The organism is Ruegeria sp. BB7 (genome assembly GCF_056539365.1).
Map to the genome: position 1 here is coordinate 55,531 of NZ_JBQFUV010000001.1, position 55,458 is coordinate 110,988.

The window sequence follows — 55,458 nt, forward strand, 5'->3', positions numbered from 1 at the left end:
GCGAGAAACGAATAATGACTTCATTGAGTTTTATTATGGTCTGGGCGAATCAGCTTCAACGCAGGACTTCCAGGACTTGAGAGCCGAAAAGGATGATGAACTTAACGATCTAGGAGCCTTGCTTGAGTCAGTTTGGGCAGAGGATTCATTCATATTGTAATCCATTGAAAGTGAGCAGTTCCATCAAACCTAGTACTGCCTAATTTTATTTTTTTGGCTTCAAATATTAGATTTCTTAAAATTTAGAGAAGTTGCTCCGGTAGAGGGAGCAACTGGAGTTAAAATCGTTTGGGGGACCTGACGCTGTTGTTGTGACATTTTTCGACTCGTCTGACAAAACCGACAAAACCGACAAATTCTGCTTTGGTGTGGGTTCTGTCAGTTATGTCGGTTTTGTCAGAAGGCTGTTCACCTGTTTGGCTAGTGAACTGTGGGATTGACAATGTAGAGGCGCGACCGCCGCCCACCTGCCGCGCCTGGCGACTGGTCCACTAATCGGATAATATCGCCTTCTTCCAGCGCTTTGAGGACTGGGTTTAATTCGCTTGCAGTTGCCAGCCCTGACCGATCCAAGCGCAATACCTCACGTGATGTGAAGCGTTCCCAGGCTTGTTCCCGGATTACAGCCACCAACCGGCGCGCAGCCCGTTCAGTTTTTGACTGCGACGCACTTGCATACGCGCGCTGCGCCATCGGCAAAGCGTAGGATGTGACAAACAACGCTGCCCGCTCAAAGTCCGCTGCCGTGACCTGGTGTGCTTCGTCTTCGATCCCTGTTGACCAGTCCAGGTATGACAACACCAGGGCAAGCCGAATGGTCATTCCGGGGAGTTTCCCTATATACGAGAGCAACAACCAGTCTGCTTTGGCCTCTAATTCCCTTACATAGCTACGTAACGTATCGAGGTGGTCGCGGGCCTCTTCCGTGAAGGGGATGAGCCAAGGCCGTGTGACGTCGTATTCGTCCGTTACCATACGTAGGGATAGGAGCCTGGTGAGCGCCCGTTCTATGAACGCATCATCAGGAATGGATTGTGGACGCTGTATCGGAACGGGGTCGGGCCAGATTGGTATAAATCGCGCCAACAAGCCATCATCGTCAGAGTTGATCAGCAACCCGTTCAATTTGTCTGGCTGGATACCACCAACCACGCCAATGGACAGCCGGTCTATGTATACGGGATCACGCCCCATACGTTCGACCGTATACGCACGACCACCATAAGCTTCGAGCCAGAACGGTCGATCCGATCCACCGCCGGAATAGCGCGTCATGCCTTGCAGCCAACCGGCCAATTCATCCCGCGCTGCCAAAGTCCCACGCGCCTGCCTTTCCAGGATCACGGCCAACCGCTCGACGGTCCCGTCAGCAACGCAAAGACGCGGTAGGAACGGTTCTTGACCAGGATTGGCCGCATCGGGTCGCCCGGGTGGCGTGGACCCGTCCTTAATCGCGGCCTTGGTGGCTTCCTTCCAAGTGCTTTCTGCAATCTTGGCGATCTCTGCCGCCTCGCGCCATTGAGCAAGTTCGCTTTCGGATGTCTTGCGAAGCTCCCGCTCGGCCTTCCGTAGCGGGGTCAGGACCGCATCCAAACCAGGAGATTTACCGCTGGACGGCAGGCCAATTGCCATCGTCCACAGAATTGGGGGTTCCGACCAACCCGCCCAGGGAGACACCCACCGGGTATTGCCAATCAACGACCCGGCCACCGCCAACAATGCCGCCACAATGTAGTCCGGCGGCGCGGATTTCGTCTCAGCCGCAACGGTGATCCATTGAGCCCATTTCGGTCCAAAGACCTTTTCCAGAGGCAGCCTGGGCGCTGCGGCGCGTTCATCATGCAAGAACCGCGATGCCGGTTCCGGCCAATCCGGCGCAAAACTCTCTTCTTTTGGGTGGATTGTCATTGCGCTTTTGCCTTTCCCGTCAGTACGTCGTTCCAGTCGTAGCCGTCGGGTGCGGGCAGCAATGAGACACGCCATCCTAGGGCATAGGCGCGATGAGCCAGTACTTGCGCTGCTGCGCGGCCAACCGCATCGCCATCCGGCGCAATCACCAATTCGCCAGGATGATCCGGCAGGTGTAGGGATTTCATTCCGCTGGCGCTTAGCGCCGCCCAAACCTCTATGGGTCCATCCATCAGACCGGAAAGCAGCGACAACCCGGTTTCGATGCCTTCTGCTACCACAAGCCTACCCGGGGTATGGGTAAGCCGAACCACACCGCCTTTTGTTGCCCCGAGCATAGCCTTACCCGGGGTATACTTGGATTTGCTCGTGCCGTATTGGTTTAGGTAGGTGCGGTGTATAGCATCCGATCCGCTGCCCGTCACTTTGCCGACAAGCGCGGGGAGCCTTTTGGCCGCCGGATGCCAGCAATCGCCGTGAAAGCGAAGGCTTGCGGGCAGCGCGTACGTGATACCCCGATTGCGTAGATAGTTTTCAGCCAGTGTTCCTTGAACTGGCCTGGCTTCTTGCCAGAGATTGCGCGCAATTTCTGCACGGCGTTCATTGTGACGCCGTTCACTTTCACGATGCTTGTTCAAAACATCGCGGCTGGTTGGCGAATTACCGACGATACCGTCTGCCAAACCCATGCCTTTGAGTGCATCCAGAACGCTCACAAAGCTGCAACCGGCATGGCAGGTCAGCAAAAGCTGACCAGAATGACCGTTTGCAATGCTCAAGCTTGGTGAGCGATCTTCATGTGCGGGGCAACAAGCCGTCCCAGAACGTCCGGTCCAACGTCCACCGAGGGCGCGTGTGATGGCTTCAGCATCCATCAATTCGAGCCCCCCGCTTTGAAGGTTTCAGGGAGCGCACTGATTTCTGGCGACGAGACGCCCAGAAACTTGTGCTGGAACCGCGCAAGGGCATTTCGGGTGGTGCAGTAGCCCAAGTTGCGCCACCGCGCTCCAGCACAGGTTTTAACCGTTACGCGCTGTTGAAAGAGCCATTGAAGGTCATCTTTGCAAGCCGCGACGCGATAGCGACCGACGGTAAACAAAACGCGTTCGTAGTTCGCCGATGTTTCGTGATGCTCTGTCATGGATCACACCGCCACGTTTGAGCGGCTTTCCAGCCAGGTCAAAACATCAGACTGTCGCCAGCCCACAGCGCGCTTCCCAAGCTTGATCGGCTTTGGGAACGTTCCGTCCGCAATCATGGCGTAGATGGTAGACCGGGAAAGACCCACCAGGGATTCCACATCTGGCCTGCGATAGATTTTGTCTTGCATTTCAATGTGCCTCTTCGAGCGTCGCGCCATTTCTTTTGACGCGAACTGTTGTCGGCAGTATCGAGAAAGGCAGGGATTGCTCTAAATTCCTAACTTCCCGTCGGTTCCGGTGTTGGCGCATCGGAGCCGACACGAAGCGCTAACTGCCAGTAAGCGCTGCGTAAGTCCGAATAAGCACAGCAAAAAACACCTGCCAACAGGCCCTCGAAGAGAGGGCAAACCCTTTTTGTTTCAATTACTTGTTCGATGTCATGGGGGACTAGGTAGGAAAATCAAGGAAAATGCAGTTTTTTTGGACGGAAATCCTAAGCCGCTGATTTTACACTATTCTTTTTTCAAGAATTTTTCCCAGGCAACCATCATTTTGCGGCGGCGCTCGAGGGCGTCGGTTCTGCGGTAGGCGCGCACGACCATGCTATCGACGTTATGGGCGAGTGCTAGCTCGGCCATGTGGTGATCGTAACCTTCTTCTGCCGCCCAATCGCGAAAGGTAGACCGTAGCCCATGCGGAACCGCAGGCGATCCACTCTTAGCGTCAAAATAGCCTGGGCCATCTTTATCCAAGTCAGCTTTGTGCATCTTCCGCATAACGGAAGACAATGCCATGTCTGAGAGCATGCCGCCCTTGGCTCCAAAGAACACGTAGGGCGAGCCTTCGAGCCGAGGAAGCTCTTTAAGCATAGCAATCATGGAAGGGGTTAGCGGAACGCGATGCTGTCGCCTCGCTTTCATGCGCGCCGCCGGTATGGTCCAGTGACCCGCCTCAAAGTCCACTTCGTCCCAGACCATGCCTCTTACTTCGCCTGATCGCGAGACCGTCAGGGCCGCAAATTGCAGTGCCTTGATTGACATACCGTCTCTGCTTGAAAGATCGGCCCACCAGCGCCCGGTGTCATTCTGCGCCAGGGCTGGATGGTGCTTAACGGTCGCAACTTTGCTTGGTTTAGGCAGGACTTCTGACAAGTTGCCCTTCCAGCGCGCCGGATTGTCACCAATGCGCAACTCGTTCACGGTTGCCCAGGATAGGACCTTTTCGATGCGCCCACGCAATCGGCTGGCGGTTTCAGTCTTCTCTTCCCAGATCGGTTTAAGAACCGAGACAATGTCAGTGACCTCGATAGCTGCCACTGACCTATGGCCGATCACTGGTATCGCGTAGGTGTCCAAAGTCGCGCGCCATTGCTTTTTGTGCTTTTCGCTGCGGAATTCCGCGAGTTTGGCTTCCAAGTACTTTTCAACAACGCTGGCAAAGTCTGTGTCCATTTTGGCTTTGCGTTTGTCGGCCAGAGGATCGCCGCCTAGATAAGCCTTGCGTTTGTTCTCTACCGCTTGTTCCCGCGCCATCGACAACGTGACCAGGGGGAAGTTCCCAAGGCCGATCTCACATCTCTTGCCAGAGATCACGATCCGCTGAATCCAATACTTGCGGCCCTGTTTGTCTATTCTTAGAAACAAGCCATAGCGGCTGTTGTCGAAGTATTTCCCAGGCTTGGTGATGTTTTTGACAAAGGTTGCTGTCAGGGGTTTGCCTGCTGCCATGAATCTGCTCGTTCCGTATTTATGTCCGTCACTTTATCCCCCATTAGATGCTGGATTTCACCGGAACTAACAAGACCGTTCTGGCTGCTATAGTGGAAAATAACTGTTTATATATTTGAACTTGCAGGTATCCAAAGGATTGTCTCGGAACACCGCATGGCTGCCTGTCTCTCCGCCATTCACTGGCTAAATTCCAAAAATTCTTGAGTTCGTTGATCGAATTATCTGTATTGCCGTGTTTTGAGATTCACAAGAAAACCTCTACCCTTTCAACCACCCAGGCCATAGCTATCAAACTTGCACAGGCAGCGACGGCAGCTCGTGAGCCGACCCAGATACGGCCCGGTTGATTGCGCAAGAACACAACCAAGGGCCAGACTAATAACACGATTATCAACTGCCCAATCTCTACGCCAACATTAAAGGCCAGCAAGCTATGCCAGACATTGGGTGCGTCCACGCGCAGAATCTGGTGCAACATGAAGGAAAAGCCAAACCCGTGGAGCAAGCCGATACCTGAGGTAATTCCAAAGGCCTTTAAGTCTCCGTGTTTCTGCGCGGGTGGTCGAACAGCCATCAGGGCGGCATAGATAATTGACAGCGCAATCGCCAATTCAACCGTGGGAATGAACCAGGCACCGCTGGGGGCCACGCCGAAAAAACCGAGGATCAGTGTGACGGTATGGCCAAGAGTAAATCCCGTGACGCGCGCCAGCAGGCTGTGCAGGTTTATCGCTCCGATAATCATACATAGAACGAACAATACGTGATCTGGGCCTTCAATGATGTGTCGAATGCCTTCGACGACAAATGTCGAAGCAGCGGACGTCGCTGATCCAGACACCGTGACCGGCTCATGCATCAATCCAGTTGCGCGATAAGTGCGGACTTGATCGTCATTGTAGTCGAGGATCAAGTTCGCAGTATCTTCCTGTCCGACCAACCGGGGATCGGAGGAGTAAGACAGCTCATAGTATTGGACCGGACCGGTTGCGTAGCGAAGATGCAGGTCCAGCATCACATCCCCTACATAGGTCTCGTCATCTGCGGAATAAACATCTTTGCCAGACAGCGAGCTTTGCGCTTCGGCCAGAGTTGCAAATCCGGGCTCGGAGCCCAAACGGTGCAGGCGCATGGCGATGACCGAGGCAGATGGCGCCTGCCCGCCTGCGGACAAATCCAGACCGCCAACTGCAAGCGCAGCCAGACCGTCCGGATCAGTCTGCAGAGCAACCTGATCGACATAGTGCATCAGCGCACCATCTTCGATCTGATTGTAGGTATAAGGGGCAGGAGCTGGCAGCCCGTCGTCACCTGCCGGACCAACTAAATCGGCCACCACATAGGACAGAGGCATCCGCAGGAAGACGTCCAAACCTTCATCTGAATGCAGAACGTGATGCACCCGCACATTCTGGTTCAGCTTAAAATGAGCAGCCGCTCTGTCTGCTGTGAAGACGGCGCAAACGAGTAAGCCAAGAACGATAACAAGTTTTAAGGCTCGCATATTAGCCCTCTTTCTGTGCGTTCAGTATGGTCAGCCCATCCAAAACCCAATGGTCGCCGCGCCGCGATACATCCAACAGCCCGCGAAAGTTCACGTTCTGCCGGTGCAAATGTCCCCAGTGCCCCCCACTGACGCGAGCAGTCCAGTTTGCAAGGATCTGGAAGTCATTCCGTCCTTCGCCTCTGGATAGGCTTTCAACCAAAAGATCCACGGTGTCTTCTGCCCGTGCTGACGCCCCAGAGGGTAACGTGACAGAGAGGCCACGGCGCAACTCGGCACTCACGTCGCCTCGGTTCGGTTCGTCGACAAACGGCTCAAGAGCTGCGCGGAGCCCATTCTTATCCGGCTCCAAAAGGGCTGCATTAAAGTTACTCAACATCCCTTCTACGACCCGGTGGGTAGCAACCTCATCCGGTGAAGTCCGGGAAAATGAATCTTTCAACGCGATTGTCAAAACGGCTGCTGCAGCAAACGCACCGGACATTGCCAACGTCAGGCCCCGCGGCGCAGCTCTCCAATACCAAGCGCTCAACACGCAAATCATTGAGAGTACGCCAAACCCAAGGGAAAATAACACTGCCGGATGAACCCCGGCTGTTTTAACGATCACTGGCAGCGTGCGCGGCTCCTCCCAAGAAGTCAGATGATTGGTCCAACGTATTGTCGGGTCCGATTTGTATATCTGCGAGGGAACCCCACCTGCCGGATCGCTGAGAGTGACAGGAACGACATCAACCCCCTCGGGGAACAATTGCCAAAGCATGTCGACCTGATTTGCAAGCGCCTCTTGAGGATAGGATAAAACGGCCCCCAACAACATCGTTGTGCGCGTCGCAGGCGATTGGTCCGGCAGCACACGCAACCCCTCTGCACCTACCGCAATACGGGACACTTGAACGCTGTTAGGTGCCACGTCGACCCCATCGATTGTGACAGGGTTTTGACTTTTGAAGAAGCCTTCAGCCTCTGCCTTAATCCGCAGGATCTGATCGGCAGTAAGACTTTCGGCGTTGCCAAGGTCTAGGTCGATCCAGCCTTCCAAATCCTTCAGGCGAAAGATTACCTCGTGGCGCACTTCGCGCGGTTCGATCGACACAAAGGACATAAGTGGAGATTTGTGATGGCGGGTCAGATTTGGGTTTTCGAACTTGGTGAACCAAGGGTCTTCCCAATTGGGCAGCATCGTTTCTGCTTGGGACAAGAACCGGTAATCTGTCACCGGCACTCCACCGTGTGACGCCATCATTCCGATCGACGCCAATGGGATGCCGTCAGAGTTCAGTGGCGGCGTGAAAGTGATCTGTCTGGGCTGACCTTGAAACGGAAATTCCAAATCCACAAAGACGACGTCTGCGCTACGCGGTCGGGGCGCGGCCAAACTGCTGGCTGCTGTCTGGCGCGGAGTTCGAGGGCGCACGTCAATTGTATGAAATACGCGGTCTAACGGGTTACCATCAACTGAAACTTGAAATGTCTGCCCTGTGCGTTGCGACAAAGACGCGCCCGATCCATCATCTGCTGCAACAAAAAATGGATATGCATTCAGATCAATTTCCAGAATGACGCGGACATGATCCTTTTCGACCGATAATTCGGCGAAACTTGGCGCTGTTTCACCGCCGTATGGTGAAACCAGATCAGCCTTTGCGGTGCCCCAGCCCAGTATCAGGCTGGCCAGAAAGGCAATCCTGCACCAAGGCTTAGAAATGGAATGCAACGGCCGCATAAATACCATTCTGGTCAATGTCATAAGCAAACTCCCCGCCATCCCGGTCCGTGGAGTAGTCAATTCCGTAAAACTGATAACCGAACCGCAGTGAAGTGTTATCCCAACCTTTCCAGTCGAACCCGGCCAGAGCAACATATTGCAGATCATCCCCGTTCACGCCAAAGCCGCTTAATGTGGCTCGGGTCGCGAAGCTCCACTTATCGTTAAGTTCGACGGCATAGCGCAATGCAACTAAGGGCTCGAACCATTCTTCGGTTCCGCCTAAGGTCATACCCGGTCCCGGACCAGCAAGATCGATTTCCTGTTTTAGGCGGTTCCATTGAACGCCGATCGCTGCATCCGCGGCATAGCGACGACCTGAGGCATTAACACCTTCGGCGAACCTATAAGCTCCCTGTACGTTGAAAAATGTTTGTCTGACATCCACGTCAACTGTTGCATTGCTGATCGGCAGGTTCCCATCCTCACCGAGCTTCACATAGTAGACCTCGGAAATAATTCCGAAGTCACCGTTCCAGCCTTCGTACCGAACTGACGCCGCGCCCTGAAGGATATCGAGAACCTCGCTTAGGTTTAGATCCAGATCGACACTGGTTCCGTCTACTGTGGAAGTGCCGGTAGTGCTGAGAGGCAGAAAAAGATACGGCGTGATCGAATGCCGCCAAGCATCGGGATCGGTCGGATCGCGTGACAGCGCTTGGGCACTTGCGAATGATGAGGCGATTAGTGTCAGACCAATCTGAGACAGCAACCATAGTTTCCACTTAGGGGTAAATCGCATTCAAGGTCTCCGGTCAAAAAAATCGAAAAGAATGAACGGCACAAGTTTTCACCTGCGCCGTTCATGGGTCAAGTGATCATTGGTCTCCGGGATACGGGAACTCTTGCCCAAGCCCTTCAGACGCTTCTTCAAAGATTGGGCGCAGAACATCGTCCACGTCCCACTTGCCGTTTTCGATGAAATCAGTGAAACCGATGACATCGGCCGACATTCCAACAGTCTCGGCAAAATCCGCGCGATCTTGAGGATCGGGTGCCTCTGCGGGCGAAGCCAGGGGCGGCGACCAAGTGTCTTCATCGACAATTGCCATTCGGACGCGGATGTCGTCCTTGGTCACATTCCAGACCATCAAGTCATTGGCCAAGCTGAGCGGTCCGTCATAGGTCGAGCGGATGCGTTCATCCACGGCCCCTGCCGTATCCCAGTCATTGAAAAAGTGATAGGCGACCGCCATGCGAGGCTTAATCTCACTCATTACCTTGCCGAAAGCTTCGGGCGCGGTGTGTACTTGAGTACCTACAAGCAGGGCGGATTCGGGACTGAATTTCATTTTGGCAACCAGGTCCGGCACTGCGATAAAGCACTCATGAATTGCAATATCAGCGTTTTTGGCGTGTTCAATGAACCATTTGTTTGGGTAGGTATCCGAGCCGTAAACGAACTTGAACCCGTTCCATTCCAGAGTGAAACTGACAGAACCGTCAATCGAATGGATTGCCGGGAACGAACGGATGACAACGTCGTTTTCTTCGTAAATGATCTCATTTTCGCCCCGGTAATCGAATTCGTTGACATTCATCTGGTAGCCGCGGAAATCGACATTGCCCGCGCGTCCCGCCAAATCCCAGGTCAGCATCTTCTTCATGTGGTCCAGCGCGTAAGCCGTTCCTAACTCCTCGACCTCGCCACTTGGCCCCCAAACATTCAGCGGCACGTTCCGTCCCATAAGGGCCCCACCAACAAACAACTCGTGCAGGGCACCGAAATGATCGGTGTGTAAGTGACCGATAAATACTTTGTCCAAATAGTTGTATGGGATTTGCAATGAGCTGATGTTTTCTACTGATCCAGAACCAATATCGAACAGGAACTTGTCTCCATTTCCTAGCTCGACCAGAAAACAGGCGGCCGCCTGACTCGCGCGGGTTGTCGGCATGCCGGTTCCGCAGGCAATGACCCGCATCTCGTCTTCGGCAAGGTCCTCTGTATTCGGATAATAGACCTCTCGCGGTCTATCCCGAACTGCGGTTGGGGAAACCTCTTCGGCCTCTTGGGCATAGGCGGCTGATGGGCCCACAAGGTCCACCACAACGTTTGTTACAGATGGCGGAGCCACAGCCCAAGCACCAAACGTTAACCCGAGCATGAAATGCTTGCTGAACTTCCTGAAATCCGAACTTTGTTTCATTGGGCACCTTTCTGGAAATTTGATTTCTGCAACAGATCAAACCCCCTTCGGATCGTCACTTAAGCGAGGGGTTCAAAAAATATTCTGCGCGCCAAATGGCCATGAAAAAAGTGAGTCACAGTTTGAAACTTCGTGACTCACATCGAAATAACTGCAAATTTAGGAATATGTTGAGGCACGCTAATTCCCCGACAGACAACGAAAAACGTGAGGCTCTTTCGCGTTTGCTTGACGACAGTCACCTTGAGGGGGCAGACCGTCTTCGCGCGTTTCTAAGATATATTGTCGAGGAAGAATTGGCGGGGCGCGGGGCAGACATTCGGGGCAAAACAATTGCGCAGGATGTCTATGGCCGTGACACTTCGGAAGGAACAGATCCGGAAAACGTCGTGCGTGTCGACGCAAGGCGGCTTCGGCAGTTATTGGAATTATACTACGAAACTGCCGGTAAACACGACCCAGTGCGCTTGTATATGGATAGCGGCGGCTATCGGCCCCGGTTCGAAAGCGTTAGACCGGCACACAGTCTTCGGCACAGCGGATGGCCTGTACGCTTTGGCGTTCCCATAGGAGTATTCGCGGCCGGATCATTGATAGGTGCAATTATCGGAGCAAACCTGCTTACACCAGAAGTGAAATTTACCCCCAGTCACTCCGATACAGCGTCCGCATCAGAGAATCCGAACCTGCTGCAACGGGCAGCAATTTATGAGAAATCACCAGCCGCCCTGCAGGCTTTCAATCTGGCTCAACAAGCGCGCGCGATGATTTTTTTTTGATCTTTGATCGCCCAAGGCAACTGCTTGTACTCTCGGTATTTGAACGCGTGATTGAATTGGACCCTGACTATTTTGGCGGTTACGCCGGAGCTGCGCAGGCGCTTGCGACGCTGTCGGTCATCACCCCACCATCAGACGCAAAAGACACCTATACCGTCGCTGCTATGAAATTCGCCAATGAAGCTGTCCGGCTTGCTCCGGATAACGCCTGGAGCCAGTCTGCAAAAAGCTGGGCATATTTCGCAGATCGAGAGTACGAAACGGCTCTGATGGTCGGGAAACGTGCCGCTCAGCTCGATCCGAATGACGGCGCCGTATTGGATTTTCTCGGTGCTGTGACATTGTTCTCAGGCGCATTTTCCGATGCCGTTGAGATCGCAGATCGGCAATCACTGTTAGAGTCCAGCAATCAGAGGTTCGCCAACCGCAACATCTCTGGTGCGGCCCATTTCCATCTTGGCGAATATGAGACAACCATTCGGCGCTTCGATGAGGCGAAAAACCTAGGCGACCCGCTGAGCGCTGCATCCTTGGCCTACCAAGTCGCCGCCTTTTCCGCGCTGGGCCGTGACCCCCAAGCTCAGGCGAAGCTGGCCGAACTAAAAAACGCATGGCCGGACGCACCGGTCGCGTCGATGCTGAGGAACATTCACAGCAACAACAAACACGCCGACGCGGTTATTAACGAACTATTGCGTCAAGGCTGGTCGCCACCGAATACCCAGTCGAAACTCAACCGCTAGGCTGTATAAAGATATACCGTGTACAATTGGGCGTTTTGTTGCCGTCTTGGCAGTTGTTTTGGGCGTAGCATGGCTCAAACTTCAGTATTGAAAAGAACTTCCGGGAATTCCCCTTTCATTCCAGCTAGATATACCCCATCTCAGCGGCACAATTTTTAAAAGGAGAGACACATGACGCGCACTATCCTATTAGCGGTAGTCATCGCCGCAGCCGGAGCAGGCATTTACTATTACGCCACCCAACCCGAACCCACACCAGCCGAGCAACTGAAATCCGCCGCGCAAGATGCCAGTGACGCGGTCAGCGAGGCCGCGAGCTCGATCACCGATCAGGCGAACGAGGCTGCATCGTCCCTCGCAGACCAAGCCTCAGAAGCTGCGGATCAGGCTACCGAAGCTGCCACGGATTTAGCCAATCAAGCCGGTGAGGAAGTTGCGGCGCTGGCAAACCAAGGCCAGGACCTGCTGAACTCATGGATCGAGGAAGGCGCGCTTAGCCTTGAGAACTTTGACTATGACGCGATGGTCGCATCCGTTCAGGAAAGCGATCTGGCGCAGGACCTGCAAGCCAAGGCCATTCAAATTCTGGACGACATCAAAGCTTCGCCGGAGACGATTGCGGCAAAAATCCAAGAACTCCGCGACCTTCTGTCGGGACAGTGACATCTTTGGGCTGCCCTTTTGGGGTGGCCCATTCTTTCTGATGTGGCACAAGCTCCACTCACGTTACATCCGATTTCTCGATGCTGCTTATGCTGAAAAAGAGTGACGGCAAGGTTTTTGCCACGCCCTGGCATTGCCGACGAACGAGACGATGCCACTATTTGAAGAAAAATGGTTCGCAGAAGCATTTCGATTGAGCTTTGTAGTCTGCAGCGTTTGAACCTTTCGTAACAATAGTGAACTTTAATTCGCTACGAATTTTAAAGATTGTAACCTATTTGCTAAGCTTCTTTTGGCTTCCTGCGCGATTAACATTCGCGAAATAAATAGTTCCTGGGCGGATATACTTAACCCCGGCCGTGCAGCACAAATAGACACCAATATCAAAGTGGTTCATTTTCGCTTTTTTATGTGGATGGTTTGGAGGCACGTTCAACGTGGGGCCGCTGTAGTTACCAACCTGCTGCCCATCTATGTAGACGATGATTTGCCCGTCTGCCTTGTGGGACCATTTGGCGTAGACCTGAAAATTCCGCCATTGCCCTTTGAAGTCGCGCATCTTCATCAAAGGGATGCGTGCAATGTCTCTGCAGTCGTGATTTGCAACGTCGCGAGGTGCTTGAAGACGCAAATAGATGATGTCGCCTTGGCCCTTGCGTGTAGAGTGGTTGATTGAAGCGTGAGGGCACACGCCGCCCTTCCATTGAGTGAAGATGTAACTTCCCTTGGTCTGCGCCCCTTGTGTAGGAAAGTTTGCTGGAACAAGCATATCAAAGCCGTACCAAGCTTCAGGTGGCTGGGGAAAAACCCATCGACCATCGCTTTTTGATTCCCTAAGCATGGAACGCACGGATCCATATGAACAGTCACCCTTGCCTGTTCCGTCGCCGTAGGCTGATGTTACGCACTCGCCCCCATAAATCGAAAAAGAATGTATGCGTTTTGCTTTGATTCCTTCGAATTTACGCAACCGCTTGTATGAATTTGGTAAGTTTGATGCGCTCTGCTCAAATCTTACACCGCCAGCGTTCGAGGGACTACTGAAAGCCGGTACAACAATGACCAGAGCCAAGATGAGTTTCGATGAGAAAACCTCAACTATGTGCTGCCAATTTTTGTAAAGCATTATGTGCTGCCCGCTTTTGGTGTGCTGAAATACAACGTTCACGCTATTTCTGCTAAATTAAGAGGTCAATGAATTCAGCGTAATTCAAGTTGCTTAAGTCAAAAAAAACGGTCGCAATTTCTTGCGACCGTTTGCTTTTAGTTGAGTTTTTAACTCGTTCTGCGTTAGCGTTTCGAGAACTGGAACGAACGACGCGCTTTGCGCTTACCGTATTTCTTACGTTCCACAACGCGGCTGTCGCGGGTCAGGAAACCAGCGGCTTTCAGGGCGCCACGCAGCGAGGGATCGTACAGCTGCAGCGCTTTCGAGATGCCGTGCTTGACCGCACCGGCCTGACCGGTCAGGCCACCGCCTTTGACGGTTGCGACAACATCGAACTCGCCTTCAACGCCGGCAACCTGGAACGGCTGGCGCAGGATCAGCTGCAGAACGGGACGCGCGAAATACTTGTCCTGATCCTTGCCGTTCACGGTGACCTTGCCGGAACCCGGCTTGATCCAGACACGGGCAACAGCGTCTTTACGCTTGCCGGTGGCGTAGGAGCGACCCAGCTCGTCACGTACGGGTTCACGTACAATGACTTCCTCGGTCACGGTTTCAACGCCTGCGACGGCGCTCAGCTCTTCGAGAGTATTGATCTGATCAGCCATCGGTCATTAGCTCCGGGTGTTTTTCTTGTTCATGGATGCAACATCCAGAACTTCGGGCGCTTGCGCCTCATGGGGATGCTCGGCACCGGCGTAAACGCGCAGGTTGGTCATCTGCTGACGCGCCAGACGGTTGCCCGGCAGCATGCGCTTGACCGCCTGGGTCACGACGCGCTCGGGGTGTGCACCCTCGAGGATCTGCTGCTTGGTGCGGGACTTGATGCCGCCCGGGTGACCAGTGTGCCAGTAGAAGTTCTCTTCGCGCTTCTTGCCGGTCATCTGGATTTTGTCAGCGTTGATCACGATGACGTTGTCGCCCATGTCCATGTTGGGTGTGAACGACGCTTTGTGCTTGCCACGCAGGCGCATGGCGACGATCGAGGCAAGACGGCCCAGAACAACGCCCTCGGCGTCGATCAGGATCCATTTCTTGTCGATGTCTGCAGGTGTTGCAGAAAAGGTTTTCATGGCAGGATAGTCCTGTTTGATGTGAAAGACCGCCCAACGACAGAGCGGCCCGAATTCGATGGAGCGTATTTAGAGGGGCACGATGCGCAGGTCAATAACTCTAAACGCTTTTAAATTGTTGTATTTCAGGAGGTTAAAAAATAGGTATTATTTTACCCCACAATCAAACGCTGATTTGTTCGGGCGGATTATCCAAAAGAGAGCGCAACCTCTGCATCGCGTCCTCAAACCGCTCCAGTGAAACATGCCCGTTCATGGCTATGCGCACAGCGTTCGGCGCACGCCCGTCTCGCAAGGCGAACTCATCGGCCGACCGTAATTGTATTCCTTCACGCTCAGCCGCTCTACTAAAGGCCGCAGCACGCCAACCCGACGGCAAGTGTAACCAGACGAAAGGTACGTCGGGCGCCCAGTTTAGATCAAAGCCGCCCAAAGCATTGACTGCAACCCGCACGTACTCACCCATTTTGATGCGAACATCTTTGGCAATTTGACGTGTTCTGGGATCGGAAAGAAGCAACCGGGTAAGCTCTGCCAGGGGTTGGGCAAGCCCGAAATACCCGTATTCTGCCGAACGCCGCAAATCGACGCTTCTTTCTCGTGGTGCGATCGCGAAACCGACACGCAACGCAGGCGTGAGTGTTTTTGAGATGGAGGACACATGCCAGCCTCGTTCAGGTGCTAGCGCGCGATAGCTGGGCTCGCGCGCGTCTCCCATGCGATAGCAATCGTCCTCGACAATCTGCAGATCAAAGCGGCGAGCAACTTCAACGACTTCTTTGCGACGTTCAAGTGGGGTATGCGCTCCGGTGGGATTTTGAACCTCAGGCGAAACGCAGATAGCTTGCGCTTGAGTTTGGCGCAGCACATGCTCCATCGCGTCTGGGTCGATGCCCCATTTGTCCATTTTGACGCCAACAACGTCGGCGCGCATCAGCTCACCTGCCCTGCGAAAGCCCGCATAAGACAAGTCTTCGACCAAAACCACGGGCTTGGCACCGCTTAATATCGTCTGAAACACTAGGCACAGCCCATTCTGACCGCCATGTGTGAGTACAATATCATCATGCGAAATCGCGCCCAAAGGCAGGTCTGACAACCAATCAACCACGGCCTGCCGAATCGGTTGATACGCATCACGGGTCGGATAATTTAGAAAGAGCCCGGGATCAGCCTGCGACACCTTCTGCAAGCACTCGCGGATCAACGCCACCTGCCCCACATCCGCCAGACGTGGGCTGAAAAGGCTAACATTCGCGTTGTACTTGTCATCGCGCAGGTGAAGCTGTCTGGCCCAAACATCATCCAATATTGGCGATTTCGGGGGGGCGACAAATGTACCACGCCCAACCTCGGCTTGTAACAACCCCTCATCCGTTAGAATCGTGTACGCTCGGGCGACGGTACCCGGAGTAATTTGCAGCCGATATGCCAATTCTCGGACCGGAGGCAGCTTGGTACCGACCTCCAGCATCTTGTTTTCAATTGCTTTTCGGATCGTATCGGCAACCAGAGTGTATTTGGGGCCCTTAGACTTTGGCAGCGCCTCTGGCCAAATTGTATCCATTACAATTCTTCCTTTGCTTTTGACACAATTTGGAATGTATCAAACTTATGTACCGAACATGTTAGCTTTGTGTCAATACAATTTGAAAGGATACCCACTATGACACGCGCAATGCACACACCCGCCCTTTTGCTGCTGAACGACAGCCCACGGCTGCCGCTGATCGCTGCGCTGGCCGTGCAGTTTGCGGCAAAAGTCACCAAGTGGGAACGCCAACGCCGCAGCCGTATCAATTTGTCAAAACTGGATGACAGGCTTCTGAAGGATGTCGGCCTGACACGATATCAGGCACGTCAAGAATTCACCCGCCCATTTTGGCGGAGCTAATTTCCCCAGTCCCTAGATGGGACCTCTTCCTGGCCGGGCATAGCCCGGCCTTTTTTATCCGAAAGCTGCGGCAGCCGAACCTTCTGGTGGAAGGGAATAGGTCATCGTAGCCCGTGCAACGGGCTCGCTTGCCCCCTCGGAAAACATGAGCACATCCCCAACCGCAAGCGTGCGACCAAGTTTCAGCAAGCGACAACGTGCAATCATGTCCCGTCCGCCAATTGGTTTGCGGAGAAAATCCAGCGAACTGTTCGTGGTTACAGCCAAGGACTGGCGACCTTTGCGCGCCAGGACCATTGCGTAGACACTTACATCCGCCAATCCAAAAATAGACGGACCGGACACAGTCCCTCCGGGGCGCAGATGCCTGTCTTCAACGACCAATCGCATTACGATCGTTTCATCAGTCAACTCTTCGACGACAAAGTCCTGATGAACCTGCGGAAAGATCTGCTTCATGTATTCCATCAGCTCTTCCCGGCTCATTGCCAATGACATGCTTTCCCTCCTTGGTTCACCGTCCTAGAGTTGGCCTGACATCGGAACGGAGAGCAAGATGGCAATTCTGGAACGTAACGACACGGGCGCGGTAGCCATACTAAAAATGAATGCGCCTGATCGCCTGAATGCGCTGAGCGATGAGATGTTGGGCGCCCTTCAAACCGAGTTCGATGTCTTGCGCAAAGACAGCTCTATCAGGGCCGTAATCCTGCGGGGTGAGGGCAAGGCGTTTTGTGCCGGCCATGACCTGAAGCAAATGACGGCGGGTCGACAGGCCGAGGACGGCGGAAAGGCCTATTTCCAGGATCTGTTCGCGAGATGTACGCAAGTGATGCTGTCTATCAGGTCCCTGCCCCAACCCGTCATCGCACAGGTACATGGCATTGCGACAGCCGCAGGATGCCAACTTGTCGCAACCTGTGATCTGGCTGTTGCAGCGGAAGGCACCCGTTTCGGCGTGAACGGAGTAAATATCGGCCTGTTCTGCTCAACCCCTATGGTTGCTCTGACCCGGAACATTCCTAGAAAACACGCGTTCGAGATGCTGACAACAGGGGATTTCATCTCGGCTGAAAATGCCGCGGAACTCGGGCTGGTCAATCGCGTGGTGCCGGAAATGTTGTTGGAACATGAGACTACAGCGCTTGCAGAGCAACTTGCAGCCAAGCTGGGGTCGGCCGTCAAAATCGGAAAGCAGGCATTTTATGAACAACTGGAAATGCCGATTGAGCAGGCCTACGACTATACCGGCGCGGTGATGGCGCAGAACATGCTGCATCGGGATACAGAAGAAGGAATATCCGCGTTTATCGAAAAGCGACCGCCAAACTGGCGTCAATAAGTCAATTATTGTAAACAGTTCTCGGGATTGTTCTCAATTTAGCGCTTTTCAAAACGGCAACACTATGGCAAAGCTGGGACAGAGCTAAGGCTCTGCAGACACTTTTGGGTCGCCGTAGGCGGAAGGTCCCTCCTGCTGGTTTCTCTCACCGGCATCGACGTTCCCGCAGCGGCGACCCCAAAATTCCCTGATTTCATAATCCTTACGCACTATGTTGCGTTGTGCGATGCCGTGTCCTATGTGGCAGCGCATGACACAGAAATTGCATATCGTGGGCGGCGGCATGGCCGGGTCCGAGGCTGCCTGGCAGGCGGCGGAAATGGGCGTGGATGTAGTTATCCATGAAATGCGGCCCAAGGTGGGTACCTTTGCGCACCAAACTGGCAATCTGGCCGAGATGGTGTGTTCGAATTCGTTCCGCTCCGATGACGATGAACAGAACGCTGTAGGCTTGCTGCATTGGGAAATGCGTGCAGCGGACGGCTTGATCATGACCACTGCTGATGCCTATCGCCTGCCTGCCGGTGGTGCGCTGGCTGTCGATCGTGATCCGTTCGCCGAAGCCGTCACTGCCAAACTTCGCAACCATCCCCGAGTCGAAATTACCGGAGAAGAGATCACCACCCTGCCCGACGATGGGCTTTGGATCATTGCCACTGGCCCTCTGACGTCATCAGCACTTGGTGAAGCCATTCGTGAGGAAACCGGTGCAGAATCTCTGGCCTTTTTCGATGCCATTGCCCCGATCGTTTATGCCGACAGCATCGACATGAGCAAAGCTTGGATGCAGTCACGCTATGACAAGGGTGAGACCGAAGAAGAGCGTACCGCCTATCTGAACTGCCCCATGGATCGCGACCAATACGAAGCGTTCATCGACGCCCTGCTGGCTGCCGACAAGACCGAGTTCCACGAGGGCGAAACTGCGGGTTATTTCGATGGTTGTCTACCAATCGAGGTAATGTCGGAACGGGGGCGCGAAACCCTACGCCACGGCCCAATGAAACCTGTCGGCCTGACCAACCCTCACCAGCCGGACGTCAAGCCTCATGCCGTAGTTCAATTGCGCCGGGACAATGCACTTGGCACGCTGTTCAACATCGTGGGTTTTCAGACCAAGATGAAATATGGCGCCCAAACCGATGTGTTTCGAATGATCCCCGGGCTTGAGAATGCCAGCTTTGCTCGGCTGGGCGGCATTCATCGCAATACGTTCATCAACTCGCCTACGTTGCTAGACGCGCAGATGCGGTTGAAATCCAAGCCGAATATCCGTTTTGCCGGTCAAATCACCGGCGTTGAAGGTTATGTCGAAAGCGCAGCCATGGGTTTGTTGGCCGGTCGTTTGGCAGCAGGTGAAATTCTTGGGCGCGAATTGCCCGAAGTGCCGCAGGATAGTGCCATGGGAGCTCTGATCCACCACATTACTGGTGGTGCCGAGGCTAAAACATTCCAGCCCATGAACGTAAATTTCGGCCTGTTCCGCCCCGTTGACGGGCTGAAAGGCGGACGTCGTGGCCGAAAAGATCGCTACAAGGCCTACACGGATCGGGCCAAGGCCGAATGGAAGAAGTGGTTGGAGCACTGTTGACTGGACGCTTTAGGGTGAAGCGGCTTACCATTGGTGTATGAGCGACAAGTTTCTCAAAGACACCTACAAACTGGACACACCACAAGCCACACATGCGCATTATCAGAAATGGGCCTCGTCATATGATGCCGAGGTTGGCGCGCATGGCTATGCTACCCCTGGTCGGGTAGCAGAAGCGTTGTGGTCGAAGCTCCCAGAGCCGCAAACTCCGATCCTGGACTATGGTTGCGGCACTGGTTTGTCCGGAGTGGCGCTGCGTGCCGCTGGATTTGAGGTAATTGACGGCATTGATCCGACCCCGAAAATGCTGGAAGGAGCCGAGGCCAAGGAGGTTTATCGCAAGCTTTCAACCTTCGAAATCACCGATCCGAACCCTTTGGAGAAAGGGGCTTACAAAGCAGTTACGGCAATTGGCGTCATAGGTACCGGCGCTGCTCCGCCCGAGGTATTCGACATGCTGATGCACGCATTGCCCAAGGGTGGGTTTCTAGCCTTTTCATTTAATGATCATACGCTTGCCGATGCTTCCTATACCTCGCGGCTGAATGATTGGCTGGACATGGGGGCGGCGCGGTTGCTATTTCGGGAATACGGCCCACACCTGCCCGGTATGGACCTTAAGTCTGACGTATATATTGTTGAAAAAGCGTGAATTTTAGAACTCGTTTCGCTCCATCTCCCACCGGTCCGCTGCATCTGGGGCATGCTTTCTCAGTAATGCTGGCCCATGATCTTGCCGCGTCTAACGGGGGCCAGTTTCTACTGCGGATCGAAGATATCGACCGGTCACGATCACGCGCGCATTGGGAAGATCAGATCTGTGATGATCTGCATTGGCTGGGCCTTCAATGGCCCGAACCTGTTATACGTCAATCAGATCGCTTGGCCGCTTACGATAAGGCACTAGATGATCTGTGGGCACGCGGATTGCTTTACTCCTGCACTTGCAATCGCAAGGATATCGCCGCTGCCGCCAGCGCGCCGCAGGAAGGGGCGCCTTTGCACGGACCCGATGGCATCATCTACCCCGGAACCTGTCGCGATTGGAGCAACCGTACGACTGAACGCCCCTTAGGGGTTCCCCTGCGTCTGGATATGACTGCCGCTGGCCGCGCGCTTCTTGAAACTGACCAATCCAATGCAACAGTCGGTACATTTCAAGAGGCAGGCGCAGGACCAGCCGGCGAAACTGGCACCATAGAGTTCACGTTGGACGAAATAACCAACACTATTGGGGATGTCGTATTATCCCGGCGCGACATGGGTACATCCTATCATTTATCGGTGGTTCTGGATGACGCGGCGCAAGACATCACCCATGTCGTACGCGGCCAAGACTTGTTCGAGGCGACCCGAATCCATGTTGTTCTGCAGGCCCTCTTAGACCTGCCTACGCCGCAGTACATACATCATCGTCTGATCCGAGACGACACAGGTAAGCGATTGGCCAAACGCGACGACGCTCGGGCAATTTCGAAATACCGAGCCGAAGGTGCAACGCCAGCGGATATCCGGGCGATCGTCGGCCTGTAAGCCATCAAACCATCGGGGACATTAGTTCAACTTCATTGCCTTCTCGAACGGCTGTGTAGAAACAGGTGCGGCGGTTCGTGTGACAGGCTGCACCAGTTTGACGCACCAAAACCAGCAGGCAATCACGATCGCAGTCGAACCGAAAATCAACCAACTCCTGCACATGTCCGGATGTCTCACCCTTGATCCAGAACGACTGACGGGAACGCGACCAATAGGTAACGCGACCGGATTCCAGCGTTTTTTCAATGGCCTGAACGTTCATCCACGCCATCATCAACACCTCACCCGAACTTTCATCCTGGGCGATGGCGGGTATCAGGCCAGCGTCATTAAACTTCAATGATGAGGGGTCAAACGCGGCAGTAGTAGACATAAGAAAAACCTTTTGCATCCCGGTGGATGCTCACTATGTATGGGGAACAGACAACGAGGGAAAGCCATGTCCGGCGAGAACGACCTGATAAAGCTATATTCCGGCCGCATTCTGGCGCTGGCCGCGGATATTCCGCATCTGGACCGGCTTGAGAATCCTGATGCCACGGTGAAAAAGCGCTCGCCTTTGTGTGGGTCCACGGTAACTGTGGATGTGAAGATGCAGAACGGTAAGGTTTCCGAATTTGGTCAGGACGTCAAAGCCTGTGCGCTGGGTCAGGCATCGGCCTCGGTTGTCGGCAGCGCCATCATTGGTGCCACACGGGCACAGATTGAAACCGCGCGTGATCAGTTGTCTGTAATGCTAAAGAAAGGCGGTCCTGCGCCAGATGCGCCGTTTGACGGGCTTGAAGTACTGATCCCCGCTCGGGACTACAAGAATCGCCACGCATCGATCATGCTGGTGCTTGAGGCGTCCGCCGAAGCGATGGAACAGGCGGAACAGGCGAACTGCGCGTAATATTGGAATTTTCAGGCGATCCGGTTTAATCACACTGCAGGATGTCGGGGGATTGGATTGGAAAAACTGCTGGAACATTTTGTTACTCTTTGGGTCGTCATTGACCCAATTGGTACTATTCCGGTTTTCATCGCCGTAACCGCGACCCTTTCAGCAACGGCACGTCGTAAAACTGCTCTCCTCGCTGCACTCGTTAGCGCCGGAGTGTTGTTGTTCTTCCTGGTGTTCGGTCAATTATTGATCGAAGCACTGGATATCGGCTTGAATTCATTTCAGGTTGCAGGCGGCATCATCCTGTTTCTTTTTGCCCTGACAATGATCTTCGGCGAAAGCAAACAGGTCGTCGAACAGCATGAGGCGGAAGAAGAGTTGGAACGACCTGCCAACCGACCCAATCCGGCGATATTCCCGCTGGCTGTTCCATCTTTGGCGTCGCCGGGTGCGATGCTGGCCATTGTCATACTGACCGACAACAACCGCTACAGCGCTGCAGACCAAGGTATCACGGCCTTGGTTATGCTGTCAGTCATTCTGATCTCATTTGTCCTGATGCTGCTTGCAGACCCGATTATCCGGCTGATCCGATACTCAGGTGCAGCCATTATCAGCCGCGTGATGGGCATGATCCTTGCATCTGTGGCGGTTAATTCTGTGCTGTCAGCGATTCTTGAAATCATCAAAACTGGCGAGCTTTGAAAAAACCGCCGCACCTTCCGGGCGGAAAGGGCGGCGGTAGGTTGTGCGTGTCTCGCGTGGGGTCCGGATAGCCGCACGGGGCCGAGGCAGGCCCCTCAAGGGAATTGGGACAGGCAGGTCACCCTTGACTGAAATGGGGATGACAGCGCGGTATCATCGGCACGAGATCGCAGGCAGAAAGGCTTAGAACGTACCCGGCAGATGCAGGGCCACCATCAGCATGACCACCAAAGACACGGCCCCCGCAGCATCCTGCAAAATCGTCGATTGCGAGCGGCTCAGGGCGGTCTTGATCTGAGTCAGCATGGTCTCACCTCCGGTCGAGATTTAATCCTTTGTTGACCTTTTGTTCTCATATTTTTGCGAGTCGGTAAAGAACTTTTAGAGAACATTAGTGAACTTATGGGAACATCACGCCTAACCCACTGAAATCAAACGAATCGCCTGATCCTGTTTCATAAGCCACAGGAGAACACGGGCAGCTTGGCCCCTGTCCGAGCGCAACTGAGGATCGGTAGATAACAGGGCACGCGCGTCCGTTTGTGCTGTGGCCATCAAACCAGCCTGACGTTCCAAATCCGCAATCCGGAATTTTGGCAATCCTGATTGCGCTGTCCCGATCAGATCACCAGCACCACGCATCTGCAGGTCGGTTTCCGAGATACGGAATCCATCTTCTGTCTCGCGTAGAACCTCAAGCCGCTTGCGCCCGCCCTCGCTGAGCGGTGGTTGATACATCAGCAAACAGGTCGAGTCCGCCTCGCCTCGACCCACACGGCCCCGCAATTGGTGCAACTGCGCCAGTCCGAAAATCTCGGCACGTTCAATAACCATGATCGAAGCGTTTGGGACGTTGACACCAACCTCAATGACAGTGGTGGCAACCAGAACTTTGGTTTGCCCTTCTTGAAAAGCCTTCATCGCCGCATCTTTATCTGCGGGTGGCATCTGACCATGCACCAACCCGACAATGCCTTCGCCCAGAATGGCGCGCAAATGTTTGAACCGTTCCTCTGCAGCTGTCAGGTCCGAAACCTCGGATTCATCTACCAGAGGACAGACCCAATAGCACTGGCGCCCCTCATCAATAGCCCGACGCAGATGCGAGACAACTTCATCCATTCGTTCTGTACTGACAACGGCGGTTTTTATCGGCTTCCGCCCCGGAGGCTTTTCGTTCAGCACTGACACATCCATGTCGCCATACTGCGCAAGTGCCAAACTGCGCGGGATCGGAGTGGCGGTCATCACCAAGACGTCCGCGCCCTGCCCTTTTTCAGACAGTTCCATCCGCTGACGTACACCAAAGCGGTGCTGTTCATCGACAATTGCCAGGCGCAACGCTTTGAACTCAACGTCATTTTGGAACACTGCATGGGTGCCGACCAGAATGTGAATGTCTCCGTCCTTCAACGCTCTCAGTTTCGATCGACGTTCAGGGCCTTTATCCCGCCCAGTTAGAATTTCCAGCACGACACCAGCCTCTTCAGCGAGCGGGCGCAAAGCTTCCAGATGCTGACGGGCTAAGATTTCGGTAGGTGCCATCATGACCCCCTGCCCGCCAGCCTCAACCGCAACAAGCAACGCCATGAAGGCCACCAGCGTTTTGCCCGCCCCAACATCGCCCTGGAGAAGCCGGTTCATTCGTGCGTCCGAGGCCATATCGCTGCTAATATCGTCAATAGCACGCAACTGCGCACCGGTTGGCCGATATGGCAGGTTGGCCAAAACCTTGGATTGCAGAGCTCCGGTACCAACGCTGACTATGCCTCTGGTCTTCCTCTCTCGTTGCCGGGCCAGCGCCAGAGTCAATTGGTGCGCAAACAGTTCATCATAGGCCAGCCGTTCCCGCGCCGGAGCATGAGCGGCCACATCGTCAGCACCCAACGGTTTATGCGCAGCGGCGATGGCCGTGGTCCACTCTGGCCAACCGTGTTTCGCAGCCAATGCTGGATCAATCCACTCCGCTAGCGCAGGCGCCCGTGTCAATGCACTGCGTGCGGCTCTATAGGCTGTTTTTTGAGTGATCCCCTGAGTCAGATGATACACCGGCTCAAAGTCGGGAATGCTATGGGCTTCGTCCACCGGCAACATGTGGTCTGGATGAACCATCTGTGCCATTCCATCGAACAGTTCCAACTTGCCCGAGATCACTCGCCGAGAACCTTCCGGTAGAACCCGTTTCAGGTAATCTCCACGAGCGTGGAAGAAAACCAATTGAAAATCTGCCTGATTGTCCTCGACATGCACCCGATAGGCACCACCTTTGTTGCGCGCTGGGCGGTGTGCACCAACCGTGACTTCAACGGTCAGTGTCGCGGGCAGATCGACGCCCTGAATGGTGTCGCGGCGACGCCTGTCAATGACAGCGTACGGAAGGCTGAATAAAACGTCCCGAGGTGACTCCGTGCCAGCCTGCGCCAACACCTGAGCCGTCTTTGGGCCCACACCTTCTAACGTTTCCAGACCCGCAAACAGAGGGAAAAGACTTTCCGGGCGGCCGCTCATGCAGTTCCGATCAGCTGAAGCCAGCCATCCTCATCCAACGTTTCAATCCCCAATTCGGCGGCCTTTTTTGCTTTGGAGCCCGCCCCCGGACCGGCAACCAACAAATCCGTCTTTTTACTGACGGACCCCGAGACTTTGGCCCCCAGCGCCTCGGCCCTAGCCTTTGCTTCGGCGCGTGTCATCTTCTCGAGTGTGCCCGTAAAAACAACGGTTTTTCCTGCAACTGGGCTGCCTTCGGTGTCCGGGCGTTTCGCTTCCTGAACCTCAAGTTGCGCGACCAGTGCATCAATGCTAGAGCGCTCAGCCTCTTGCGCAAACGCCGAGACAAGAGCGCGCGCCATGACCTCTCCAACACCGTCAACGCTTAACAAGTCTTCCCATTCCGGCCCTTCGAAATCAGCCGCCGAGGTGACAGCGCGTTCGAATTCGGACCACGTGCCATAATGATTGGCAACCAAGTTCGAGGCCGCCTCCCCCATATGTCGAATGCCCAAAGCAAACAGCAGCCGCCCGAAGGGAATGGTCCGCTTTTCGTCGATCGCCGCCCACAAGTTCCCAGCGCTTTGCGCACCCCAACCTTTGCGGTTTGCAAATTTGTTCAGGTTCGCGCTGTCCCGCTGTTGCAGTGTAAAAATATCGACCGGCGTTCTGACAGGCAGGTCAGGGTCGTCGTAGAACATCTCGATCTGTTTTGCGCCCAGACCTTCGATATCGAACGCTTTGCGAGAGACGAAATGTTTCAGCTTCTCAACAGCCTGCGCTGGACAGATCACCCCTCCGGTACAACGGCGCACAGCGTCACCTTCTTCTCGAACGGCATCGCTGTTGCATTCCGGACAGATGGCGGGGAATTCGAAGGGTGTCGCCCCTTCGGGACGTTTTGAGGTATCTACATCCGCGATTTTAGGGATCACATCGCCCGCCCGATAGACTTGCACCCAATCACCAACGCGAATGTCCTTACCATCGCGGATTGTGCCACCCTTGGCATCGCGGCCAGCGATATAGTCTTCGTTGTGAAGTGTGGCATTTGATACAACCACTCCGCCAACGGTCACCGGATGCAGCCGGGCAACCGGACTAAGCGCACCTGTTCGCCCGACTTGAATGTCGATCGCCACTAATCGGGTCCAGGCAAGTTCTGCCGGAAATTTATGCGCAATCGCCCAGCGGGGTGTGGTGGAGCGGTAACCCAGCCGTGTTTGCAAAGAAAGATCGTTAACTTTGTAGACGACACCATCAATATCATAGCCAAGGGTCGATCGCTGAGCCTCGATATCGCGGTAGTGTTCCAGCATCTGTTCAGTCGTCTCACACCGTCTTGTCAACGGATTGGTGACGAACCCAAAGCCATGCAACCGCTCAATCGCATCCATCTGCGTATCGGCCAGTGGTTCAGACAATTCGCCCCACGCATATGCGAAAAAACGCAGTGGGCGCGCACGCGTGACGGTCGAATCCAATTGACGCAGTGATCCGGCAGCCGCATTTCGCGGGTTTGCGAAAGCTTTTTCGCCAGCCTCCACCTGACGGTCGTTCAGTTGTTCAAAGTCCGCATGCGACATGTAAACTTCACCCCGAACTTCGAGAACATTTGGCGCGTTTTCCAATATCTGCGGAATGTCCGAAATTGTCCGGGCATTCGCAGTTACGTTTTCACCAACTTCACCATCGCCACGGGTGGCCGCCTGAACCAATTTTCCTTTCTCATAGCGCAAGGAGAGAGAAAGGCCGTCGATTTTAGGTTCGGCAGTGTACGACAGCGGTTTTGATGCTTCCAACCCAAGGTACTTTCGGATCGAGCGGTCAAAGTCTTGAACGTCCTCATCATCAAACGCATTGCCAAGTGACATCATACGAACCGCATGAGTCACCTTCGAAAAGCCATCCGTCGGACGCGCTCCTATCTGCTCGGACGGGCTGTCTTTTCGTTTCAAGTTTGGGAAACGCGTTTCGATTTCAGTGTTTCGGCGCTTTAGCGCATCGTACGCGGCGTCCGAAATCTCTGGGGCGTCATCCGCGTGATACAGCGTGTTAGCCCGAGACAACTGTTCAGCCAATCGCGCCAGTTCTTTTCGTGCTGCGTCTTCAGTCAGCTCTGATACTGGAATCAATTTGCTCATGGCCTCGCCCCGTCACGCATTCTTGGGTCTCAGTGATAGGGCGAGGTCCTAGCTAGGTCCAGACGTGCTTTTTCGTGAGTGAGTAAGGTCACCCCGGACCACGGGCGACCGAGTTCTAATCAGGCGCCAACTGCCATCCGCGTTTCATCAAGGTTGCCACTTTGCGGTTCGCGAAGGACATAGCCCCTGCCCCAAACGGTTTCGATATAGTTTTCGCCGCCGGTGGCATTGCTGAGCTTTTTGCGCAGTTTGCAAATGAACACGTCGATAATCTTCAACTCGGGCTCGTCCATTCCGCCATATAGGTGGTTTAGAAACATTTCCTTGGTCAAAGTCGTTCCTTTGCGCAGGCTTAGCAATTCCAGCATCTGGTACTCCTTGCCGGTCAAATGAACCGCCTTACCTTCAACCTCGACCGTTTTGGCATCCAGGTTCACGGCCACTCGTCCGGTATGGATGATGGACTGTGAATGCCCTTTTGAACGGCGAATGATGGCATGAATGCGTGCCACCAACTCTTCACGATGGAACGGCTTGGTCATGTAGTCATCGGCGCCAAAACCGAAACCCTTGATCTTGCTTTCGGTATCATCCGCACCAGACAGGATCAGGATGGGAGTTTCCACCCGCGCAATGCGCAGCTGGCGCAGAACTTCGTGCCCATTCATATCCGGCAAGTTCAAGTCAAGCAGGATCAGATCATAGTCATAAAGCTTTGCCAGATCGATGCCTTCCTCGCCAAGATCCGTCGCATAGACATTTAGGTTGGCGTGCGTCAGCATCAGCTCGATGCTTTTCGACGTGGTCGGATCATCCTCGACAAGAAGTATACGCATTTACTGCTCCAATTCGGGTCAATTTACCAATTTCAAATTGAGCCTGCTCAAAAATGGTTAATCTGACGTTACCGTTGAATCGTTTATTCACATTCTCCTTTAGGTTGTCGATATTTTTTTAATGCGGTTACCTTCAAGGCGTCCGCTCCGTGTTCTGCCACTGCAGAAACCCAGGAATTGAACTCTTCATCGCTTAACCCATACCTTTTTTTGGCATCAGACAGCGTGATCAGTCCGTAAAGAACGCCCCGCACCACAACTATTTTGCGTGATGCAACCCAGCGTGTCGTATCCTTCGGCGGCAGATCAGAACGCGATAAAACTGTTCCATCTGGAAGGGTTACGGATCTTGGCCCCTCTACTTTGTGCAAAAACATTCTTTGATCCTCTTCGTGCTGCGACAAAGCTGACACCAGCCTACTTAATGCCGGGTGAAACCGCCCCTTGAGAGTGTGTAGAATTTTCCTATATTCTGCCGGTCTTTCTTAACCCGCACTGGAATCGTCATGGCCCTCGATACCGAGACACCGCTGAACTCGCTTGGCTTTGCCAAACCCCCGTCGGAAACGCGGGTGGTTGTGGCCATGTCCGGCGGCGTGGACAGTTCCGTTGTGGCGGCTCATCTGGCGGATGAGGGCTATGACGTTGTGGGCGTGACTCTGCAGCTTTACGACCACGGTGCGGCGCTGGCCAAAAAAGGCGCGTGCTGCGCAGGAATCGATATCCACGACGCGCGTCGCGTGGCCGAAGAACGCGGGTTTCCCCACTACGTTCTGGACTATGAGAACATCTTCAAGGACGCAGTAATCGACGAGTTCGCCGACAGCTACCTTGCGGGCGCAACCCCGGTCCCCTGCATCCGTTGCAACGAACGGGTGAAGTTCAAGGATTTGTTGGAAACTGCCAAGGATCTTGAGGCCGACTGCATGGCAACCGGTCACTATATCCAGCGCAAGATGGGTGCCAACGGTCCGGAACTGCACAGCGCCGAGGACGCGAACCGCGATCAATCCTATTTTCTGTTCTCGACCACGCCCGAACAATTGGACTTCCTGCGCTTCCCTCTTGGCCATTTGCCCTCGAAAGACGCAACGCGCGAGATGGCAGCGCAATATGGGCTGGCCGTAGCTGACAAACCGGACAGTCAGGATATCTGCTTCGTGCCCAACGGCAATTACGCTAGCGTGATCGAGAAACTTCGACCTGGTGCCGCCGAACCGGGTGGGATCGTGCATGCCGATGGCCGCGTTCTGGCGCAGCACGAGGGTGTCATCCACTACACGATCGGTCAGCGCCGTGGTCTGGGGATTGGTGGCCTCAGCGAGCCGCTCTATGTAGTCAAGCTTGATGTCGACAAAAAACAGGTTGTCGTGGGCCCAAAAGAAATGCTGGCCACTCGCACTATTCCCGTACGCGAAATTAACTGGCTGGGCGATGCGCCGTTCACCTCACAAAAAGAGTGGCACGTCTCGGTCAAAGTCCGTTCAACCCGCCCCCCGCGCGAGGCGATCATACGGCCCCTGTCCGACACCACGGCCGAGGTTGAATTGCTGACACCCGAAGAAGGCGTGTCACCCGGACAAGCCTGCGTGTTCTATGCGTCGGAAGGCAGCCGCATCTTTGGCGGCGGTTGGATCTGGCGCGGTTACTAAATCGCGTCAGTCCACGAGTTGCTGAGAATATACAGCCCGGCGCAGATCATCACATAAGGCACAAGGCGTTCCAAACGGCGTGCCACGTCGCTGCTGATGAATGGTGCTTTAGATCCAAGCAACCCAACAGTAGCCATTGAGAACGCAGCAAGCAGAGCACCAATGCCTCCGGCAGTTCGATATGTGGGGGCCGTGTCTGCAAGTAATGGTGCAAGTACAGCAAACGTGTCCATCGAAAGGCTGATGAACAGCAATGTTACCATCATGATCGAAGCTCCGGTGCCAAGATTGGGATTTGTCTCGGCCTTTGCACCGCGCTTGCGTTTGATCAGCGTTAGAATTCCCAAGCCCAGCGGGATAACTCCAAGATAGCCTTCCCAATTCGGCACGACGCCATCGACGCCCACCGCAAGAATAAACGCAGTGCCGATTACGATCACCTGCGCCAAAAGGAATCCGGTGACCGAGCGCTTCGTTCCAGAAACCAGTGTCAAAGCCAATAGCGCGGCCAGATTATCCAGATTGGTCAGCACCTGTGCCGTAAAGGTCGACAGGCCAAAAAGCAAAAGATCCAGCATCAGCGTTTCATCCGCGCCAGAACCGCCTCGGCCGCGCGCAAGCCCGGGGCTTCGCCGCCGCGTCCTAGCCGATCCATCGTTGTGGCCATGGCGTCGCGCTGCGCATCCGGCGCATCCGACACCTGCTTCAGCGCAGCCGCAATCTGCTCTGGCTGGCAATCGTCCAACAGACATTCCGGCACTGTCCGGGTATCCGAAACCAGATTGACCAGTGTCACCGTATCCAGCTTGACCATCCGCTTGGCGATCAGGGTGGTCAGCCAGTTCAGATTGTAGGCAATCACCATTGGCGTGGCTTGCGCGGCCAGTTCCAGTGAAACCGTGCCCGAAGCGGCCAACGCCAATTCAGCAGCGGCAAATGCGGCCCGCTTCTGCGCCTGCGCCTGATCAGACGGCATATCACGCGGATCGACGACCACCGGGTTCCCCGGCCAGCTCTGCACATGTCCGGTGACGGTATCCACCATATGCGCGACTGCGGGCACCACAACGCGAGCGTCCGGCATGTCGGACAGATAAAGACGCAACGCTTCACCAAAGACCGCGGCTAAACGTTCAATCTCACCCCCGCGCGAACCCGGAAGGGCTAGAATGATCGGCGCGTCTCCAAGATTGTAGGCCGCGCGAAACTCTTGGATATCCTTTTCCGAGGCCTCCGGCTCGCTGGCCACTGGATGCCCCACGAAATCACACTCCATTCCTGCACGTTCCATATAAGGCGGCTCGAACGGCAACAGGGCCAGAACATGGTCAATAACCTTGGCCATCTTGTCTGCCCGTCCCGGTCGCCACGCCCAGACGCTGGGGGCGACATAATGTACGGTACGAATATCGCTGCCAGCTTTCACCAGTTTGGCAACGCGCAGTGAAAAGTCAGGACTGTCGATGGTAATCAGAACATCCGGCTGCATATCCAGAACCGCCTGCGCGGTCTCGGCAATACGGCGTTTCAGGTGGAAGAACTTGGGCAGAACCTCAACCAACCCCATCACCGATAGTTCAGACATCGGAAAACGGCTTTCCAACCCTTGGGCCTGCATTAATGGCCCCCCGACACCTTCGAATTGAACATCGGGGATGAGGCTCCGAAGCCCCTCCATTAGCGCGCCTCCCAAGCGGTCGCCCGAGGGTTCACCGGCGACCAGGAAGACCCGCATCAACTGGCTCGCTCACGTACAAAGAGGAACAGGCCCAGCCGGTTGCACTCAGCGATGACGCGCTCTTGCTGCAGTACTATGACTCCGCCTTTTTCGATGACGATACCGGTCAACCCAGCGGCAACCGTAGCAGAGACCGTGTCCGGTCCGATCGTCGGTAAATCAGCACGCCGGTCCTGATCTGGTTTCGGGGCCTTGAACAAAATCCCTCCGCCCGCATCGGGGCGCTGCGTTAGGGATTGAAGCATCCAATCGGTGCCGAATATGCCTTCTACTGCCAGTGCTTGCCCCTTGGACACCGCGCAAGCCTGCCCAATGTCGGCAGCACCCATTGCCCGAAGGATTCCGGCGGCCCGATCCGCATCCCCCAGATCTTCTTTCGACGGGCACGCATCGGTCAGGCAACCAAGCTGCGGCAGCAAGCTCGGTGCAATTTCATGAGCTGCGCGGACTGTCAGGCCAGCGTCTTCAAATATCCCGATCACCGCACGCAAGGCTCCGTCATCGCCTGACATTAGCGCCTGCTGCAATATCGGAACTAATGGCATCGTCGCCGGGTCGATCCGCGATGGGTCAATGACAGGGCGTCGAACCGCTCCGGCCATACAAATCTCGGTCACGCCGCGTGCCTTCAATTCAGCAATGAAACTTCCGAGTTGCTCGAGTGGGAACTCGATATCGCAGGTTACGGTATCGGGTGTGAACCCTTCCATAGCGCAAATCAGGGGGCGGTCATCGAGACGGTCGACCACTTCGCTTGGTAATGCACCTGTTCCGGCAATCAACGCCAGCATCGGCTTATTTCCTCGGTGTCAAAAAGGAACGATCCGATTGCCCGGTGACAAAATCGACGATCCGCTGCACGTATTCGCTTTCATTGTCCGCGCCAACCCTATGAGCCCGCTCCATAAAGGTGCCATCGCCCGTCGACAATTCGCGGAACGCCGCACGCAACGCCGAGATATCCTCACGCGAGACGCCTTTGCGTTTCAAGCCCACCAGGTTGAGACCATCCAGCTCACCACGAGGCGCCTGAACCAGCCCATAGGGGATCACATCATTGGGCACCATCGTCAGCGCCCCAATGATCGCGCCACGCCCAACGCGGACCCATTGGTGCAAACCTGAAATGCCGCCGACAATCACATCGTCTTCGATGATACAGTGCCCTGCCGCACCGGCATGGTTCACCATGATCACTCGGTTGCCAATCTGAACGTCGTGCGCGACATGCACTCCGGCCATCAGCAGGCAATCGTCGCCGATCCGGGTCAGACCACCACCGCCCTCAGTGCCGGTATTTATCGTCACATGCTCACGGATACGATTACGCTTGCCGATTTCCAGCCGCGTGTTTTCTCCGCCGAATTTCAGGTCCTGCGGGATCTCTCCAATCACCGAGAAATTGAAGACTACGGTTTCATCATCAATCGAGGTATCGCCTGTCACCACAACGTGGGACTTCAACTCGACCCGGTCACCCAACTTGACCTGCGCTCCGACGTAGCAGAACGGTCCGATGACGCAGCCCTCACCGATCTGCGCGCCGTCTTCAATGATTGCGCTTGGGTGAATGCCGCTCATGTCGTTTTTTCCATGTCCCAGTCGACATAGGCCGAGAATTCCGCTTCGGCGGCAACCTCACCATCGACAGTGGCACGACCACTGAACTTGAAAATCTTACCGCCCTTTTTACCGCGCACGGTTTCGACGTGCATATTAAGAACGTCACCCGGGATCACCTTGCGGCGGAATTTGCACTTGTCGATGTTCATAAAATAAATCAGCAATTCGCTGTCGATCACTTCCATCCCGACGCCCAGCATCACACCTGCGGTCTGCGCCATCGCTTCGACAATCGTCACGCCCGGCATGATCGGAGTCCCCGGGAAATGGCCCTGGAAGTGCGGTTCGTTCATGGTGACATTCTTGATGCCGACCGCAGATTGATAGCCAGAGATATCGACAACCTTATCGACCAGCAGAAACGGGTAACGATGCGGCAATATCCGTTGGATCAACTGAATGTCAGCGCTTTTGGTTTCCGTGCTCATAATGTCGTCGTCCCGTTCTGGATTTCTGTTTGCGCGTGGTTAGCAACACAGCGCCCCAAGGGCAAGTAAACCTATTCCCTAGGCGCATTTTCAACAGCGCTACCATCTCCGATAGCCGCGTCAATCCGGGCAATGGCTGCATCTGTGATGTCGGTGCGGTCGGAACTGAGAAAAACGCTGGATCGTTCAATGACAATAGAAGCGCCGGTTTCTCGTAAAAGATCAATCAAGACCGGTTGCACCAACTCAAAAAAATTCTGCCGTGCCTCTTCACTGCGGCGGGCCAGCGCATCCAGTTTAGCGCGTTGTCCTTCCCGATGTGATTGAACCTTCCTGTCGAAAGCTTCCGCCAAGGGGCGGAATTCTTCAGCAGTCATAGTCGCACGTTGATCAGTGAGTATCTGTTCTTCTTGACTAAGTTCAGCAACGATCCGTTCGTTTTCTTCCCCCAACAACGTGCTTTCTAATTCAATCTCGCGAAGGACTCGAATGCCAAATTCTGAATCTGCAAAAAGACGGTCACTGGACAACGTTAGAACGCTGCTTTGCGGCACACCCAACTGCTGAGAAAAGGCAGGAACGACTAGGGACAAGGATAGAAAAATGCACAGGGCCCCCAAAGGGCCCTGAAACCTAATATAAGCGCGTCTCAACATTCAGGTTCAGAACTGGGCCTGAATCGTCAGGTCAAAGTTCTGCTCATTGTCGAAGTCTTCTTTCTTCAGTGCCTTCGAGAAGTTGAACCGCAATGGACCAAACGGCGTCGTCCACAGTACCGAAACGCCAACTACGTGACGGATCGAGCCACCTTCACCCACTATATCGGCCCCGGCCGTGTTCACATTACTCAAGTTGTACAGGTTACCAAAATCATAGAACAAACCGCCGCGCAGGCCGAACTCTTCAGGCAGGCCCAATGGGAAATCCGATTCCAGTCGAGTAACCCAATAGTAGTTACCCCCGATGGCGTCGTCCTGACCGTTGGAAAGATCACGAGGGCCAATACCCGCAGGTTCGAACCCTCGGAATACGCTGGGTCCCAGAACGAAACGGTCAATGGTTCGGCTGAAATCATCGCCTGTCCAGTTCAGCGCACCTGCTTCAAAGGTGGCACGAAGAACAACTTCTTCGTTCCAAACACGGGTCTGAGCAATAGCGCGCGCTGTGGTCTGGAAATACTCATTATCACCACCCAATCCGGCGGCATCGACACCTACTTCGAACAACACACCTGCATTCGGGTTCAATCCGCCCAGACGGCTATCATAAATATAGGACACTCCCAGCGAGCTGGTTGTACGACTACCCTGATCGATTTCCGAAGAAATAACCGCGCCATTGGTTTCGTTATCCTGCTGGGTCATTTCGCTGTCTTCCCAGTTATAACGAACGCGCAGCGCTGACAGCTCTCCGATGGAATAACTCAGCTGAGGTCGGAAAAACAATGCCTCGGTATCATAACTGGCGAAACTGGAGTTAGTGGTAGACAGCCCCAAGCCCACGTCGAACTGCAGTCTCCGCCCCAGAAGATAAGGCTCAGTAAAGTCCAATACATATTGTTCAGAGTCCTGCGCCGTTGACAGGGTGACGCCCAACGTCTGTCCGCGCCCCAAGAAGTTTGATTCGCGCAGTCCAATCGCAATACCAAAGCCATCAGAAGCCGAGAAACTACCGCCAAGGCTCAGCGATCCGGTAGGCTGTTCTTCAACATCCACATCAACAATCACCTGGCTGGGCGAGGAACCTTCGCGGGGCTCGACGTCAGCTACAGCAAAGAAACCCAAAGCGCGGATACGTTCAGCAGCCTGACGAATTTCGCGCGGATTGAATGGGTCACCTTCAACTGTATCAAATTGCCGACGAATAACGCGATCCAGAGTTGTGGTGTTGCCCTCGATGTCGATCCGTTCGACAAAAATCCGCGGCCCTTTTGTAAGCACGAATTGAATATCAAGCGTCAGATCACGAGCATTCCGAGTCACCCGAGGCTCAACCCGCAGGAAGTCCACGCCTTGTTTAATCCCAAGACGTTCCATCCGGGCGATCGAATTCTCAACAAGAGTGGGCGTGTATGTCACACCCGGCTTGATTTTTAGCGCATCCTGATACGGCGCAGGATCGACACCTGGGATTTCGCTGACCGTACTGATTTGACCAAACGAGAATTTTTGCCCCTCAGTGATGTTCATCACTACGAAAAAAGCATCACGTTCTCGGGTGAATTCAACATTCGCACTGTTGACGCGAAAGTCCACGTACCCACGGGACAGGTAGAAATCCCGTATGACCTGTTTGTCAAACTCAATCCGGTCCGCAATGAACGTATCACTGCTGATAAATGTCCGTAGAAAGTTTGCCTGCTTGGTTTCAAGAACCCGCCGAAGACGACGATCAGAAAATGCCCGGTTGCCAACAAAGCTGACGCGCTCGACTTCTATTGTTGTACCCTCCGCGACCTCGAAAACCAGATCAACGCGGTTATCGCTGCGGCGAATGATGCGCGGAATGACAGTCGCGGAAACACGCCCTTGCGATGAATATATCTCAGCGATCAAATCGGCGTCTGCCTCCGCAACCTGAGGCGTAAAGACACGCCGCGGTTCGGATGAGATTGCATCAAGCAGCACATTATCCTTTACACGACGGTTTCCTTCGATGCTGATCTGATTGATGGTCGGATATTCCTCGACTTTAATCACCAAAGTATTGCCGCGCGGTGTCAATTCGACTGTTTCAAAAACACCACTGTCAAGCAAACGCTGATAGGCGTCGTTCAACTCTCCACCGCTCACAGACTGGCCCGGTTCGATACCTGTGCGCGCGATGATCGTCGACGTTTCGATGCGACGATTCCCTTCGACATCAAACGAATTAACAACAAAGCTCTGAGCCCACGCCGCCTGCGGCAAAGGCACAAAACTTACCAATGTCAGAAGGAATATGAACGTTAGGGACCGCCACAAAATCTTGTTTTCCGGCCCGTGACCCCCGCAGGATATGCCTGCGTTTCGCCTGTCAGTCATATTTTTCACTACCCAATATTTTTGGACTTTAAAGCTGAGTAGCGAGAATATGCCTGCTTGTCAAAAGACCAAAACAGAAAGCGGCCCCGTGGGCCGCCTCGTCAGGTGTTAACAACAGATTTCAGGAATCACATTGTGATTAAATACGCCCATGCGCCCATCGCAACACCCGTCGCACCAAAGAACAACAACATGTCCCAGTTCAAAACGAACAGGCAACCTAGGCCTCGGGCGGATTTACGCAGAACATTTGTCATCACAACCTCTGGTATCGATTGATATGCGCATATCACTCTAGGCTGGAATTGCGGCATCAATACGGCACCGCTATGCGCCTCTTGCCACAATCAGCAGAATAGGTCGTTAGTGACCGAAAAAATCATCAGCCCGAGGATCATTGATACACCAATGCCCATAAGCACCCTCAGAGCCCCATCGCTGGGAGGTTTTCCCGTTATTGCTTCGTAAGCATAAAAAACCAGGTGCCCCCCATCCAGCGCCGGAATTGGGAACAGGTTCAGCAGACCCACTGCGGTCGACAAAACGGCGATAAAGAAGATGAAACTCTGTGCGCCCTGACTGGCCATAGCGCCCGAAGTTTCGGCAATACCGATGGGGCCTGACATATTGCAGGTGCTGATGGCACCGGTGACCATGTGCCAGACACCGGAAAGTGAGCCTTCTATGATTCTAACCGTCTGCCGCACCCCACCGGACAACGAAGCAATAAAGCCTGCAGGTTCAGTGGCAGGCTCAAGGGCCATTCCGCCGACAATTCCAATTCGCCAATGTGTTACGAACCCTCCGTCGGGGTTTGGCTCATCTGTCCGTCGCGGCGCCAAAGCGAATTCAAGCTCTGCTCCGTCCCGCCAGACCTTCAAAAGAAGAACCTTGCCGTCAGATCCTTCCACATGGTCTTTGAGCTGCTCAAAAGCAAATATCGGTTCGCCATTGACCTCGGTGATAACGTCCCCGGCCTGCAAGTCGATATCGTTAGCAGCACTGCGAGGCACAACCTGTTGAATCAGTGCCGGGAAAAGCCATGGACCCGTGACATCCACCTGCTGCCCGTCGCGGATTACGGTATAGTCCAACTCTGGTTCCACCGGCAACGCATCCGTGAAATCAGTCCATGCGCCTTGCTGATCGAAATCAGGAACTTCGATACCAGCAATGGCGACAATCACATCCCCATCCTGCAACCCCTGCGAAGCACCGGGCAGCCCGTGTAGTTGGCCAACTGTCAATGGATCACGCGTGACACCTTGAGACATAAAAATAAGGCCAAAAACCAATATCGACATCACGAAATTAAACACCGGCCCCGCAGCAACCGTGGCGGATCGAGCCCATAGTGGTGCCCCATGCATGGTTCGGCGCAACTCTTCCGGGCTTTGCTCGGTGATTTCCTGCATCGCCCCTTCGTCCTTGCCAGACGCGGCATTGGCATCACCCAGAAACTTGACGTAGCCTCCAAAGGGCAAGGCGGCGATCTGCCACTTGGTTCCACGCTTGTCGAAGCGGCTCCAAAGCACCGGACCGAAGCCAATCGAAAACACTTCGGCGTGGATGCCGGACCAACGCCCAACGATATAGTGGCCGTACTCGTGAACCGCGACAATGACGGACAAGGCGATCACAAAGGCAACGATGGTATAAATCAGGTTGCCGAATTGAGGGATCAGAGAAAGTACGTCCAAGTTTCTATCCTGTTGTCTTTGTCACGGCCTCATCGGCCCACTTACGTGCCAAATGGTCCGTTTGCAGCACGTTATCAAGGTCAAACTGGGCATCAAGAAGGCTGTCTGTGGCCTCAAATCTGTCCAGAACGGTTTCGACAATATCGGCCATCTCAAGAAAGCCAATCCGACGCGAGATAAAGTGATCAAGCGCACGTTCTTTGGCGGCGTTGAAAACTGCGCCCGACAAACCGCCACGTTCCATCACATTGCGCGCCAGCCGCAAGGCCGGATAGCGTGCTTCGTCCGGCTCGTGAAATCGCAGTTGTCCCAATTTGGCAAGGTTCAAACGCTCGACCGGTAAATCCCGCCGTTCCGGCCAGTTCAGAGCGTAACCGATTGCATGACGCATATCGGGCGCGCCCATATGGGCCATCACCGCTCCATCCTTGAACCCAACCAGTGAATGAACAATGGATTCTGGGTGTACGATCACTTCTATTTGATCCGGAGACACCGCAAAGAATTCTTTTGTTTCTATAAGTTCTAACGCCTTGTTGAACATAGAAGCACTGTCGATGGTAATCCGCTGCCCCATGTTCCAGTTTGGGTGGTTTGAGGCTTGCTCGACCGTGGCATTTGCCAAATCACTCAGCGGCCAGTCGCGAAATGCGCCACCGCTGGCGGTGATGATGATCCGCTCGACCGCCTCCATATCTTCGCCCACCAGCGCCTGAAATACAGCGGAATGTTCGCTGTCTACCGGCAACAGGCGGGCGTCATGCGACTGCGCTGTTTCCATCACCAACTTGCCCGCGCAAACCAGCGTTTCCTTGTTCGCCAAAGCCAAAGTTGCGCCCTGCTTCAACGCCTCAAGCCCAGGTGGCAACCCTGCAGCACCGACAATCGCGGACATAACCCAGTCTGCCGGTCGCGCAGCGGCCTCGGTCAGCGCAGATTGACCGGCGGCGGCCTCGACACCACTACCAGCCAGTGCGGCGCGCAGGTCATCAAGCCGGTCGTCATACGCAGTCACCACTATATCGGCATTCAGTCGGCGGGCATCTTCGGCCAGTTTTTCGATATTCGCACCGCCAGTCAGTGCCACTATGTCATAAGCCGTTGCGTCGCGATCAATCAGATCAATGGTGTTCTGCCCAACCGAACCGGTCGCACCGAACACAGAAACTTTGCGCATTACATGCCTCCGGGGGCATAGATCAGCCCCGCGATCAGTACGAACAGGGCCGCCCCCATCATTCCGTCAAACCGGTCCAGAAACCCACCATGCCCCGGTATCAGATTAGAGCTGTCCTTAACCCCAAACTTTCGCTTGACCGCACTTTCCAAGATGTCACCGGCTTGGCTGGCCATGGACGCAAGCACCGAAACCAGAACAAACATGACACCGAAACCTGCGTGGACAGCGAAAACAATCCCTACAAGACCGGCTGCAGCCCAGCCACCGGCCGTACCAGACCATGTTTTCTTTGGACTGACCTTGGGCCAGAACTTAGGTCCTCCAAAGGTTTTTCCAACAAAGTATCCGGCCACATCGGTCACAACCACCACCGAGATCAACCAGACCATCCAGCCAAAACCCATGTTTTCACGAATTGAGATAAAGCCCAAACCGGACGCAGCGATCCAGATGGCGAACAGCGCATATATCGTTTTGGATCGACCAATCTGCCCTGCCCCAACCAAAGCCGGCGCCAGCAGGATCGGCAACTTGAAGAGCGGAGGCAGGTGATAACTGGCCAACACCACAACGGCAGTCAGAATACCTAGCTGAATCGCCACACCGGAACGGTCCGGATCAATCATCCGCACCAATTCCCAGGTCATCAAACCACACGCAATGGCAATGAAGGATTCGAACCACAACCCGCCCAGCCAAACCTCGACCGAACCAATTATGACTAGAACCCCCGCCGACAGAACCCGAGCAGTCAGGTCAGACCATCTGCCGTCGCTCATGCCGATACTGCCCCGAACCGGCGATCACGCGACCCATAGCTGCGGCACAACCGCTCCAGTTCGGCCGCTGTGAAGTCAGGCCAAAGCGTGTCAATGAATTCGTACTCAGCATAGGCCGACTGCCAAAGAAGGAAGTTCGAAATGCGCGCCTCACCACTGGTACGGATGACCAGATCAGGATCGGGAAGAACGTGCGTATCCAGATACTTGGGCAGGGTTTCCTCATCCACGTCTTCGGCGCGCAAGCGACCTTCGGCCACATCTCGTGCAAGACGTTTGGTAGCGCGGGCAACCTCGTCCCGACCGCCATAGTTCAGAGCGACCGTAAGGTGAACCAGATCGTTGTTTTTGGTTTCCTCTTCCAGCGTATCCATAAGGGCCGTGAGCTTGGAATCCAGACGCACGCGGTCACCGATGAAGCGCACGCGTATCCCGTTTTCCTTCAGGGTTCGGGTTTCCTTGGTGATATACCGCCGAAACAGGCTCATCAGCCCTGCCACCTCAGCCTGCGTTCGTTTCCAATTCTCGGTAGAGAACGCAAAAACCGTAAGGTATTTGACCCCAAGCTTCGGGCAGGCCTCAACCACTTCGCGCACCCGCCGCGCACCGGCATGATGACCGAACAGCCTAGGCCGACCGCGCGCCTGCGCCCACCGACCGTTACCGTCCATGATAATTGCAACATGGCGCGGCCCTTGTTCGGGCGCAGTATTAGGGGAGTTTAGCATAATCCGGGTCAGACCTGCATGATCTCAGCCTGCTTGGTTTCAAGCGCGGCATCCACGGATTTGATCATCTCATCCGTCAGGTCCTGAACCTCGGCTTCCCAGAACTTCTGGTCATCCTCAGAGATACCGTCCGCCTTGGCCTTTTTGATCTGATCCATCCCGTCACGACGCACATTCCGGATCGAGACGCGGGCATGTTCGGCGTATTGCCCGGCGACCTTGCCCAATTCGCGGCGACGTTCTTCATTCAATTCCGGGATCGGCAGCATGATGATTGTGCCGTTCAGCTGTGGGTTGATGCCCAAACCGCTTTCGCGAATAGCTTTCTCAACCTTGCCTACCAGACCCTTGTCCCAGACATTGACTGTAACCATACGAGGTTCCGGCACGTTGACCGTTCCCACCTGATTAATCGGGGTCATGGAACCATAAGCATCCACCATAATTGGTTCCAGCATCGAAGCCGAAGCCCGCCCGGTCCGAAGCGAGGCAAATTCGGTTCTGAGGTTGGCCATGGCGCCTTCCATGCGCCGTTTCAGATCGTCGGTATCCAGTTCGAAATCGTCAGACATGCTGCTCACTCCCCGTCTTCAGGTACTGTTTGCATGGCTATTAAGCCATCGCAATTGGGATGTATAGCAATGATGATGCGGAATTGCGCCAATGACCAGAGGTGTTTCCGGCATTTTCGGGATGTTTCCAAGGCAAATAGTTCGGTTGGCACGTATGCCAACCGACCTCATAGCAACTTAAAAAGATCAGGCGTTTACGTCGACGACAACGCGCCCCTTGACTTGACCTTTCAGGATATCCGCACCCAATTGTGGCAAGTCACTCAGGTTTGCCGGTTGCACCATCGCTTCAAGCTTGTCCATCGGCAGGTCAGTAGCGATACGCTGCCAGGCCCTTACCCGGTTGTCATAAGGTTGCATAACGCTGTCGATGCCCAACAAGTTAACCCCACGCAGCAGGAAGGGAATGACCGTGGCAGGCAAGCCTGCACCACCGGCAAGCCCAACCGCAGCTACCGAAGCACCGTATTTCATTTGCCCCAGCACGCGTGCCAGCATCTCTCCGCCAACAGCATCAACGCACCCGGCCCATGTCTCGCTTTCCAACGGGCGCTTGGTGGTCTCGTTCAGTTCCTCCCGAGGAACGATTGTGCTGGCACCCAGAGATTTCAGGTAATCACCAGCTTCTGGCCGCCCTGTCACGGCCGCGACTTCATACCCCAGATTGGCGAGAATAGCTGTGGCTACCGAACCTACACCGCCCGCAGCTCCGGTCACCAAAACCGGGCCGTGATCTGTTTTCATCCCATGGTCCTCAAGCGCCATGACCGCAAGCATGGCCGTAAACCCAGCTGTCCCAACCGCCATCGCCTGCCGCGCATCCAAACCATCGGGCAACGGTACAAGCCAGTCCGCCAAAGCACTAGCTTTTTGCGAATATCCACCCCAATGCGCTTCACCTACGCGCCAACCGGTCAGAACCACCTTATCCCCCGGTTTATATCGGTCATCCGACGACGTCTCGACCGTCCCAGCATAGTCAATACCCGGCACATGGGGGAAATTCCTCACCAGCCCGCCACCTTTTGGGGACAGACACAGACCATCTTTGTAGTTCACTGTTGAATATTCGACCGCCACGGTCACTTCGCCATTCGGTAGATCATCCACCGAAAGTTGCTTGAACGAGGGGGTCGCCAGCCCGCTCTCTTCATCCTTTTCCATGACCAACGCATTGAACATGTGATTTCCTTTCGTTTCCTTTATCCCAGGCCCCGTTCTTCACCTGGCTAAAAATATTTCGGGGGAGTCGCAAAGCGACGGGGGCAAAGCCCCCTACCGCTCTCAAATCCAAAATCGTTCCTGTACTGTTGCGCGGCGCATACCGTCCGGCGCTTCGACTTCCACGGCAGTACCGGCGTCCCAATGGCTCAGCCGTATCATGCCTATGGACACATTCGTTTGAAAATCCGGAGACCAAGCCGCCGACGTCACCTGACCCACACGTTTGCCATTGGCAAACACTGGCCAAGGACGGTCACAAGGCGGCACGGCTTCACCATCAATCGCAATCGGTCGGATTTGTTGGACTGGTCCTTCCTTGGCCACTCGCAACAAAGCGTCTCTGCCAATGCAGCCAATGGCTGTATGCGTGTTGCAGAACTTGCCCAGGCCACATTCATGCGGCGTGTTGTCGTCGGTCATGTCATTGCCATACGACAGCAGTCCGCCTTCAATGCGTTCGATTAGATTGGGACACCCTGCGCGCACTTGCAGGTCCTCACCCGCGGTAAACAAAGCATTCCACAGCGGCATTCCGATCTCGGAACCTTCAACATAAATCTCGAAACCTCCCTGCTTGGAATAACCGGATCGCGCCACCGCCAAATCGCGACCTTCGAATTCGAACATATCGAACTTGAAGAACCGAATGTCGCGAACCCGATCGCCAAAAACACGCGCCATCAGATCATCAGCCTTTGGTCCCTGAACGGCCAATGGTGACACGTCTGGTTCGTCCACCAGCACATCCAGTCGGTATCCGTTCGCGATACCCTTCACCCATAGCAACAAGTCGCTGTCGGCGATCGATATCCACCAACAATCATCTGAGAGTTTTACCGCCACCGGGTCATTCAACATTCCTCCGGTTTCATCAACGATAGGCACATAGAAGCATTGCCCGGGCAGCATCCCACGCAGATCGCGCGGTGTTAGCATCTGCATCAGCTTGGCCGCATCAGGCCCTCGCAGTTCGACCTGACGCTCACATGATACATCCCAAACCTGAACATGGCTTTTCAGATGTCGATAGTCGGCCTCAACACTTTCGAAAACCGTAGGTAATAACATACGGTTATACACCGTATATCCTTTGACGCCTGCAGCTTCGACCCCCTCCGAGAACGGAGTACGACGCAGTCTGCGAGAAAACGAAATTTGCGGCATTCAAACCTCCTGAGGCATAAACACCAGATCACTGACCGGAGCGGCTGAACCTGTTTCGGTCAGCATTTGGTGCAACTGCCCGCGATGATGGGTTTGGTGGTTAAACATGTGGATCAGGCACCGTGCGTACGGCAATGTAACATCAGCTTCTTTCGCGGCTGAGAACCAAGTAAATTCGCCGGTCAGCGGTGCGTCACTCAGTGATCCGGCCCACTTTAATATCCGGTTGTCGATCTGTTCACACAGAGGCCCCCATTCGGCCAGATCGGCACACAGAGAGACACTCTCGGGAATTCCACCGCCCGGACCTTCACCTTTGTCAAAGCGCGAGACCCAAATCCAGCTTCCCCACAGCAAATGATTAGCCGTGCCCATGATCGAGCCGAAAAACGCGCCACGCTCTTTGGTCAGATCCTCCAAGGAAAGCTCTTGCAGAAAACCCGATAACTGCTTGTTTTGCCAGCGGTTATATCTTGCCATCTCTTGCGCATAGGCACCTATGATCATCACTTGGGTCCATGCCAATCGATTGGGCATATCTCGGCCGACTTGCCGCTGAAATCCCAAACCCGTCCATAATCACGAACTTTGGATTTCGTCCCACGCGCCACAATGATATCCGGTCCCATCCAGTACTTTGAATTCGACACCATAACCGGATGCTCGGGATCCTTGCCCGCCAACATCTCAATCTCACCCTGAATCTTGCGACCAATTACGATACGGCGCTTATTACCGTCCCGCTCAATCTGAACCGGAGCCCGTTCGGCCCCAATGATCTCACTGACCAACATGGTGAACAGGCCGGTTGTGCCACCTGCCTGCCCGCTGAATATTTGCAACACTCCGTTGTAGGCTTTGCCGCTGGCGCGTTCGTCTACATAGGCGGCGACTTTCCATTGCCCCTCACCCATGCGACCGGGAATATCGACCAACAGACCAACATTCAGGCCCGATAAGTCCTCGCCCTCATAATGGCCTTCGTCGATGATGACACCCATCCACGCGTGACAATGCCCCTCGGTCGGAGGATGCGCACCCAGTGACACCACACAGGGGCAGAACACGTCGCAAGAGCAGTTGAGGATTAACTCTCCCTTGATGGCCCAATCTGTCGGGCTCATCTCACGGCGTTTGGGGTTGGGCATACGGCTGTCGATGCGCTGGCTGATCGGCAGCCTATCTGCCTCAGGTTTTCTATTTTTTGCCATATACTTATCCTCCAAACGTAAAGGGGTAGATCAGGAGGACCAGACCCCCTGCAATAAGAGCAAACCCCATTGGTCGAGTCACCGTGTGACCAATCTGAGGCAGCTTTTCGAGAACCATAAACAGCGTAGCGAGGCCCATCCAAAGAAGGCTCATAACTCCGCCGACAAAACCAAGTGCCATGAAGCCCCAGCAGCAGCCAACGCAAAACGCGCCGAGCCCTAGGCCCATACGCAAACCGCCAATGAAGCCGGTCTTCCAATGGCCCAGAAAATAGGTCATCGGGGCGTGACAAACCCCGTGGCAGACTTCCTTAGCGCGGGTGAACTGGAATGCACCGACGGCGATCATCAGGCCACCGGCGAACCACGCGGATTTGGCGATGCCCAGCATGTCAACGACGCCACCGAACAGCAAACTCAACTGAACCCCGGTGATCAACGCGGCAAACCCGACCCAGACAAGGAAATACCCGGCCAACACACCGATCCACCCTACCCGAGTACCGTTTGCACTGCGGATCAGGTCGTCATAGCTGCGCAGTGTCGGCACCAGAGTCGGCAGCATCATGGCAGCCATCATGATTGCCCACATCCAGAACAGCGGACTGAATTCGGCCATCGGCATATACATGTCCATGCGGGGATCCATGGCAGCCATGGCCTGCCCCATTGGACCTGGGCGGCCGATCCAGTCCAGATCCATACTGCGGCTCATGGAGAACATCATCCACCATGCCCACAGGATAAGGATATAAAACCCCAGCCACATTCCGCTGCGTAGAACTGCGCGACTCACGTGTCCCTCCCGACTCAGTCCTTGCTTTTCAAATGTCAGACTTTTAAATGTCAGACAAATAATTTTTCTCAGGCGACCCCGAAATATGAAAATCGATCCCCAAAAACCTGCCGATTTGTCTGCGCAGATCGCGCAGGCCATTCGAAGCGCCATCATCTCCGGCGAATTGATCGTCGACGAACGTTTACCGTCCGAAGCAGAGTTGTCTGACCAGTTCCAGGTTTCCAGGCCAACAGTACGCGAAGCCCTGAAGCGCCTTGCTGCTCAGTCATTGATCCGCACCCAGCGCGGCGCAAGCGGTGGTGCATTCGTCAACCGCATCAGTTTTGAGGACGCCTATGCGCAGCAAGTTACCACCTCGACCCTGCTGCTATCGATGAATGCAGTCAGTTTCGATACGGCGTGCGAGGCTCGCTTTGCGCTGGAACGCGCCTGTGCGCCCCTGTCGGCGCAACGCCGAACGGCAGATCAACTGGCCACTATGCGGGCCGAGATCTTCCGTCAGGCGCAGCCCGGACTGACAGATGAGGCGTTCTGCGCCTCTGATGTGGCCTTTCACCGAGCTCTGGTCGATGGCGCAGGCAACCCGGTGCTGTCCTATCAACTCGCCGGAGCAGTTGAAGCCATGCAGCCTCTTATGAACATGATCACTTTTACCGCGCGATCCCGCGAAGAGATCATCGCCCTGCATAACCAGATCGCCGACGCGCTAGAAGCCCGAGACGCCGACAAAGTAGATACGACACTGGTAGAACTTGAAAATTACACACGGAAACTGGCCTGTGACGTGGCACAACAGCGCCGCAAACCCGCGTGACGAGGGAAGCATGACAACAGCGCTAAACGTTATCTCGGCAATTCTTACCATTGGCTTCGGCCTGTTTGGGTTTCTGGCCCCGGCATTTACCGCCGCCTCGCTGGACCTGGCCCCAACTGACAGCAATATGGGCCTTAGCGAAATGCGCGCCTCGGTTGGTGGTCTGTTCGTTGTAACCGGCGCTGTTGTGTTGTGGCTGAACAACCCAATGGCCTACGCCATGCTGGGCGTTGTGTACGCCGGTGCTGCCCTTGGCCGCTTTGTCTCGGTTTTTTTAGACAACCCGCCGCTAGTAAAAGCGATAACGTTCGGAGGAATCGAGTTGGCTCTGGCGCTTTGGTTGATATTGGCAAACTTAAACAGAGCCTCATAAGTCTTTGTTTTTCTGTATAACGCTTCACAAAAATCCCGGTTTGCATCCACGCGTCCCCTCACCTATATAGGGTATGTCCTTCGGGACTATGGACATAAACGCGCTCGTAATAAGCGGATCGGACCCGGGGGCGGTACCCGGCGGCTCCACCAACCATCCTTCGTTTGAGGATTCTGGGGCCGAAATAGGATCGACGAACGTCTAAAGGGGTTAGCTTTGTCTCGGCTGTCTGCCACCGTTATCGGCGAAACTAGTACAATTGCAAACGACAATCGTGCTCCGGTTGCAGTTGCTGCGTAAGCAGTAACAAGACCGAAACTTAAGCCCTTGCGCCTAGCCGCGTAAGGCGGGGTTCGCAGGTACCTGGCAACAGAAACCTGCACTTCCTTATATGTCTGCTGTTTCCCCTAAACTTGTACATATTCAGGTTTTTTTCACCTTTTCGTCTCAGGCTGACTTCAACAGAAAAAGGAGAGCCGGGATGTCACATGCAGATCTGGTGAGAGGATGGTATTCCGAGGTCTGGGAAAACGGAAACCTGGACGCAATAGACCAATATTTTGCCTCCGACACGATGGCAGAGGGTCTGATCCCCGAAATGCAGGTCGGAGCAGATGATTTCCGTGATCTGGTTATGGCCTTTCGGCATGTTCTGGGGGACATCAAGGTCGAAATACCGAAGATCATTGAAAATGGTGACTGGGTGTCTGCAATCCTGCATGTCAGTACAACGCGGGCAGATAACGGTGCGCCCTTGCAGGCTACTGGCAGTGTTTTCGCCCGGATCAAGGAAGGTCGCATGGTCGAAGCATACAACCAATTCGATTTTATTTCGCTTTTCGAACAGCTTGGACAGTTTCCGCAAGACACTTTGCCCGTCTGCATGACCGGTCAGCGACTGGATTGGTCGTAAGCCCATTAACGTAAGCTTGACCCTCGTGGTGCTTGGCCGTAAGCAAAGCACATGGGGTAATATTGCGAACGCCCCGTGAGGCGCCAGCCCAAGTTTCGCATGTATCCGCTTAAAACAGGAGACATGCTATGCCTGCGCCCAACTCAATCACTCCAAAACAGCTACTGCGCTTGATTGGAACGCCGCAAGCTCCGGCATTGGTCGATATATGCTTGGAAGCCGACTTTGAGGCTGATCCTTTTCTGATCCCCGGCTCAGTTCGCCATAGTGCCGAGGACATAAATGGCATTGCCGATCGTATCGGAGACCGAGCGGCCATCATCATCTGCCAGAAAGGCAAGAAGCTCAGCCAAGGTCTCGTCTCGTGGCTGCGCAGCACCGGCTGTGCGGCGGAATATCTTGAGGGCGGGATGTATGGATGGCGGGATACGCCGGACGCACCGCGGTTTCCAGCCTCTGCCGCCCCGAGGCGCGGCGATGGCCGGTCCGTCTGGGTCACACGTCACCGGCCAAAGATCGACCGGATCGCCTGCCCCTGGCTGATCCGACGTTTTGTAGACCCTGACGCGCAGTTCTTGTTCGTTTCCCCGTCCGAGGTTGAAGCCACCGCCTCCATCTTTGATGCGGTGCCATTTGATGTACCGGATACGTTTTGGTCCCACAGGCAAGATCGCTGTACCTTTGACATCATGCTGGACGAATTTCAGCTACACACACCCGCCCTGGACCGTCTGGCCACGGTCGTTCGCGCCGCAGACACAAACCGCCACGATCTTGCCCCCGAGGCCGCCGGGCTGCTTGCGATCTCTGTTGGCCTGTCGCGGCAATATCGCGATGACCACCAAAACCTTGAGGCTGGTCTGCACCTGTATGATGCGATGTACCGTTGGGCCCGCGATGGCTTCGATGAACAGCACGATTGGCCCACGGATCGAAAGCCATGACCCCATCGGTTGCCGAGCTTATTCGCGTGTTCGGCCGCATCGGCCTCCTCTCATTCGGAGGGCCAGCGGCACAGATTTCATTAATGCATCAAGAACTTGTGGAACGGCGCCCGTGGCTGGATGAACAAACTTATTTGCGGGCCCTATCGTTATGCATGCTATTGCCGGGGCCTGAGGCGATGCAACTGGCCACCTACGCTGGCTGGCGATTACGAGGCGTCTCCGGAGGGTTAATCGCTGGTACCTTGTTTGTCTTGCCCGGAGCCTGCGTCATCGCCGCTCTGGTTGGGCTTTACGCGGCTTTCGGAAACCTTCCAATCGTGCAAGCTGGTTTTTTGGGAGTGAAGGCAACGGTGATTGTCATCGTTCTGCAAGCTCTTAGAAATCTGTCCCGCAAGGCGCTGACAGACACGCATCACCACGCAATTGCCGGTTTGGGTTTCTTGGCAATTTTCGCCTTCAACATGCCATTCCCATTGATCATTTTGGCTGCCGCCATCTGGGGGTATGTCACGTTTGACGGTGGGGCTAAGGACTTTAAAGCTGAACCGTCCCCCAAAGTAACGAACTATTTCCGCACTGCTGCGGTGTGGCTAACGCTATGGTTGGGCCCGCTTCTGCTGCTTACCGTAACCGGGCAAAAACTGCTGAGCGACCTAGGTTGGTTCTTTGCACGCCTGGCAGTTGTTGCTTTTGGCGGAGCCTACGCCGTTTTGGCCTACATGACCCAGACCGTCGTGGATAAGTACCAATGGGTCAGCACCGACCAAATGATCGACGCGCTGGGGCTGGCGGAAACGACACCCGGCCCCTTGATACTGGTGACCCAGTTCGTTGCCATGTTGACCGGGCAAATCAGCGGTGGCGCGCCGCTGGCTATTGCTGCTGGTTTGGTCGCGCTATGGGCAACTTTTGTCCCCTGCTTTCTTTGGATATTCCTAGCTGCGCCTTACCTGGACCAACTGGCCACCCGGCCAAAATTATCGGCTGCTTTGCACGGAATCACCGCTGCCGTAGTCGGTGTGATTCTCAACTTGTCTGTTTGGTTCAGTCTGAATGTCCTTTTTCGTGATATACCAGAGAAATCGTGGGGACCAGTGACCATTCCCCTGCCCGAACCAAGCAGCCTGAATCCTGCGGCGGTAGCCCTAACACTGTTAGCAGGGCTATTGATTTTTAAGTTCAAATTTGGGATGGCGACCACGCTACTGATGATGGCCGCTATAGGAACAGGACTACATTTTCTTTAAACAATCCTCACATTCCCGGTCTTTCGTTTCCGCCGAAATCCCTTATGCTGAGGAAATCACTTTTGAGGATGACACATGTCGCAAGACATCGATTATGGAAACCTGATGCACACCGCGATGCGGGGGCTCATCAAAACGGTTTTAACCAGCGTTTCAGAAAATGGCCTGCCCGGCTCACATCATTTCTTTATCACATTTGATACCCGTCAGGACGGTGTCAAACTGGCCGATTGGTTACGTGAGCGGTACCCCGAAGAAATGACCATCGTCATGCAGCACTGGTTCGAGAATCTAGAGGTTAGCGACACCGGTTTTGCGATTACACTTAACTTTGGCGATGCGCCCGAGCCGTTATATATCCCCTACTCTGCGATCAAAACTTTCGTAGACCCGTCGGTCGAGTTCGGGTTGCGCTTCGAAAGCCCAGAGGATGAGGAAGAGTTCGAACCCATCATCGAGGAATCAATCGAAGTCGAGGAAGAGCCCGATCAACAAGATGCCGAGGTCGTATCATTGGACAGTTTCCGAAAATGACGCGTTGAAACCAACGTCAGGTTTAATTCCTTTTTAGGAATGTCTCGACTGAACGCGACTTCTTGCCATTTCGGAACCTTGAAAATGAAAGATCAAGACCGCCCTCTGCAAGTGTACGGTCGTATTGCTGAAGCTCATAGTCGCCGGTCTCATCAATAAACAGCGAGAAAACGGTCAGAGTATCGCCTTCGATCCGCCCCCAAACAAAAGGTTCCCCCTGCATCGGATCCAATGGGACCTCATGGCCAAAGACATTTCTTTTCATGGCCGCGGAAAAGACATCGGGGCGGTTCGACTCTTTGAAATCAACCGAAAACTTTTGCTCTTTGATACGGCCATCAGCCTTGTAGGTCGTGGTCGTCCAACTGACATTAAAGCCGTGCTTCGACTCTTCGATAGATACGCTCATGTCTCGCGGCGTTTCGGTTCCGTCATCATCTACAACGTTTGCAGATCCCACATAGTCACCAACAAATACCGAGATATCCGCAGCATGGGCCGGAAGACTGGCCGCCATGGCCCAAAACAATACAGCCAATAAATAAGCGATAGATTTCAGGTGAAAAGTTCGAAACATTGTACCCACCTGAGCCTCCGATGTAGTGATCCATTTATTGTAGCTCAGCCGCACGCACGCACAATGTGTTTTCCAACAAATTTCCTTGACCCTTCTGCCTATACCTCTGGCAGGCTTAAGTTTATGGTGCGCGCAACTGGCCGATTGCACCCAAACACTGTTGTGGGTAAACGGCATGCAATTGTATACACGACGGAGTGACAGATGTCTCAGACCCGCACCGAATCCGACAGCTTTGGCCCGTTGGAGGTTCCTTCTGACAAGTATTGGGGTGCTCAAACGCAGCGCTCGATCATGAACTTCCCCATCGGGTGGGAGAAGCAGCCCGTTGCCATCGTGCGCGCACTGGGCGTGATCAAAAAAGCCTGCGCCATGCAGAACAAAGCAACTGGCAAACTGGACGAAAAGATCGCTGATGCGGTTATTCAAGCTGCTGGCGAAGTGTTCGAGGGCAAGTTTGACGACAATTTCCCGCTGGTGGTCTGGCAAACTGGATCGGGCACGCAGTCCAACATGAATTCCAACGAGGTCATCGCAAACCGCGCAATTGAAATCCTGGGCGGCGTCATCGGTTCCAAGGATCCGGTTCACCCCAACGATCACTGCAACATGGCTCAGTCTTCGAACGACACTTTCCCAACGGCAATGCACATCGCCACGGCCATGAGCGTTCGTGACGTATTACTGCCTGGTCTTGAAAAACTCGCTGCCGCGCTCGAGCAGAAGTCCGAAGAGTTCAAGGACATCATCAAAATTGGCCGGACACACACTCAGGATGCCACACCTCTGACTCTGGGTCAGGAATTTTCGGGTTATGCGCATCAAATCCGTCAGGGTATCGCGCGGGTGCAGGCAGCTATGCCGGGAATCTATGAGCTGGCACAGGGTGGTACCGCCGTGGGTACTGGCCTGAATACCCAGCATGGCTGGGGCGAGGCTGTTGCCGCAAACATGGCTGAAATCACCGGTCTTCCCTTCGTCACTGCGCCGAACAAGTTCGAGGCTCTGGCCGCTCATGACGCCATGGTGTTCCTGTCGGGTGCATTGGCCACCATTGCGGGCAGCTGCTACAAGATTGCCAACGACATCCGTTTCCTGGGTTCGGGTCCTCGTTCGGGACTTGGCGAACTGATCCTGCCGGAAAATGAACCCGGCTCGTCAATCATGCCGGGCAAGGTCAACCCGACCCAAGCCGAAGCTCTGACTCAGGTTGCAGCCCATGTTATGGGCAATAACGCCGCCATGAACTTTGCCGGGTCACAAGGCCATTTTGAGCTGAACGTTTACAACCCGATGATGTCCTACAACCTGCTTCAATCGATCCAATTGCTGGGCGACGCCACCGACAGCTTCACCGAGCGGATGTTGCTGGGCATCAAGGCAAACGAGGCTCGCATCGACAAACTGATGAAGGAATCGCTGATGTTGGTCACCGCACTGGCGCCCACCATCGGTTATGACAACGCCACAACAGTTGCCAAAACCGCCCATAAGAACGGTACCACCCTCAAGGAAGAGGCCATCGCGCTGGGCTTTGTGGACGAAGAAACGTTTGACGCTGTCGTCCGCCCCGAGCAGATGATCGGCCCAAAAGACTGATGGGCAAGCCGGTCAACCTGAACCGGTACAGAAAAGAAAAAGCGCGGGCTCAGAAGAAGGCCCGCGCTGACCAGAACGCAGTCAAATTCGGACGTAGTAAGGCCGAGAAAAACGAAAATCGGCTCGAACAGGAAAAACAGCGCCGAGAGTTAGACAATCACGAGTTGGATGAATGACTGGTCGTCCCGCCAAACGCTCTTTGACCCTGAAAGGTCATCGCACCTCGGTTTCACTTGAGGATGAATTCTGGCAGGCTTTTCGAGAAATTGCCAAGGAAAAAAATACTCCGATCAATGCCTTGGCGGCGGATATTGACGTTAATCGTGATCCTGAGATCGGTCTGGCATCGGCTATTCGTGTTTTTATTCTGAACTGGTACCGTTCCTAACATCCCCCTTGCCAGCATCGCTTTTATGGGCCTATGCTGCAGAAGAACAAAAAGGGTACACCCATGAGCCAGACTGTTCCCGGCCCCGATGGCCAGCCGCGCTGCGCGTGGTGTCAAGCTGCCCCGGAATTCTTTGACTACCACGACAAGGAATGGGGTTATCCGGTCGGCGATGATCAACGTCTGTTTGAAAAACTTTGCTTGGAAAGTTTTCAGTCTGGCCTCAGTTGGCGAACAATACTGGCCAAGCGAGAGAATTTCCGCAAAGCTTTTAAGCAGTTTGATTTCAAAGCTGTAGCAACGTTTGATGAAGCCGATGTAGAGAGGTTATTGCAAGATTCGGGCATCATTCGTCATCGCGGCAAAATCGAAGCGGTCATCAATAACGCCTGTCGCGCGAGGGAGCTTGTTGAAGCCGAAGGGTCTCTGGCAGCATACGTCTGGCGGTACGAGGCCGAAACCCCGCCCGAACCGCAAACCGCGTCGACCTCAGCCGAGTCTATTGCAGTGTCGAAGGATCTGAAGAAACGAGGTTGGAAGTTCGTCGGACCAACAACCGTATTTGCATTTATGCAGGCGATGGGTTTGGTGAATGACCACGCGGTCGGATGCGCAATGCGCGAAAAAGCGGCGCAGTTGCGCCGCGAATTCACCAAACCCCAATAGCGCCTCTTATATCGAGGCGCGGAAGATTTTTTCGATGTTACCACCAAGAGCAGCGTTAAACTCGGCATCCGATTGCTGCTTGGACAGGCCCTCAGTCAGCGCACGCGAGAAAGATGCAATCATCTTGCCGTTCTGGCTTAGCAGATCACATGCCTGCTCGGTCGAATAGCCACCGGACAACGCCACAACACGAACAACACGCGGGTGATCAGCCAGCTCATCGAACAGGTTCGCCTGAGTTGGGATGGTCAACTTCAACATGATGTCCTGCCCCTCATCCAGTTGGTCGAGGTTTTTCAGGATTTCGACCTTTAGGATATCCTCGGCTTCGGCCTTGGTTGCAGAGTTGATGTTCACTTCGGGTTCGACAATCGGAACCATGCCGGCGGCCACAACTTCACGAGCGACGTCGAACTGCTGGGCCACCACGGCTGCGATACCTTCGGCATTGGCCTCATGAATCACCGAACGCTCTTTGGTACCGAAAACACCATCGGCTTTTGCCAAGGTGTCAGCCAGACCAGGGATCGGCTTCATCATCTGAACACCGTTGGCTTGATCTTCCAGACCTTTGTCGATCTTCAGGAAAGGTACGATCCCTTTCTGCAACCAAAGGTAATCCGCGACCTTGCGGCCATCTATTTCTTCGCTAAGAGTGCGTTCGAACAGGATGGCACCAATCACTTTGTTCTTGGTGAAGTCATTGGCCAGAATGATGCGCGCGCGCATTTTCTGGATTTCGCCAAACATCTCTTCGTCCGAACCGTAGTCAGAGGCTTCTACGCCATAAAGAGCCAGCGCCTTGGGCGTCGACCCGCCGCTTTGATCCAGGGCTGCAATGAAGCCCGCGCCGTTGGACATCTGCTCGCGCTGTTCTGCTTTGGACATAAGATTTTCCTGTTCACCAATGATTCCGCATTTTTCAACCGCATACAGCAAGGCGGCGGGTGATGGTAGGTTGTTAGCGCTCAACCACGCGCAACCAAATTCCATCTTTCGATCGCACAGTCAGATGTGCGACTGGCACCGGCGTTTGTCCTTCGACCAATTCAAACCGAAAGTGTCGCAACAGCATCGACAGCAGCAAAGGCCCCTCAATCATCGCAAACCCGGCCCCGGTACACACGCGGGGCCCAGCCGAGAACGGGATATAGGCGTGACGCTGACAGTTTTTTCCATTCTCAGTGCCCCAACGTGTTGGGTCAAAATCATCAGGCCTTTCCCACAGCCTTTCCTGCCGATGCAGGTGCCAAGGGCTAATGACGATTTGCGCGCCCTTGGGAATCTCTCTGCCGCGAAACTGTTCCGGGCAGGCCGCCTCGCGCACCATCATCGGCACCGGAGGATAGAGACGCAGCGCTTCGCGGAACACATCCCGGCTGAGTTTAAGTTTGGACATGGCGGTGAAACTTGGGTTCTCCAGAATCTCTGCCTCGGCACATAGCTTGTCCTGCCAGTCGGGAAACAAAGCCATCAAATACAACGTCCAGGCAAGTGCCGACGCGCTTGTTTCATGCCCGGCCAGAAAGAAAA

At 54.5% G+C, this 55,458-nt stretch carries 63 protein-coding genes and 1 other RNA gene (2 of these 64 cut by a window edge); 23 read left to right on the forward strand and 41 right to left on the reverse strand.

Annotation, left to right across the window (positions count from 1 at the left end):
• Positions 1-160, forward strand: partial view of a hypothetical protein gene (locus ACR0D7_RS00290; protein ID WP_480677249.1) — the final stretch only. Its footprint begins 1,259 nt before the window's first position; only the last 160 of its 1,419 coding nucleotides appear in the window; the start codon falls outside the window, past its left edge; the stop codon is at positions 158-160.
• Positions 161-420: 260 nt separating this feature from the next.
• Here ACR0D7_RS00290 and ACR0D7_RS00295 read toward each other — a convergent pair whose 3' ends face one another.
• From ACR0D7_RS00295 to gntH, 9 genes are all read right to left on the reverse strand, one after another.
• A complete protein-coding gene (locus ACR0D7_RS00295) occupies positions 421-1,908 on the reverse strand; it encodes a DUF3987 domain-containing protein (RefSeq protein WP_480677250.1) in 1,488 nt (495 codons plus the stop codon).
• On the reverse strand, positions 1,905-2,783 hold the full coding sequence (locus tag ACR0D7_RS00300) for a DUF7146 domain-containing protein (protein ID WP_480677251.1): 879 nt from the start codon (positions 2,781-2,783) through the stop codon (positions 1,905-1,907). Before ACR0D7_RS00300 ends, ACR0D7_RS00295 begins: the two co-directional genes overlap by 4 nt.
• Positions 2,783-3,049: a hypothetical protein gene (locus ACR0D7_RS00305; RefSeq protein ID WP_480677252.1), complete on the reverse strand. Its 267-nt coding sequence runs from the start codon at positions 3,047-3,049 to the stop codon at positions 2,783-2,785. The genes ACR0D7_RS00300 and ACR0D7_RS00305 overlap by 1 nt, the downstream gene beginning before the upstream one ends.
• A 3-nt stretch (positions 3,050-3,052) precedes the next feature.
• Positions 3,053-3,238, reverse strand: a complete 186-nt coding sequence (locus tag ACR0D7_RS00310) for a helix-turn-helix transcriptional regulator (RefSeq protein WP_480677253.1) — start codon at positions 3,236-3,238, stop codon at positions 3,053-3,055.
• Between the two features lie 324 nt (positions 3,239-3,562).
• Positions 3,563-4,777 carry a tyrosine-type recombinase/integrase gene (locus ACR0D7_RS00315; protein ID WP_480677254.1) on the reverse strand — a complete coding sequence of 405 codons (1,215 nt, stop codon included), beginning with the start codon at positions 4,775-4,777 and terminating at the stop codon, positions 3,563-3,565.
• Positions 4,778-5,024: 247 nt separating this feature from the next.
• The gene (locus tag ACR0D7_RS00320; protein WP_480677255.1) at positions 5,025-6,284 is read right to left on the reverse strand and encodes a HupE/UreJ family protein; all 1,260 of its coding nucleotides are present in this window, start codon (positions 6,282-6,284) and stop codon (positions 5,025-5,027) included.
• Between the two features lies 1 nt (position 6,285).
• Complete coding sequence (locus ACR0D7_RS00325; RefSeq protein ID WP_480677256.1) at positions 6,286-8,034, reverse strand: hypothetical protein; 1,749 nt, start codon at positions 8,032-8,034, stop codon at positions 6,286-6,288.
• The gene (locus tag ACR0D7_RS00330) at positions 7,985-8,794 is read right to left on the reverse strand and encodes a hypothetical protein (RefSeq protein ID WP_480677257.1); all 810 of its coding nucleotides are present in this window, start codon (positions 8,792-8,794) and stop codon (positions 7,985-7,987) included. Before ACR0D7_RS00330 ends, ACR0D7_RS00325 begins: the two co-directional genes overlap by 50 nt.
• A gap of 76 nt (positions 8,795-8,870) precedes the next feature.
• On the reverse strand, positions 8,871-10,202 hold the full coding sequence (gene gntH, locus ACR0D7_RS00335) for a guanitoxin biosynthesis MBL fold metallo-hydrolase GntH (protein WP_480677258.1): 1,332 nt from the start codon (positions 10,200-10,202) through the stop codon (positions 8,871-8,873).
• A gap of 95 nt (positions 10,203-10,297) precedes the next feature.
• Here gntH and ACR0D7_RS00340 point away from each other — a divergent pair, with 95 nt between their 5' ends.
• The 3 genes from ACR0D7_RS00340 to ACR0D7_RS00350 all read left to right on the forward strand — a co-directional run bounded on the left by ACR0D7_RS00340 (position 10,298) and on the right by ACR0D7_RS00350 (position 12,387).
• On the forward strand, positions 10,298-10,981 hold the full coding sequence (locus ACR0D7_RS00340) for a hypothetical protein (RefSeq protein ID WP_480677259.1): 684 nt from the start codon (positions 10,298-10,300) through the stop codon (positions 10,979-10,981).
• A 47-nt stretch (positions 10,982-11,028) separates the two neighbouring features.
• Entirely contained in the window at positions 11,029-11,724 is a 696-nt protein-coding gene (locus ACR0D7_RS00345; protein WP_480677260.1) for a tetratricopeptide repeat protein, read from the forward strand.
• 171 nt (positions 11,725-11,895) lie between these two features.
• Positions 11,896-12,387 carry a hypothetical protein gene (locus ACR0D7_RS00350; RefSeq protein WP_170570224.1) on the forward strand — a complete coding sequence of 164 codons (492 nt, stop codon included), beginning with the start codon at positions 11,896-11,898 and terminating at the stop codon, positions 12,385-12,387.
• A 274-nt stretch (positions 12,388-12,661) separates the two neighbouring features.
• Here ACR0D7_RS00350 and ACR0D7_RS00355 read toward each other — a convergent pair whose 3' ends face one another.
• The 4 genes from ACR0D7_RS00355 to ACR0D7_RS00370 form a co-directional block, all read right to left on the reverse strand.
• The gene (locus ACR0D7_RS00355) at positions 12,662-13,555 is read right to left on the reverse strand and encodes a heparin lyase I family protein (protein WP_480677261.1); all 894 of its coding nucleotides are present in this window, start codon (positions 13,553-13,555) and stop codon (positions 12,662-12,664) included.
• A 122-nt stretch (positions 13,556-13,677) separates the two neighbouring features.
• Positions 13,678-14,163 carry a 30S ribosomal protein S9 gene (gene rpsI / locus ACR0D7_RS00360; protein ID WP_209197069.1) on the reverse strand — a complete coding sequence of 162 codons (486 nt, stop codon included), beginning with the start codon at positions 14,161-14,163 and terminating at the stop codon, positions 13,678-13,680.
• A 6-nt stretch (positions 14,164-14,169) separates the two neighbouring features.
• Positions 14,170-14,628: a 50S ribosomal protein L13 gene (gene rplM, locus ACR0D7_RS00365; RefSeq protein ID WP_010440027.1), complete on the reverse strand. Its 459-nt coding sequence runs from the start codon at positions 14,626-14,628 to the stop codon at positions 14,170-14,172.
• A 163-nt stretch (positions 14,629-14,791) separates the two neighbouring features.
• Entirely contained in the window at positions 14,792-16,195 is a 1,404-nt protein-coding gene (locus tag ACR0D7_RS00370; protein ID WP_480677262.1) for an aminotransferase-like domain-containing protein, read from the reverse strand.
• Between the two features lie 99 nt (positions 16,196-16,294).
• On the opposite strand from ACR0D7_RS00370, the gene ACR0D7_RS00375 reads away from it, so the two are divergent.
• The gene (locus tag ACR0D7_RS00375) at positions 16,295-16,522 is read left to right on the forward strand and encodes a DUF1127 domain-containing protein (protein ID WP_170381178.1); all 228 of its coding nucleotides are present in this window, start codon (positions 16,295-16,297) and stop codon (positions 16,520-16,522) included.
• Positions 16,523-16,576: 54 nt separating this feature from the next.
• Here ACR0D7_RS00375 and ACR0D7_RS00380 read toward each other — a convergent pair whose 3' ends face one another.
• On the reverse strand, positions 16,577-17,020 hold the full coding sequence (locus ACR0D7_RS00380; RefSeq protein WP_480677263.1) for a PaaI family thioesterase: 444 nt from the start codon (positions 17,018-17,020) through the stop codon (positions 16,577-16,579).
• Between the two features lie 58 nt (positions 17,021-17,078).
• On the opposite strand from ACR0D7_RS00380, the gene ACR0D7_RS00385 reads away from it, so the two are divergent.
• From ACR0D7_RS00385 to gluQRS, 4 genes are all read left to right on the forward strand, one after another.
• Positions 17,079-17,864 (forward strand): enoyl-CoA hydratase, encoded by a 786-nt coding sequence (locus ACR0D7_RS00385; protein WP_480677264.1) that lies wholly within the window; start codon positions 17,079-17,081, stop codon positions 17,862-17,864.
• A 250-nt stretch (positions 17,865-18,114) separates the two neighbouring features.
• Positions 18,115-19,455, forward strand: a complete 1,341-nt coding sequence (gene trmFO / locus ACR0D7_RS00390; protein ID WP_480677265.1) for a methylenetetrahydrofolate--tRNA-(uracil(54)-C(5))-methyltransferase (FADH(2)-oxidizing) TrmFO — start codon at positions 18,115-18,117, stop codon at positions 19,453-19,455.
• A 37-nt stretch (positions 19,456-19,492) separates the two neighbouring features.
• Positions 19,493-20,107 carry a class I SAM-dependent DNA methyltransferase gene (locus ACR0D7_RS00395; protein WP_480677266.1) on the forward strand — a complete coding sequence of 205 codons (615 nt, stop codon included), beginning with the start codon at positions 19,493-19,495 and terminating at the stop codon, positions 20,105-20,107.
• Complete coding sequence (gene gluQRS, locus ACR0D7_RS00400) at positions 20,104-20,988, forward strand: tRNA glutamyl-Q(34) synthetase GluQRS (RefSeq protein ID WP_480677267.1); 885 nt, start codon at positions 20,104-20,106, stop codon at positions 20,986-20,988. Before ACR0D7_RS00395 ends, gluQRS begins: the two co-directional genes overlap by 4 nt.
• 4 nt (positions 20,989-20,992) lie before the next feature.
• Here gluQRS and hisI read toward each other — a convergent pair whose 3' ends face one another.
• Positions 20,993-21,382, reverse strand: coding sequence for a phosphoribosyl-AMP cyclohydrolase (hisI, locus tag ACR0D7_RS00405; RefSeq protein ID WP_480677268.1), 390 nt, complete (start codon positions 21,380-21,382; stop codon positions 20,993-20,995).
• Positions 21,383-21,430: 48 nt separating this feature from the next.
• On the opposite strand from hisI, the gene ACR0D7_RS00410 reads away from it, so the two are divergent.
• Positions 21,431-21,883 (forward strand): iron-sulfur cluster assembly scaffold protein, encoded by a 453-nt coding sequence (locus ACR0D7_RS00410; RefSeq protein ID WP_480677269.1) that lies wholly within the window; start codon positions 21,431-21,433, stop codon positions 21,881-21,883.
• A 57-nt stretch (positions 21,884-21,940) separates the two neighbouring features.
• Complete coding sequence (locus ACR0D7_RS00415; RefSeq protein ID WP_170381186.1) at positions 21,941-22,579, forward strand: MarC family protein; 639 nt, start codon at positions 21,941-21,943, stop codon at positions 22,577-22,579.
• A 183-nt stretch (positions 22,580-22,762) separates the two neighbouring features.
• Here the strand turns inward: ACR0D7_RS00415 and ACR0D7_RS00420 are convergent, their stop codons facing one another.
• From ACR0D7_RS00420 to sciP, 5 genes are all read right to left on the reverse strand, one after another.
• The gene (locus tag ACR0D7_RS00420; RefSeq protein ID WP_480677270.1) at positions 22,763-22,885 is read right to left on the reverse strand and encodes a hypothetical protein; all 123 of its coding nucleotides are present in this window, start codon (positions 22,883-22,885) and stop codon (positions 22,763-22,765) included.
• Between the two features lie 111 nt (positions 22,886-22,996).
• Positions 22,997-25,087 (reverse strand): ATP-dependent DNA helicase RecG, encoded by a 2,091-nt coding sequence (gene recG, locus ACR0D7_RS00425; protein WP_480677271.1) that lies wholly within the window; start codon positions 25,085-25,087, stop codon positions 22,997-22,999.
• Positions 25,084-27,210, reverse strand: coding sequence for an NAD-dependent DNA ligase LigA (gene ligA / locus ACR0D7_RS00430; RefSeq protein ID WP_480677272.1), 2,127 nt, complete (start codon positions 27,208-27,210; stop codon positions 25,084-25,086). The genes recG and ligA overlap by 4 nt, the downstream gene beginning before the upstream one ends.
• 119 nt (positions 27,211-27,329) lie before the next feature.
• On the reverse strand, positions 27,330-28,046 hold the full coding sequence (gene ctrA, locus ACR0D7_RS00435; RefSeq protein WP_480677273.1) for a response regulator transcription factor CtrA: 717 nt from the start codon (positions 28,044-28,046) through the stop codon (positions 27,330-27,332).
• Positions 28,047-28,129: 83 nt separating this feature from the next.
• Positions 28,130-28,423 carry a CtrA inhibitor SciP gene (sciP, locus tag ACR0D7_RS00440; protein ID WP_480677274.1) on the reverse strand — a complete coding sequence of 98 codons (294 nt, stop codon included), beginning with the start codon at positions 28,421-28,423 and terminating at the stop codon, positions 28,130-28,132.
• A 129-nt stretch (positions 28,424-28,552) separates the two neighbouring features.
• On the opposite strand from sciP, the gene mnmA reads away from it, so the two are divergent.
• Positions 28,553-29,698 (forward strand): tRNA 2-thiouridine(34) synthase MnmA, encoded by a 1,146-nt coding sequence (gene mnmA / locus ACR0D7_RS00445; protein WP_480677275.1) that lies wholly within the window; start codon positions 28,553-28,555, stop codon positions 29,696-29,698.
• On the opposite strand, the gene ACR0D7_RS00450 is transcribed toward mnmA, so the two are convergent.
• The 18 genes from ACR0D7_RS00450 to ACR0D7_RS00535 form a co-directional block, all read right to left on the reverse strand.
• Complete coding sequence (locus ACR0D7_RS00450) at positions 29,695-30,276, reverse strand: cadmium resistance transporter (protein ID WP_480677276.1); 582 nt, start codon at positions 30,274-30,276, stop codon at positions 29,695-29,697. The genes mnmA and ACR0D7_RS00450 overlap by 4 nt on opposite strands.
• Positions 30,276-31,433, reverse strand: coding sequence for a lipid-A-disaccharide synthase (gene lpxB / locus ACR0D7_RS00455; protein WP_480677277.1), 1,158 nt, complete (start codon positions 31,431-31,433; stop codon positions 30,276-30,278). Before lpxB ends, ACR0D7_RS00450 begins: the two co-directional genes overlap by 1 nt.
• Positions 31,433-32,227 (reverse strand): LpxI family protein, encoded by a 795-nt coding sequence (locus ACR0D7_RS00460; protein ID WP_480677278.1) that lies wholly within the window; start codon positions 32,225-32,227, stop codon positions 31,433-31,435. The genes lpxB and ACR0D7_RS00460 overlap by 1 nt, the downstream gene beginning before the upstream one ends.
• A gap of 4 nt (positions 32,228-32,231) precedes the next feature.
• Positions 32,232-33,017: an acyl-ACP--UDP-N-acetylglucosamine O-acyltransferase gene (gene lpxA, locus ACR0D7_RS00465; RefSeq protein ID WP_480677279.1), complete on the reverse strand. Its 786-nt coding sequence runs from the start codon at positions 33,015-33,017 to the stop codon at positions 32,232-32,234.
• Positions 33,014-33,487, reverse strand: coding sequence for a 3-hydroxyacyl-ACP dehydratase FabZ (gene fabZ / locus ACR0D7_RS00470; protein WP_480677280.1), 474 nt, complete (start codon positions 33,485-33,487; stop codon positions 33,014-33,016). The genes lpxA and fabZ overlap by 4 nt, the downstream gene beginning before the upstream one ends.
• Positions 33,488-33,558: 71 nt before the next feature.
• Entirely contained in the window at positions 33,559-34,041 is a 483-nt protein-coding gene (locus tag ACR0D7_RS00475; protein WP_480677281.1) for an OmpH/Skp family outer membrane protein, read from the reverse strand.
• 108 nt (positions 34,042-34,149) lie between these two features.
• Complete coding sequence (bamA, locus tag ACR0D7_RS00480) at positions 34,150-36,510, reverse strand: outer membrane protein assembly factor BamA (protein ID WP_480677282.1); 2,361 nt, start codon at positions 36,508-36,510, stop codon at positions 34,150-34,152.
• 128 nt (positions 36,511-36,638) lie between these two features.
• On the reverse strand, positions 36,639-36,767 hold the full coding sequence (locus ACR0D7_RS00485; protein ID WP_480677283.1) for a hypothetical protein: 129 nt from the start codon (positions 36,765-36,767) through the stop codon (positions 36,639-36,641).
• 90 nt (positions 36,768-36,857) lie between these two features.
• Positions 36,858-38,210, reverse strand: coding sequence for an RIP metalloprotease RseP (gene rseP / locus ACR0D7_RS00490; protein WP_480677284.1), 1,353 nt, complete (start codon positions 38,208-38,210; stop codon positions 36,858-36,860).
• Between the two features lie 4 nt (positions 38,211-38,214).
• A complete protein-coding gene (gene dxr, locus ACR0D7_RS00495) occupies positions 38,215-39,387 on the reverse strand; it encodes a 1-deoxy-D-xylulose-5-phosphate reductoisomerase (protein WP_480677285.1) in 1,173 nt (390 codons plus the stop codon).
• Positions 39,387-40,169 (reverse strand): phosphatidate cytidylyltransferase, encoded by a 783-nt coding sequence (locus ACR0D7_RS00500; RefSeq protein WP_480677286.1) that lies wholly within the window; start codon positions 40,167-40,169, stop codon positions 39,387-39,389. Before ACR0D7_RS00500 ends, dxr begins: the two co-directional genes overlap by 1 nt.
• A complete protein-coding gene (locus ACR0D7_RS00505) occupies positions 40,166-40,897 on the reverse strand; it encodes an isoprenyl transferase (RefSeq protein WP_480677287.1) in 732 nt (243 codons plus the stop codon). Before ACR0D7_RS00505 ends, ACR0D7_RS00500 begins: the two co-directional genes overlap by 4 nt.
• Before the next feature lie 8 nt (positions 40,898-40,905).
• Complete coding sequence (frr, locus tag ACR0D7_RS00510; protein WP_170381203.1) at positions 40,906-41,469, reverse strand: ribosome recycling factor; 564 nt, start codon at positions 41,467-41,469, stop codon at positions 40,906-40,908.
• Positions 41,470-41,655: 186 nt separating this feature from the next.
• Complete coding sequence (gene acuI, locus ACR0D7_RS00515; RefSeq protein ID WP_480677288.1) at positions 41,656-42,651, reverse strand: acryloyl-CoA reductase; 996 nt, start codon at positions 42,649-42,651, stop codon at positions 41,656-41,658.
• Positions 42,652-42,753: 102 nt separating this feature from the next.
• A complete protein-coding gene (locus ACR0D7_RS00520; protein ID WP_480677289.1) occupies positions 42,754-43,857 on the reverse strand; it encodes a dimethylsulfoniopropionate demethylase in 1,104 nt (367 codons plus the stop codon).
• Positions 43,858-44,364, reverse strand: a complete 507-nt coding sequence (locus tag ACR0D7_RS00525) for a DinB family protein (RefSeq protein WP_480677290.1) — start codon at positions 44,362-44,364, stop codon at positions 43,858-43,860.
• Positions 44,364-45,068, reverse strand: coding sequence for a DUF1326 domain-containing protein (locus ACR0D7_RS00530; protein WP_480677291.1), 705 nt, complete (start codon positions 45,066-45,068; stop codon positions 44,364-44,366). The genes ACR0D7_RS00525 and ACR0D7_RS00530 overlap by 1 nt, the downstream gene beginning before the upstream one ends.
• A 4-nt stretch (positions 45,069-45,072) precedes the next feature.
• Positions 45,073-45,837 (reverse strand): DUF2182 domain-containing protein, encoded by a 765-nt coding sequence (locus ACR0D7_RS00535; RefSeq protein WP_480677995.1) that lies wholly within the window; start codon positions 45,835-45,837, stop codon positions 45,073-45,075.
• A 112-nt stretch (positions 45,838-45,949) separates the two neighbouring features.
• On the opposite strand from ACR0D7_RS00535, the gene ACR0D7_RS00540 reads away from it, so the two are divergent.
• From ACR0D7_RS00540 to ACR0D7_RS00570, 7 genes are all read left to right on the forward strand, one after another.
• Entirely contained in the window at positions 45,950-46,681 is a 732-nt protein-coding gene (locus tag ACR0D7_RS00540; protein ID WP_170570157.1) for a FadR/GntR family transcriptional regulator, read from the forward strand.
• 10 nt (positions 46,682-46,691) lie between these two features.
• Entirely contained in the window at positions 46,692-47,054 is a 363-nt protein-coding gene (locus tag ACR0D7_RS00545) for a DUF4345 family protein (protein WP_480677292.1), read from the forward strand.
• Positions 47,055-47,090: 36 nt separating this feature from the next.
• Positions 47,091-47,438: a transfer-messenger RNA gene (ssrA, locus tag ACR0D7_RS00550) on the forward strand.
• 97 nt (positions 47,439-47,535) lie between these two features.
• The gene (locus tag ACR0D7_RS00555; RefSeq protein WP_480677293.1) at positions 47,536-47,967 is read left to right on the forward strand and encodes an ester cyclase; all 432 of its coding nucleotides are present in this window, start codon (positions 47,536-47,538) and stop codon (positions 47,965-47,967) included.
• A gap of 128 nt (positions 47,968-48,095) precedes the next feature.
• Positions 48,096-48,911, forward strand: a complete 816-nt coding sequence (locus ACR0D7_RS00560) for a chromate resistance protein ChrB domain-containing protein (protein ID WP_480677294.1) — start codon at positions 48,096-48,098, stop codon at positions 48,909-48,911.
• Positions 48,908-50,161 (forward strand): chromate efflux transporter, encoded by a 1,254-nt coding sequence (gene chrA / locus ACR0D7_RS00565; protein ID WP_480677295.1) that lies wholly within the window; start codon positions 48,908-48,910, stop codon positions 50,159-50,161. Before ACR0D7_RS00560 ends, chrA begins: the two co-directional genes overlap by 4 nt.
• Positions 50,162-50,236: 75 nt before the next feature.
• On the forward strand, positions 50,237-50,695 hold the full coding sequence (locus ACR0D7_RS00570) for an SspB family protein (RefSeq protein ID WP_480677296.1): 459 nt from the start codon (positions 50,237-50,239) through the stop codon (positions 50,693-50,695).
• 22 nt (positions 50,696-50,717) lie between these two features.
• Here the strand turns inward: ACR0D7_RS00570 and ACR0D7_RS00575 are convergent, their stop codons facing one another.
• On the reverse strand, positions 50,718-51,272 hold the full coding sequence (locus ACR0D7_RS00575; RefSeq protein ID WP_480677297.1) for a hypothetical protein: 555 nt from the start codon (positions 51,270-51,272) through the stop codon (positions 50,718-50,720).
• 204 nt (positions 51,273-51,476) lie between these two features.
• On the opposite strand from ACR0D7_RS00575, the gene fumC reads away from it, so the two are divergent.
• The 4 genes from fumC (at position 51,477) to ACR0D7_RS00595 (ending at position 53,925) form a co-directional block, all read left to right on the forward strand.
• Entirely contained in the window at positions 51,477-52,871 is a 1,395-nt protein-coding gene (gene fumC / locus ACR0D7_RS00580; protein ID WP_480677298.1) for a class II fumarate hydratase, read from the forward strand.
• Positions 52,871-53,047 (forward strand): DUF4169 family protein, encoded by a 177-nt coding sequence (locus ACR0D7_RS00585; RefSeq protein WP_170381215.1) that lies wholly within the window; start codon positions 52,871-52,873, stop codon positions 53,045-53,047. Before fumC ends, ACR0D7_RS00585 begins: the two co-directional genes overlap by 1 nt.
• Positions 53,044-53,259, forward strand: a complete 216-nt coding sequence (locus ACR0D7_RS00590) for a ribbon-helix-helix domain-containing protein (RefSeq protein WP_480677299.1) — start codon at positions 53,044-53,046, stop codon at positions 53,257-53,259. The genes ACR0D7_RS00585 and ACR0D7_RS00590 overlap by 4 nt, the downstream gene beginning before the upstream one ends.
• A 63-nt stretch (positions 53,260-53,322) precedes the next feature.
• Complete coding sequence (locus ACR0D7_RS00595; protein ID WP_480677300.1) at positions 53,323-53,925, forward strand: DNA-3-methyladenine glycosylase I; 603 nt, start codon at positions 53,323-53,325, stop codon at positions 53,923-53,925.
• A gap of 6 nt (positions 53,926-53,931) precedes the next feature.
• On the opposite strand, the gene ACR0D7_RS00600 is transcribed toward ACR0D7_RS00595, so the two are convergent.
• Both ACR0D7_RS00600 and ACR0D7_RS00605 read right to left on the reverse strand, forming a co-directional pair.
• Positions 53,932-54,813, reverse strand: coding sequence for a fructose bisphosphate aldolase (locus tag ACR0D7_RS00600; RefSeq protein WP_480677301.1), 882 nt, complete (start codon positions 54,811-54,813; stop codon positions 53,932-53,934).
• Between the two features lie 73 nt (positions 54,814-54,886).
• Positions 54,887-55,458 carry the end of a cytochrome P450 gene (locus ACR0D7_RS00605; RefSeq protein ID WP_480677302.1) on the reverse strand. The gene runs 778 nt beyond the window's last position, so 572 of the gene's 1,350 nt are visible here — the last part of the coding sequence; its start codon lies beyond the right edge, outside the window; the stop codon is at positions 54,887-54,889.

Bases quoted from the DNA above. Each gene is read 5' to 3' on its own strand.
- ACR0D7_RS00505 (WP_480677287.1), bottom strand. From the start codon at position 40,897: ATGCTAAACTCCCCTAATACTGCGCCCGAACAAGGGCCGCGCCATGTT.
- ACR0D7_RS00535 (WP_480677995.1), bottom strand. From the start codon at position 45,837: ATGTGGCTGGGGTTTTATATCCTTATCCTGTGGGCATGGTGGATGATG.
- ACR0D7_RS00370 (WP_480677262.1), bottom strand. From the start codon at position 16,195: ATGGATACAATTTGGCCAGAGGCGCTGCCAAAGTCTAAGGGCCCCAAA.
- ACR0D7_RS00420 (WP_480677270.1), bottom strand. From the start codon at position 22,885: ATGCTGACTCAGATCAAGACCGCCCTGAGCCGCTCGCAATCGACGATT.
- ACR0D7_RS00585 (WP_170381215.1), top strand. From the start codon at position 52,871: ATGGGCAAGCCGGTCAACCTGAACCGGTACAGAAAAGAAAAAGCGCGG.
- mnmA (WP_480677275.1), top strand. From the start codon at position 28,553: ATGGCCCTCGATACCGAGACACCGCTGAACTCGCTTGGCTTTGCCAAA.
- ACR0D7_RS00300 (WP_480677251.1), bottom strand. From the start codon at position 2,783: ATGGATGCTGAAGCCATCACACGCGCCCTCGGTGGACGTTGGACCGGA.
- acuI (WP_480677288.1), bottom strand. From the start codon at position 42,651: ATGTTCAATGCGTTGGTCATGGAAAAGGATGAAGAGAGCGGGCTGGCG.
- ACR0D7_RS00395 (WP_480677266.1), top strand. From the start codon at position 19,493: ATGAGCGACAAGTTTCTCAAAGACACCTACAAACTGGACACACCACAA.
- ACR0D7_RS00385 (WP_480677264.1), top strand. From the start codon at position 17,079: ATGGCAATTCTGGAACGTAACGACACGGGCGCGGTAGCCATACTAAAA.
- chrA (WP_480677295.1), top strand. From the start codon at position 48,908: ATGACCCCATCGGTTGCCGAGCTTATTCGCGTGTTCGGCCGCATCGGC.
- ACR0D7_RS00545 (WP_480677292.1), top strand. From the start codon at position 46,692: ATGACAACAGCGCTAAACGTTATCTCGGCAATTCTTACCATTGGCTTC.
- ACR0D7_RS00315 (WP_480677254.1), bottom strand. From the start codon at position 4,777: ATGGCAGCAGGCAAACCCCTGACAGCAACCTTTGTCAAAAACATCACC.
- ACR0D7_RS00540 (WP_170570157.1), top strand. From the start codon at position 45,950: ATGAAAATCGATCCCCAAAAACCTGCCGATTTGTCTGCGCAGATCGCG.
- ACR0D7_RS00555 (WP_480677293.1), top strand. From the start codon at position 47,536: ATGTCACATGCAGATCTGGTGAGAGGATGGTATTCCGAGGTCTGGGAA.
- ACR0D7_RS00525 (WP_480677290.1), bottom strand. From the start codon at position 44,364: ATGATCATAGGTGCCTATGCGCAAGAGATGGCAAGATATAACCGCTGG.
- ACR0D7_RS00485 (WP_480677283.1), bottom strand. From the start codon at position 36,767: ATGACAAATGTTCTGCGTAAATCCGCCCGAGGCCTAGGTTGCCTGTTC.
- recG (WP_480677271.1), bottom strand. From the start codon at position 25,087: ATGAGCGGCCGCCCGGAAAGTCTTTTCCCTCTGTTTGCGGGTCTGGAA.
- ACR0D7_RS00380 (WP_480677263.1), bottom strand. From the start codon at position 17,020: ATGTCATTGGCAATGAGCCGGGAAGAGCTGATGGAATACATGAAGCAG.
- ACR0D7_RS00450 (WP_480677276.1), bottom strand. From the start codon at position 30,276: ATGCTGGATCTTTTGCTTTTTGGCCTGTCGACCTTTACGGCACAGGTG.
- ACR0D7_RS00305 (WP_480677252.1), bottom strand. From the start codon at position 3,049: ATGACAGAGCATCACGAAACATCGGCGAACTACGAACGCGTTTTGTTT.
- ACR0D7_RS00570 (WP_480677296.1), top strand. From the start codon at position 50,237: ATGTCGCAAGACATCGATTATGGAAACCTGATGCACACCGCGATGCGG.
- ACR0D7_RS00575 (WP_480677297.1), bottom strand. From the start codon at position 51,272: ATGTTTCGAACTTTTCACCTGAAATCTATCGCTTATTTATTGGCTGTA.
- dxr (WP_480677285.1), bottom strand. From the start codon at position 39,387: ATGCGCAAAGTTTCTGTGTTCGGTGCGACCGGTTCGGTTGGGCAGAAC.
- ACR0D7_RS00325 (WP_480677256.1), bottom strand. From the start codon at position 8,034: ATGACATTGACCAGAATGGTATTTATGCGGCCGTTGCATTCCATTTCT.
- gntH (WP_480677258.1), bottom strand. From the start codon at position 10,202: ATGAAACAAAGTTCGGATTTCAGGAAGTTCAGCAAGCATTTCATGCTC.
- ACR0D7_RS00410 (WP_480677269.1), top strand. From the start codon at position 21,431: ATGTCCGGCGAGAACGACCTGATAAAGCTATATTCCGGCCGCATTCTG.
- ACR0D7_RS00295 (WP_480677250.1), bottom strand. From the start codon at position 1,908: ATGACAATCCACCCAAAAGAAGAGAGTTTTGCGCCGGATTGGCCGGAA.
- sciP (WP_480677274.1), bottom strand. From the start codon at position 28,423: ATGTTTTTGCACAAAGTAGAGGGGCCAAGATCCGTAACCCTTCCAGAT.
- ligA (WP_480677272.1), bottom strand. From the start codon at position 27,210: ATGAGCAAATTGATTCCAGTATCAGAGCTGACTGAAGACGCAGCACGA.
- ACR0D7_RS00600 (WP_480677301.1), bottom strand. From the start codon at position 54,813: ATGTCCAAAGCAGAACAGCGCGAGCAGATGTCCAACGGCGCGGGCTTC.
- ACR0D7_RS00460 (WP_480677278.1), bottom strand. From the start codon at position 32,227: ATGCTGGCGTTGATTGCCGGAACAGGTGCATTACCAAGCGAAGTGGTC.
- ACR0D7_RS00330 (WP_480677257.1), bottom strand. From the start codon at position 8,794: ATGCGATTTACCCCTAAGTGGAAACTATGGTTGCTGTCTCAGATTGGT.
- ACR0D7_RS00520 (WP_480677289.1), bottom strand. From the start codon at position 43,857: ATGCCGCAAATTTCGTTTTCTCGCAGACTGCGTCGTACTCCGTTCTCG.
- ACR0D7_RS00350 (WP_170570224.1), top strand. From the start codon at position 11,896: ATGACGCGCACTATCCTATTAGCGGTAGTCATCGCCGCAGCCGGAGCA.
- lpxB (WP_480677277.1), bottom strand. From the start codon at position 31,433: ATGCGGGTCTTCCTGGTCGCCGGTGAACCCTCGGGCGACCGCTTGGGA.
- ctrA (WP_480677273.1), bottom strand. From the start codon at position 28,046: ATGCGTATACTTCTTGTCGAGGATGATCCGACCACGTCGAAAAGCATC.
- bamA (WP_480677282.1), bottom strand. From the start codon at position 36,510: ATGACTGACAGGCGAAACGCAGGCATATCCTGCGGGGGTCACGGGCCG.
- hisI (WP_480677268.1), bottom strand. From the start codon at position 21,382: ATGCAAAAGGTTTTTCTTATGTCTACTACTGCCGCGTTTGACCCCTCA.
- ACR0D7_RS00595 (WP_480677300.1), top strand. From the start codon at position 53,323: ATGAGCCAGACTGTTCCCGGCCCCGATGGCCAGCCGCGCTGCGCGTGG.
- ACR0D7_RS00375 (WP_170381178.1), top strand. From the start codon at position 16,295: ATGACACGCGCAATGCACACACCCGCCCTTTTGCTGCTGAACGACAGC.
- ACR0D7_RS00500 (WP_480677286.1), bottom strand. From the start codon at position 40,169: ATGAGCGACGGCAGATGGTCTGACCTGACTGCTCGGGTTCTGTCGGCG.
- ACR0D7_RS00340 (WP_480677259.1), top strand. From the start codon at position 10,298: ATGGCCATGAAAAAAGTGAGTCACAGTTTGAAACTTCGTGACTCACAT.
- rpsI (WP_209197069.1), bottom strand. From the start codon at position 14,163: ATGGCTGATCAGATCAATACTCTCGAAGAGCTGAGCGCCGTCGCAGGC.
- ACR0D7_RS00560 (WP_480677294.1), top strand. From the start codon at position 48,096: ATGCCTGCGCCCAACTCAATCACTCCAAAACAGCTACTGCGCTTGATT.
- rplM (WP_010440027.1), bottom strand. From the start codon at position 14,628: ATGAAAACCTTTTCTGCAACACCTGCAGACATCGACAAGAAATGGATC.
- ACR0D7_RS00590 (WP_480677299.1), top strand. From the start codon at position 53,044: ATGACTGGTCGTCCCGCCAAACGCTCTTTGACCCTGAAAGGTCATCGC.
- ACR0D7_RS00530 (WP_480677291.1), bottom strand. From the start codon at position 45,068: ATGGCAAAAAATAGAAAACCTGAGGCAGATAGGCTGCCGATCAGCCAG.
- ACR0D7_RS00320 (WP_480677255.1), bottom strand. From the start codon at position 6,284: ATGCGAGCCTTAAAACTTGTTATCGTTCTTGGCTTACTCGTTTGCGCC.
- lpxA (WP_480677279.1), bottom strand. From the start codon at position 33,017: ATGAGCGGCATTCACCCAAGCGCAATCATTGAAGACGGCGCGCAGATC.
- ACR0D7_RS00310 (WP_480677253.1), bottom strand. From the start codon at position 3,238: ATGCAAGACAAAATCTATCGCAGGCCAGATGTGGAATCCCTGGTGGGT.
- frr (WP_170381203.1), bottom strand. From the start codon at position 41,469: ATGTCTGACGATTTCGAACTGGATACCGACGATCTGAAACGGCGCATG.
- fumC (WP_480677298.1), top strand. From the start codon at position 51,477: ATGTCTCAGACCCGCACCGAATCCGACAGCTTTGGCCCGTTGGAGGTT.
- trmFO (WP_480677265.1), top strand. From the start codon at position 18,115: ATGACACAGAAATTGCATATCGTGGGCGGCGGCATGGCCGGGTCCGAG.
- fabZ (WP_480677280.1), bottom strand. From the start codon at position 33,487: ATGAGCACGGAAACCAAAAGCGCTGACATTCAGTTGATCCAACGGATA.